Genomic DNA, 57,671 nt, shown 5'->3' with positions numbered 1-57,671 from the left:
AAGGGTGGTATTGTGTCTAAACGAATCATCGGAATGATTGTAACGATTTGTGCCGCAACAACAGTGCTATGGACGATCGGTTTAATCGTCACTATTCAAGATCAATTTTTTTACGAAGCTTCCTCAATAAAACAACCAAAGCAAACAACGGGAAACACAAAGAAAAACGATGCGCTTTCCATTGTCGCACTTGGCGATTCATTAACGCGCGGGACGGGAGATGAGACAGGAAAAGGATATGTTGGCTATGTTGTAGATGAATTAAAAAAGCAGACAAATCAACATGTCCAATTCACCAATTTAGCCATTAAAGGGCAACGATCTGCGCAATTGATTAGCCAACTGAAACAAAAAGAAGTGCAACGTCAATTAAAAGAAGCTGACATTATTTTAATGACGATCGGAGGAAACGACTTATTTCGCGGTGGTGAAGCATTGAGAGACTTATCCACTACGCAATTAGAAAAAGAAAAAGAGAAATTTGTCCAGCAGCTACGTACGATTTTTCAGCTTGTTCGCACAGTAAACAACGATGCACCCGTATTTTATATTGCTTTATATAATCCGTTCAATGATTTAGATAATGGGAAAGAAACATCTGCCGTTGTACGTAGTTGGAATTATGCAGCATCTGAAGTAGCAGCCGACTATAAATCAATCATTTGCGTTCCAACATATGATTTGTTCGAACTGCAAGTAAACGACTATTTATATACAGATAAATTTCATCCTAATAAAGAAGGATATAAGCGAATTGGTGAACGTGTTGCTTCACTCATTACGTTAACGAAAGGAGAAAAGTAATGGAAGAGACGTTAGTTGTGCAAGATGTGCGAAAAACCATTGGAAAAAAGGAAATTATTAAAGGACTTTCGTTTTCGCTAAAAAAAGGGGAAGTGTTCGGTTTCTTAGGTCCAAACGGCGCAGGAAAAACAACGACGATTCGCATGCTCGTCGGATTAATTCGACCGACATCTGGAACGATTTCAATTTGCGGCTATGATTTACAAAAACAATTTACAAAAGCGATCCAACATATAGGGTGTATCGTTGAAAACCCTGAACTTTATCCGTATTTAAGCGGTTGGGAAAATCTTGAACACTTCGCACGAATGGTTCCAGAAATTACAGCTCATCGCATTCAAGAAGTGGTTGAACTCGTCGGTCTACAAAATCGCATCCATGATCTTGTTCGTACGTATTCTCTCGGCATGCGTCAACGCCTCGGTATTGCGCAAGCGCTACTTGGAAAACCGACGGTGCTTATTTTAGACGAACCAACAAACGGTTTAGATCCTGTCGGCATTCGTGAAATGAGACAGTTTATTCGCTCGCTTGCGGAAAAAGAACAGTTAAGTGTGCTCGTCTCATCGCATTTATTGAGTGAAATACAACTCATGTGTGACCGTGTGGCGATTATGTCTAAAGGGCAGATTATTCGCATTGATACGGTTGAACATTTGCTACAAGAACAAGCTCGGACATATTGGAGCGTTGATCCGGTAGATAAAGCAAAACAAATACTACAAAATGAAACGACTGTGCTTGGTGAAAAAGATGGGGCGCTCGTGACAATGTATGAATCAAACGAAACGATTGCGCGTTGCAATGCTCGTTTAATTGAAGCAGGGATATATGTCAGTGGAATTGAACGAAAGCTTCCAACACTAGAAGACTTATTTATTGAATTAACGGGAGGGGAAACGATTGATTAATCTTGTATACAATGAAATGTTAAAAATTGTTCGTAAAAAACGACTGTTTATTATCGCAGCGATCGTTGCTGTTCTTGTTAGCTTATTTACATACGCGCAATTTAAACAAATCGAAACGATTCGAGAACGGATCGGAACGACAGATTGGCGTACACAGCTACAACAACAAATCATCGACACACAGAACCGCTTAAACTCAACAGGAATTTCCGAGGAATGGAAAAAGTTTCTTAAAATCCGTTTACAGCAACAACAATATTATTTAGACAACGATATTAATCCAATGGCACCGGGGGCTCCAACATTTATGCGCATGTTTATTGAAAACTCCATTGAGTTATTTTTACCTCTTCTCGTTATGGTCATTGCAGCTGATCTCGTTTCGTCAGAAGCAAGCGGCGGAACAATCAAGCTGCTGTTGACACGTCCTGTGAAACGATGGAAAGTTTTAATGAGCAAATATATAGCGATGATTTTATCTACGTCGTTTATCGTATTTTCTGTCGCTCTATTATCATACGCTATCTCTGGCATTGTATTTGGATATGGTGGATGGAATTTGCCGCTTTTAACAGGATTTTCGATTCAAGGCGAAGAATTAAATACAACAGCTGTTCATCTTATCCCGCAATGGAAATACTTGCTTATTGAATTCGGGCTCGCTTTTTTTGTTTCGCTCGTCGTGGGTACACTTACGTTTATGTTGTCCGTATTAATACGTAGTACAGCTGCCGTGATGGGAATTATGCTTGCCGCTCTTATTTCAGGTGCAATTTTATCAAGTATGGTATCATCGTGGGAGTCTGCAAAATATTTGTTTATGGTGAATTTACGACTCACAAGTTATATTAGCGGCATGGCGCCACCGATTGATGGGATGACACTTTCTTTTTCAATGACTGTACTCGCCATTTGGGCGCTTGGTGCACTAATCGTTTCGTTTTACGTATTTACGAAAAGGGATGTTTACTAATGGAAAAAATGATTTATACGGCAATGGATGCATTACGACAACGAACACCAATGATTATGGATTTCGACAAGTTTGCTGCATATGCTGTTCTTCTTCCACTCATCCGTCAATACGATGACGTGTTTGTCTTATTTGAAGTACGTTCATTTCAATTACGTCGACAGCCCGGTGAAATTTGCTTCCCAGGTGGAAAAATGGATCCGTGTGATCAAAGTCCACAAGAAGCAGCCATTCGGGAAACATGTGAAGAGTTGGGAATCGAAAAAGAACATATTACACATGTCGTTCCACTTGATTATGTGCTTTCACCATTTGGGATGGTCATTTATCCGTTTGTTGCATTTGTGAATAACGCACACATGCAAATTAATAAAAAAGAAGTGGAAGATGTATTTACCGTCCCGTTATCTTTTTTTATTGAAACGAAGCCACAAATATATCGTGTTCAATTCGAACCAAAGCCTGAAGACGATTTTCCATTTGACGATATTCCTGGAGGAAGACAGTATAATTGGCGACCAAGGCAAATCGAAGAACATTTTTATTACTACAAAGACAAAGTCATTTGGGGATTAACCGCAAAAATTGTTTATCATTTCGCTAGACTTATTGAACAGACGAGGGGAGAATAAGTATGGAACACCATGTTGATTTAGGATTTGGCATTTCGCTTATTGATTTATATGATCTACAAACTGCCCAACGAACAGGAGCGTATGTTTTTCATGAAGAAGAAGTGACAATTATTGAAACAAGTGCGAGCCCGTCTATCCCACATTTACTTAAAGGACTAGAGGCACTCTCTATTGATTTACACGATGTAAAAAATATTATCGTTACACATATTCATTTAGATCATGCTGGTGGAGCTGGATTATTATTAAAACATTGTCCAAATGCTCGCGTATTTGTTCATCCAAAAGGGATGCGCCATTTGATCGATCCATCTCATCTCATTAAAGGGGCAAAAGCCGTTTATGGTGAATCGTTTGATGCTTTATTTGCCCCGATTGTTCCCATTCCTGAAGAGCGATTAATTGTAAAAGAAGATGGGGAAACGTTACAAATCGGAAAAAATCGTACATTAACGTTTCTTCATTCACCAGGACATGCGAATCACCATTTCTCTATTTATGATCAAAAAAGTAACGGTATTTTTACAGGTGATACGGCCGGTGTCTTTTATCCTCAATTGCTTTCGTATGGTGTAGAGTTATACCTGCCGTCTACATCGCCAAATCAATTTGATCCCGAGGCAATGCGCGCATCGATTGAAAGATTTATGAAGTTGCGTCCAGAGCGAATATATTTTGGTCATTTTGGTATGTCAACACATACACAAGTAGTTTGGGATCAACTTCATTACTGGTTACCGCTCTTTGTACAAATCGGTCATGAGGTTGTAAATGAGCAAATGAATCAATCGTTTACAGAAAAAACAGAGGCTGTTTCCAATCGTTTATTTGATCATATCCAAACATTTTTGCGCAAACAGCAAGTACCCGATAATGCAGATGTATATAAAATACTTCAACTTGATTTACAAGTGTGTGCAATGGGTCTTGTTGACTATATGGAGAAACAAAAAAGATAATTGACGAAAAAACACGTTTTCGCTATAATTTCTTTGGCACCCCATCATACGGAGGAGTACCCAAGTCCGGCTGAAGGGGTCGGTCTCGAAAACCGATAGGGGTGTCAAAGCCCGCGGGGGTTCGAATCCCCCCTCCTCCGCCATATATCCTCTTTTATCCCTTCTTTGTAATCTTCAACTTTGTTCCTTTATTTCAATTGCGAGGATGTGACAATTTGAAAAAATATTATGTCGTTTGGGAAGGAGCGAAAACAGGCATTTTTTCTTCTTGGGACGAGTGTAAACCGTACGTCATTGGCGTTCCAGGGGCAAAATATCGCTCATTTTCATCGAAAGAAGAAGCAGAACAAGCATTTGCATCTGGACCGTTTGTAAACCGAACGAAAAAAAATACAGTGCTTGCAACGAACTATGTAGAGGAAAGTATTTGCGTAGATGCGGCATGTAGCGGAAATCCAGGATGGATGGAGTATCGAGGAGTGCATACAAAAACCGGAAAAGAGTTGTTTCATGTTGGACCGATGATCGGAACAAATAACATTGGGGAGTTTTTAGCCATTGTCCACGCGTTAGCATGGTTACAAAAACAAAACAAAAATTTGCCAATTTATTCTGATTCGGCAACAGCTATAAAATGGGTAAAAGGAAAAAAAGCGAATACAACGCTCGTTCGCAACGCTGAAACAGAACGTGTCTGGCAACTTGTTGAACGTGCTGAAGCGTGGTTGCGCACGCATCATTATACAAATGAAATTATGAAATGGGAAACCGAGCAATGGGGAGAAATTAAAGCAGACTTTGGACGAAAGTAAAAGGAGAGGGATATTAACCTTCTCCTTTTTGCATGTCCTCGAGTTGTTGTTTTAGTTTTTGTTTATCCAATTGTTCACCGATCATGACAAAATGTAATGGGACATTCATTTCCTCTTTCATATAAAGCGGTGTACCGTATGCATACTGAAAGGAGTAAACCCCACTTGTATGAGTAAAGCGTAAAAATCCTTTCATGCGGTAAATGGTATCGGGAAGTTGTCTTACCCATTGTTCGAACACATCTAAATCAATTGGGCTTGTAAATGTATGTACGTATGTTTGAATGCGTAGTCTTTCGATATTCATTCGCTCATGCTCGTTTCTCATCCGCTTCGATAACAAATGAATATCTTCCATTCGCACGTTAGAAAACGTTGTGAAAATTGTGCGCGGTTCGCTGTTGATCGTTTGTAACTCAAACGATAATTTCGCTTGTTCATCCGGACGTAATATATCTGTCTTATTGACAATTAATACATCCGCGTGACGAACTTGTTCTTTTAACAACATTTGTAGGGGAATGGAGAGTTGTTGACGATTCATCCAACGCACGGCATCGATTGTCGTAATAATACCTCCTATTTGAATGCGATCAGCAAACAATGGCGACATACACGCATCGAGCACTTCAATAGGATGTGCTACCCCTGTAGTTTCAATATAAATGACATCTAGCTCATGTTTTTGAAGAAGGGAATAAAGCTCTACTTCAAATTGATCTTGAATGGTGCAACATACACAGCCGCTTAATAATTCGCTTAACACAGCATCTTCTGAAACGGCATGTGAATCAATAGATACTTGACCGATTTCATTCATTACCACAGCCACTTTCCGTCCACGCTCTTTTTCATTTTGTAGTAGTCGCCTTAATAATGTCGTTTTACCACTTCCGAGAAATCCAGATAAGATGTATAAGTCTGTATGTTTCATAAAGTTCTCCTTTCTACATGTTCTTTTTTGATCATAGTTAAAAGTAATAAATAGCACAAGAAAAATATATCGTGCATCGATGGGCAATTTGCTTAAAAGAGAAAAAATGATGCATCTGTCCTTGCATACCTTTTGTTTTCTTTCATATACATATCTTTGTAATCTTTTTGGAAAAATTTTTATTATCTATTTACAAACTTATCTTATCATGTATATAATTTACTATATCCAATCATTTGAAAAGGAGGGAAGGACCATGACGACAATGACAGTAGCATATTGCACAATCGAACAAAGAAAGACTGGTCCAACCTTCCCGTGTGAAGATCATTGATCTTTTCATAGGCGCTCACATGCCGCAAGGAAGGTATTGTTCCTTGCGGATTTTATTTTCAGTCCGCAAAGGGATCTTCTCTTGCGGATTTTTTATTGAAAGGAGGTGAGTAAGCGATGAAGTTTCATTTATTTTTCTTAACGATTTCTATTCAACGACGAATATGGACGGCTGAAGAAATAAAGCAAGAACAGCTTATTCATCAACTTGAAGAAGAGATGATGGATCGAAAATGTTCAATGTACCGATTGTTTTAATTTGGAAAAAATACGTGTTGAAGGGGTAATGAAAAATGAAACAACACCGCTCGAAAACAAATGTGACTTGGACGGTAGATGACGATTAGTTTTACGCGACAAGAGTTGATCTTATAGATCAGCTCTTTTTTCTTTACAAAATCTTTACTTGTTCATATAAGTATATGATTATATAATGATTAATGGATGAAGGAGGGAGGTATATGTATCACGAAGAAGTTGCAAATATGTTAAAGTTACTAGGCGATAAGACTAGACTGATGATTATCAGTATATTGAACGAAACAGACTGCTGTGTATGTGAGCTTGTTGACATGTTACAAATGAGCCAACCAGCCATTAGTCAACATTTACGAAAATTAAAAGACAACGGTTTAGTGAAAGAATCAAAAAAAGCGCAGTGGGTGTTTTATTCACTAAATAAAAAACATGAGTTTTATCCAATGATGCAAAGCATTTTTGCTTATTTGCCAGATCCAAAAGAGCACATTCGTCAACTTGAGGAAAAAGGAATGCGTATGCAGTGTGAATAAAAAGAGAGGAGTGGTTTTTTGCTTTCCGTTATTCTTGCATCACTGATTTTTCTTGTTACCCTCGTTTTTGTCATTTGGCAACCGCGCAATTTATCCATTGGTTGGTCTGCCTGTGGGGGCGCCTTATTAGCGTTGCTGGTTGGAGTCGTTGATTTCCAAGATGTTATGGATGTAACAAACATCGTTTGGAATGCAACACTTGCTTTTATTGCGATCATTATCATTTCTTTAATTTTAGATGAAATTGGTTTCTTCGAATGGGCAGCGTTACATATGGCGCGTGCGGCTAAAGGAAATGGGATCAACATGTTTATATTCGTCTCTATTCTCGGCGCACTTGTGGCAGCGTTTTTCGCAAACGACGGCGCTGCACTCATCTTAACACCGATCGTATTAGCCATGGTACGTGCATTGCAGTTTGATGAACGTAACGTATTGCCATTCATCTTAGCAAGTGGATTTATTGCAGACACAACATCTTTGCCACTTATTGTAAGCAATCTTGTCAATATTGTCTCTGCGGACTTCTTCCATATTAGCTTTGCTGAGTACGCATCGCGTATGATTGTACCAAACTTTTTCTCGCTCGCAGCGAGCATCGGGGTACTTTACTTATATTTTCGAAAAGACATTCCGAAACGTTATGATTTATCGCATGTCAAACAACCATACGAAGCGATTAAAGACGTGCGCATGTTTCGATTGTCTTGGATCGTTCTTGCGGTTTTATTAGTCGGTTATTTTGTCGGTGAATTTGTAAATATCCCTGTTTCGTTTATTGCTGGTGCTGTCGCGTTATTGTTTTTATGGATGGGAAGACGTAGTCCGGCTGTACATGTGAAACAAATATTAAAGGGGGCGCCATGGGCTGTCGTCTTTTTCTCGATCGGGATGTATGTTGTTGTCTACGGATTACGTAACGTCGGATTGACGAACATTCTAGCTGATATGATCGAAGCGGCTGCGAATCAAGGGCTGTTTATGGCGACGATTGCCATGGGATTTATCGCAGCTATCTTATCATCTGTTATGAATAATATGCCAACCGTCATGATTGATGCGCTAGCGATAGCTGATACGAATACGACGGGAATCATTCGGGAAGCGCTGATTTATGCAAATGTGATTGGCTCAGACTTAGGACCGAAAATTACACCGATCGGTTCGCTTGCCACACTTCTTTGGTTACATGTGCTTTCAACAAAAGGAGTAAAAATCACGTGGGGCACTTATTTTAAAAATGGTTTAATTTTAACCATCCCAACGTTATTTATTACTCTCGTTGGGTTATATATATGGTTACTTATTATTCATTAAAAGGAGTCGATTGAGATGAAAAAAGTAATTTATTTCTTATGTACTGGGAACTCTTGCCGTAGTCAAATGGCAGAAGGATGGGCAAAAAAATATCTCGGTGATGAATGGGAAGTATATAGTGCTGGCATTGAGGCCCACGGTTTAAATCCGAACGCAGTCAAAGCGATGAAAGAAGTAGGGATCGATATTTCAAATCAAACATCAGACATTATCAATGAAGATATTTTAAACAGAGCCGATTTAGTCGTTACATTATGTGGACATGCGGCAGATCATTGTCCAGTCACACCACCACATGTCAAACGTGTTCATTGGGGATTTGACGATCCAGCTAAAGCAGAAGGAACAGAGGAAGAAAAATGGGCTGTTTTCCAACGTGTCCGCGATGAAATTGGTGCACGAATTAAACGATTTGCCGAAACGGGAGAGTAAAAAACAGAGACGAGGAGAAGACGTTCTCCTCGCTTTTTTCTTAATATAACGAAAACATATTGTTTTCAGACAAAAAAGAACATACAATGAATAAAGGATGACCATAACAATGAGGAGGACACAGCCTCCTCATTGTTATTTTCCTTTTTAGCCGAGTTTTTATGAACAAAAGGGGGATGTTTAGTGCCAGTAAAAAATATAAAAACGTATATTCTTTTATTTTTAACTGCTACGATTTGGGGTGGTGCCTTTGTTGCTGGAAAAATCGCAACGACGACTTTACATCCTGTGTCAGTTGCTTTTTTTCGCTTTTTCGGTGCTAGTTTGATTTTGTTTCCATTATTGTACTGGAAAGAGCCGAATAGACCAACTCCGACGAGAAAAGATTGGATCGTGTTAGCGCTCCTCGGTTTAACGGGAGTGTTTTTATACAACATTTTCTTTTTTATAGCTACAAAATATGCACCAATTGTCAAAAGCTCATTAGTCATTGCAGTCAATGCTCCATTGATTACATTGTTGTCTGCAATATTTTTGAAGGAAAAATTGAACGGAAGAAGTATATTTGGCATGTTGCTCGCTGTATTTGGGGCTGTATATATTATTACAAACGGTCATCCGTCCGTACTTATCGAAATCGGTGTTGCCCCGATCGATCTTGTGCTAGCAGGGGCATGTCTCAGCTGGAGTACATATTCGGTCATTGGAAAAGTGGCAATGAAAACATATAGTCCGCTTGCGGCAACAACGTACGCAACAGGTTTTGGAACGTTATTTTTAGCACCGTTTGCGCTATACTATACTTCTTTTACATCTGTCCAAATGAGTGGGTGGGATGTGTGGTTAAGCGTTTTATACGTTGCTGTTATCGTTTCGGCTATCAGCTTCGTTTGGTGGTATAATGGTATTCAAAAAGTGGGAGCTTCAACCGCTTCGGTTTTCATTAATGTGATGCCTATTTCTGCTACGGTGATGGGAACGATCTTTTTTAATGAACATTTATCAATGACCCATATCGTTGGAGCGGCGTTTGTATTTACCGGTATTTTGTTTAACATTTACAGCAAACAAGAAAAAGCGATGTTCCCCCTCATCAAAAAAGGAGCGAACATATGATTCTCATGAAAAATGATTAGGTTTGAGGTGTAAGGAACATGTGGAAAGGATATGGACTTATATTGTTATCGGCAACAGGATTTGCGTTTATTCCTATTTTTGCATTATACGCATACGACAGCGGCGTCACTGTGACGACCTTGTTGTTTTTACGTTTTGCATTGGCTGCGCTCTTCTTTTTTCTGTACTTATGGTTAAAAGAAAAAAACTGGAAGGTTTCGCGGTCACATTTATTGTATTTGTTTTTACTAGGTGGCATTTTCTATATGATGCAATCTTCTTTTTATTTTCAGTCAGTAAAATATATTCCATCTTCACTCGCTGCCTTATTGCTGTATTTAAACCCAATATTTGTCGCCGTTTTTTCGTTTTTTATTAATCAAGAAAAGCTAACAAAGCACATCATCATTGCGATTCTCATTTCTTTTTTAGGTATGTTGCTTGTATTAGGAGCACCAGAAGGAAAAATTCAGCCGCTCGGTATTGCGTTAGCCGTTGGAGCAGCGATTGTTTACTCAATCTACATTATCGTTGGGAATCAAGTGACTTCACACGTTCCACCTATTACAGCGAGTGCCTACATCGCGCTCTTTGCCGCTTTGTCTTTTTTTGTTTTTGGAATTGGTTCGGGAACATTACATTTTCAATTTGACGCAAAAGGATGGCTTCCAATTATCGGAACATCGTTCGTTTCAAGCGTTTTGGCAATGCTGACGTTTTTTGCGGGAATGAATATCATCGGTCCGACAAAAGCAGCGATTTTAAGTATGATCGAACCGATCGTGACGTTTCTTCTATCGATGGTATTTTTACATGAAAGCATATCGTCTATCCAAATGATCGGGGGACTGATTGTGTTGAGTGGAGCTATGCTTGTTGTCACAACAAAAGAACTTAAACCAAAGAAAAAATCGACCTCCATCAGTGCGTGATGGGGGTCGATTTTTTAAAATGGCAGGAATATTACCTATCGTTATCTAATTTCAATAAATATGTCTTTATCGTAGCGAGGAGGATTGTTGTGAATCAAAATGTAAACTCCCCGTCGGTGGCGCTAGTGACAGGGGCCTCGAGTGGGTTTGGGCTACTCGTAAGCGTTGCACTTGCACGTGAAGGATATGGAGTCATTGCTTCGATGCGAAATATGCAAAATAAAGAAATGCTTGCAACAGTGGCGCGCGAAGCCGGCGTGTACGATCGGATAGAAGTCATATCTCTCGATGTCACCGATTTCGCCGCGGTGGAATCAGTCGTGAACGATGTAATCAATCGCTATGAACGGATCGATGTATTAGTTAACAACGCAGGGTTTGCCGTTGGCGGTTTTGTCGAGGAACTCACACTTGAAGAGTGGGAGCGTCAGTTTGCGACGAACTTTTTTGGGTTAGTTGCCGTCACAAAAGCTGTTTTGCCAATTATGCGAACGCAACGGAGCGGTAAGATTATTAACATTAGCAGCATTAGCGGGCGAGTCGGTTTTCCGGCGATAGGTCCATATGTCGCCTCGAAATTCGCTGTTGAAGGATTTAGCGAATCGCTTCGTTTAGAGATGTTGCCATACGGAGTATATGTCGTCTTAATTGAGCCTGGGTCATTCAAAACAAACATTTGGTCGAAAGGACTGCAAGGAGTGTCCGTCCGTTCAGATTCGCCATATGAAAAAGAAATGAAAACCATTATGCAATACGTGAATCGAGTAGCTAAAACAGCACCACCTCCTGATGAAGTCATTAGGCAAATAATCAAAGTCGTCCAATCGCCGACCCCTCGCTTGCGTTACCCCGTAGGGAGAGGAGTCACATTGACGTTAAGGCTGAAAAACTGGCTGCCGTGGAAGTGGTGGGAATGGATTGTCATAAAATCGTTTAAACGGAAATAAGTACCACATATGCAGCTACAGAAAACATACATTTTGAAGTAGAAGTTTTAAAAATTTTATAAAATCATTGCCAAAGTGTTTTAGACCAGAATGAAACAGGGGGGGAAAAATGTGGGGAATGTTTATTTTTTTACCGGATTTCCGGGATTTATTTCGTCGATGTTGCTTGAGGAGCTAATCGAGAAATGGGCTCCAGAAAAAATATATACATTGGTTCTGCCTTCTATGAAAGAGAAAGCGATGGAAGAAAAAGAAAGAATTTGTTCTTCCACTCATTTTCCACAGGCGAAATGGGAAATCGTCGAAGGAGATATTACGAAGTCGAACCTTTCTCTCTCAGAAAAACAACTGCACATGTTGGCACAATCGGTCACCCACGTGTTCCATCTTGCAGCTATTTACGATTTGGCCGTTCCTGAGGACATTGCTCGAATGGTCAACGTAGAGGGAACAAAACAAGTAAACGAATGGGTTTCCTTCCTTCCACATTTGCAGCGTTATGTATATTTTAGCACGGCATACGTATCAGGAACGCGGCAAGGGGTGATTTTCGAGCATGAACTTGACAAAGGGCAGTCATTTAAAAACCATTACGAAAAGACGAAATTTCTTGCAGAAGTAGCTGTACGAGAAGTAGCGCACAACGTGCCAACGACGATTATTCGCCCTGGTATTGTGGTTGGTCATTCAAAAACCGGAGAAACGATGAAATTTGATGGTTTGTACTTTATGCTCAATATGTTTGAGCGTCTGAAGTTCCTCCCTTTCATTCCGTATATTGGAAAAGGTGAGGCGCAAGGAAATTTTGTTCCGGTTGACTACATTATCGAGGCAACGCTCTATTTGGCACATACGGACGAAGCGATTGGCCAAACGTATCATTTAACCGATCCGAACCCATACAAAATGAGAGACATTTATCAGATGATGATGACAGAATATCTCGGGAAAGAACCGAAAGGAATACTGCCGCTTCGTCTTGCCAAATGGGCGATGTCGTTTTCTTTTATTCGCAAATGGTTGCACGTAGAAAAAGAAGCACTTGAATATTTCGAATGTGCGTCCGTATACGACGCAACAAATGCACGCAACACTTTAGCGAAGACAGGGATTACTTGCCCTGACTTCCGCGATGTCATTCCGGTGATGGCGCGTTATTATCGGAAACATCGGCATAACTCAACGAAACAGCTGACGATTCATTAGGCATTTAACCGCGATTTTTGTAAAGAAGGGGGAAGAGGAATGATTGTTGAGATGAAAAACGTTTCTTTGATTAGAGAAGGCCGCGTCATTTTAGATCGTCTACATTGGGAAGTGCAAGAAAACGAACAATGGGTCATTCTCGGAACAATGGGTCATTCTCGGGTTAAATGGTTCAGGAAAAACGTCGCTACTTAATATTTTATTAGGCTATGAATACCCATCAAAAGGAGAAGTTTCCGTATTAGGGCACCGATTTGGAAAAACAAATTTACCAGAACTACGCAAACATATCGGGTTTGTAAGCAGCGCGTTTGAGCGATTTCAACCTACATTAGAATCGGAAACGGTGGAAGAGGTAATTGTTAGTGGAAAATTTGCTTCGATTGGGCTGTACGAGCCTGTCACAGTCGAAGACTTGCACCAAGCCGAACAATGGATGAATGTGTTTCGAATCGGTTACTTAAAAGGAAAAACGTATCGCACCTTATCGCAAGGAGAAAAAAGAAAAGTACTGATTGCTCGAGCACTAATGGCAAAGCCAAAGTTACTCATATTGGATGAACCAACCGTAGGACTAGATATGTTAACACGAGAAGAACTTTTAGCACTCATTAAAGACGTGATCGTGAAAAAAGTATGCCACGTGTTATATGTTACACATTATATTGAAGAAATCATCGAAGAAATGACTCATGTATTATTATTAAAAGATGGAAAAATCATAGCATCCGGACAAAAAGAAAAAATACTCACCGACGATTATTTGTCAGAAACGTTTCAAATAGATGTGTACGTCCGTTGGGAACATAATCGCCCGTGGGTATCGATTAAAAACAGCCCTACACTTCAACGAATAGGAAAATAAAGGATGAAGAAAGGCATAAAATGAATGAGAAAAGGAGGAAAACTTCACTTCTATAAAAACTTATTTTCTTCTATAATGACGACGATTTAGGGAGGGGCGTTTGTCTCAGGAAAAATTGCGACGGTGATCTTACATCCGATTTCAGTGGCGTTTTTTCGCTTTTTTGCGTAAGTCCAAAAAAAGAAGCGATGTCTAAAGAAAACATTAGGGCATGACGGAGGGAATATGTTACAAATAAAACGACTATCAGAATGTACGTTAGAAGAAGCGGTACGTGCTTGGAATGCTGGATTTGAAGGGTATTATTTTCCGATTCAGCTGACGATAGAAAGCTTTTTGCATCGATTAGTAGGAGAAGGACTTTCTCCTACGTTGTCCATTATTGCTTTTCACCATGATGAGCCAGTTGGGATTGTGCTAAACGGCGTTCGTGAATGTAAAGGAACTTCAATGGCTTGGAACGGCGGTACAGGAGTAGCGCCTGCGTTTCGAAAAACAGGGATTGGAAATGCGCTAATGGAAGCGACGCTTAACATTTACCAACAAGCAGGCGTTGAGCTTGCAACATTGGAAGCGATTAGCGAAAATGAGCGAGCGATTGCACTATACCAAAAATTCGGCTATGAAATCGTGGATGAACTGGAGTATTTACAATCTCAAGAAGCGGTGCCACACTTCCTAGATGACGCAATCTTTCAAGTAGAAACGACCGTCCCACAACAAATAAGCCTCCTTCCGTTTTATAAGGGGCGACACCCGTGGCAAACGCAATGGCAAAGCGCCAAAGATGGCGAGGCGCTTCTTGTAAAAGATGAACGTGGATGCAACATCGGCTATGCATATTATCGACGTGTTTTTGACGCAACAGGCAAACATGAAAAAACGGTTTTATATCAATGTGAAGCGGATCCAGAAAGAAATGATACAGAACATATCCTTCGGGCTTTACTTTCAAAAATTTTCAGCGCTCATCCTGACAAGGTCGTAAAAGTAGTACCGAACGTTCCGATTGCCCATTCGTCAGCTACTTATTCCCTTTTAAAAGAAATCGGCTTTCAACCAATTGTCAAACAAGTATGGATGCAAAAGCGGATGAGATAAAAATAAGCTGTTGAGCTTGTGCCAACAGCTTATTTTCGTCTAGCTACTAAATTCCGAGAGACAGTTGCCACGATACACCGTATCGATCTTCCACCCATGCAAATTTTTTGCTAAATGGATAGGCGCCTAGCGGCACGAGCACTTTTCCTGATTGAGAGAGCCGCTCAAAAACATGGTCAATTTCTTCTTCCGTATCACACGTGACACATAGCGACATCGCAGGCGTAAACTCATGATGGTCAATGTGATTATCAATCGCCATTAACCGTTGCCCTTTTAATCGAAACGTTGCGTGAAACATGTGAAACATTATTCCGTTTTCTCGAGGCACAATTTGTTCGATTTCCGCTGGAGAAAAAACCGACGTATAAAAACGAATCGCTTCTTCTGCCTGCCCTGAAAACATAAGGCATGTCACAACTTTTTGATCCATAAATTCATCACAACCCCTCTATAATGATAAAAAAACATATACGAATATATGTTCTTGTGTTTAATTATCGTCAATTCACAATTCGTTGTCAATAGTAGAATTTTTTTACTATCTTGACTATGTACCTTAGTACAAGGTTTATACTTGAATTGGAAGTGAGGTGATTCAATGTATCGGATTAGTGAGCTAGCAAAACGATGTGGCGTGAATAAAGAAACGATTCGCTATTATGAAAAGCGACAGCTACTCCCACTACCTACAAGAACAGAAGCGGGGTATCGTTTATATTCCGATGCAGACGCAAAGCGCATCCAATTTATTAAACGTCTACAACAACTCGGGTTTTCGCTAACGGAAATTCATCAGTTGCTCGGCATTGTCGATCAAGATAAGGAACGATGCGCGAATATGTATGAATTTGTATCAAAAAAAGTGGAAGAAGTGCAAAAGCAAATCAAAGACTTACAGCGAGTCGTATGTATGCTCCAAGACTTACAAAAGCGGTGTCCAGATGACAAAGCGTTATACGAGTGCCCGATGATTGAAACGTTAATTGAGGAGGAATTTTCAACATGAAAAGATATATGATGCGCATTGAAGGAATGACTTGCCCAAGCTGTGAAAAACATATTACCTCGATTCTTGAACAACTCGGCGCAACATCTATTGATGTTAGTTTTCACCGTGGAGAAGCGGTATTTGAACTTCCTCATGCCAACGTTGAAACGGCAAAACAAGCCATAACGGCGGCTGGTTATGAGCCGACAGAAGCGGAGGAAATCGAAGCAACAAGAGAAACATATGACTATATCATCATCGGCTCTGGTGCTGCCGCTTTTGCGTCGGCAATTGAGGCAAGAAAATATGGGGCAAAAGTTGCCATGATTGAACGGGGAACGATAGGAGGAACATGCGTGAATATCGGTTGTGTACCTTCGAAAACATTGTTAAGGGCAGGGGAAATTAACTTCCTTGCGAAAAATCCTCCGTTCGCTGGACTGCATACGTCTGCAGGAGCAGTCGATTTAGCTTCATTAATCGAGCAAAAAAATGAATTAGTGCGCGATCTTCGTCAAGCGAAGTATGTCAATCTCATCGACGAATATGGATTTACGCTCATTCAAGGAGAAGCGGCATTTGTCGACGAAAGCACTGTAGAAGTCAATGGAAAAAAATTATCAGCAAATCGCTTCCTTATTGCCACAGGCTCTGCTCCGGCAATTCCGAATATTCCTGGGCTTGCGGATGTGGATTACGTGACAAGCACGACGCTACTCGAACGAAAAGAAGTACCGAAACGATTAGCGGTCATCGGTTCTGGTTATATTGGCATCGAACTTGGTCAACTGTTTCATCATCTCGGTTCTAACGTTACGTTGATGCAACGAAGCCCTCGACTATTAAAAACATACGACCGAGAAATTTCCGAAGCGATGACAAAAGCGCTCACGTCTCAAGGCATTCACCTCCTCACAGGTGTGTCTTTTGAGCGTGTCGAGCAAGACGGGAACGTCAAAAAAATACATGTCGAAATCGATGGAAAAAAACAGGTGATTGAAGCGGATGAGTTGCTCATTGCTACTGGCAGAACACCGAATACGGCAGCATTGCGTTTAGAAGCGGCTGGGGTAACAACAGGTTCGCGTGGTGAAATTATTGTTAATGACTATTTACAAACAACGAATCCGCGCATTTATGCGGCAGGCGATGTCATCCTGGGTCCACAATTTGTCTATGTCGCCGCATACGAAGGAGCGATCGCTGCAGCGAATGCCGTTGGCGGACAACAGAAAAAAATTCACCTTGAAACAATCCCAGCGGTTACGTTTAGTTCTCCCGCAGTCGCAACCGTTGGACTAACGGAACAGCAAGCAAAAGAAAAAGGATACGAAGTAAAAACATCTGTTTTGCCGTTAGAAGCTGTCCCAAGAGCCATTGTCAATTATGAAACAGTCGGTGTCTTTAAATTAGTCGCCGATGCAAAAACAGGGAAATTGCTTGGGACTCACGTTGTCGCAGAACATGCGGGGGAAATCATTTATGCAGCGACACTCGCCATTAAATTCGGCTTAACGATAAATGACCTCCGCGAAACACTCGCTCCTTATTTAACGATGGCAGAAGGACTAAAGCTCGCGGCATTAACGTTTGATCAAGATGTCGGAAAGTTATCTTGTTGTGTGGGATGAGCCACTTCCATGTGGAAGCGGCTCTAGTTTTCTTTCTTATTTAACGCTTGCTTTAACAAATCACCTAAACTTGTACCAAATGAGTCGTTTTCGGCACTATATTTTTTCAATAACGCCCGTTCTTTTTGGCCAAGTTTTGCTTTTTTCTGCTCATTGGCTTTTTCAATGACATTGCAAGGGCGACATTGAAAGTAGACACCTGCTTGTCCTTCGTGAATTTCCATTCGTTTTTTGCACTGTGGACAGCGCCGGTTTGAAAGCTTTGGATCTTTTCTCTTCCGGAAGCGACATGTCATATTCGAGCATACGAGCATGCGACCTTCTTTTGTCGCTCGTTCTTTTAAAAACGATCCGCACTCTGGACACATCGAGCCAGTTAAATTATGAGCACGATACGTTCGATCGCTTTGTTTTATTTCCGCCACTAACCGCTCCGTTTGCTGGCGGATGTGTTGGAGGAACGTTTTTGGATCCCCGTTTCCACGAGCAATTGCTTCTAATTCTTTTTCCCAATGCGCAGTCAGCTGCGGCGATTTTAATTCCTCATTGACAAGTTCAATCAATTGTTTCCCTTTTGGTGTCGGATAAAACCGTCCGTTTTTTCGCTCGACCGTTTCCGTTTCGACGAGGCGTTCAATAATTTCCGCGCGCGTCGCTGGCGTACCTAGTCCGTATTTTTCCATTTGTGACAAAAGGTCGGCTTCAGAATAGCGAAGAGGGGGCTCTGTTAGCGCTTCTTTTTTCTCTAATATGACAGAAACCATTTGTCCTTTCATAAACGTAGGGAAAGTTCCTTTCTCTTCTTGCTTTTCTAGAACGCGCCGAAACCCTGCGTTTACTACTCGCGTTTCGCGAGCGACAAACGCTTCGCCGTCGATATCAAAAACAACATGAATGGTTTCGTAGTCGCATGCTGGATAGAAGAGTGCTAAAAAGCGACGCGCAATTAAGTCATATAGTTTTCGTTCATCAGCGGAAAGTTTGCCGATGTCCAACCGTTCTTCTGTCGGGATAATCGCATGATGATCCGTTACCTTTTCGTTATGAAATACCCGCCTAGCCACTACCTTCCCTTTATTTTTCAAAAGCGGAGCAACTTCGTCTACGTATCCGGATTTCATTCCCTCTAGACGCTCAAGCATCGTACGTTCCATATCGGTCGTTAAATAGCGCGAATCGGTGCGCGGATACGTGACGAGCTTATAGTGCTCATATAACCGTTGTAATACACTTAACGTTTTTTTCGCCGAAAAGCCAAACCGTTTGTTTGCTTCTCGTTGTAATTCGGTTAAATCGTAAGGAAGCGGCTGTGGCTCTTTGTTTGTTTTTCTTTCGACAGAAATAACCGTCGCTTGTTTGTTTTTTAGTTTTTCATATAGCTGTTCCGCCAGTTCTTTCGAAAACATTCGTTTTTCCCCGTTACGCTCCCAAAAAGCAACAACAGACCCGACGTTGGCACGAATCGTCCAATATGGTGCTGGTTTAAATGACTGAATTTCTTTTTCTCGCTCAATCATCATCGCAAGCGTCGGTGTTTGAACGCGGCCTGCGGAAAGAGGTTCGTTATATTTGGTCGTTAACGCTCTCGTCACATTTAACCCAATCAACCAATCTGCTTCTGCCCGGCACACAGCAGATTCATATAAACGTTCAAACTGTTTTCCTGGTTTTAAATGTTGAAACCCTTCGCGAATGGCTTGATCGGTTTGAGACGAGATCCATAGGCGCAACAGCGGTTTTTTCCAACGAATTTTTTGCAAAATCCATCGTGCGACAAGTTCGCCTTCTCGTCCAGCGTCGGTGGCGATGATGCAGTTTTTAATATCCGGACGTTTTGCTAAGGTTTCGATGGCTCGAAATTGATGGCTCGTTTGCCGAATGACGTTCAGTCCCATTTTTTCTGGGATAATCGGCAAATCTTCTAACCGCCACGTTTTATATGTTGGATTATAATGCTCGGGCATTTTTAATTCGATTAAATGCCCAAGCGCCCATGTGACAATATATTTCGGTCCTTCAAAGTAATGTTTATGTTGCTCCCGACAACCAAGCACGCGGGCAATTTCCCGAGCCACGCTCGGCTTTTCAGCCAGAACAAGTGATTTCATTGTATTCTCCTTCCCATTTATCAAAAAGATCACTTGTCCAGTATAACGGAAAAGGAAGATGTTTGCATTCCTCGTACTTCAAATAAAAAAGATTTGGTTTATATGAACACGCACCCATTCGTTAGTGGTTCATACGATAGAAGGAGAAAAATAAGGAGGCTCTCAACATGCATACTTATGTAAACAATGAGGCAAGGTTTATGAAAGACCTTGAAAAAGCCATTAATGGGGAGTATAGCGCAATTCATTGTTATGCCCAATTAGCTCACCAAGCAGAAAAAGAAAACATGCGAAAACAAATTCTTGAAATTCGACAAGATGAAATCAAACATTTTCAACAATTTGAGCATATTTATTTTAGTCTGACTGGGAAGCGGCCTCAACCGAAAATGAGCGAAAAATGTCCGGATGATTTCAAGCGTGGGCTAGAAATTGCTTTGCAAGACGAGCAACAAACGGTCGATTTTTATTTAGAAATTGCGGACTATACAACGCACCCGTATATAAAAGAAGTATTTCGTCGCGCGGCAGCTGACGAACAAAACCACGCTGTTTGGTTTCTATACTTCTTTTTCAAAGCACAATCATGAGAGAGGAGGTAGTATAAAACCTGCCTCTTCTTTTCGGTGATTTTTTAGTTTACATAACATAAATTATAGGAAGTTATATAAAGTTCATCTCAAATAAGAAGTAAACTTTTATTTTTGAGACAAAAAGAAAAATAAAAACGTAGCCGCTTTAGTAAACAAAATATGTTATAGCAGCTACGTTTTACAATAAAATACATACACCACATAATCCGTCCTTTCTTAATTTAAGCAATATCCTCATTGCAATAGCGAACACCTTTGTATTGAATACGGATCGGGATTTGTTTTTCTCGTTCATACTGACGACATAATTTTTTCGCTTTTATGCACGCATCCATCATACCATCTGCAATAATGGCTTCTTCCCATATAACTGGTTGTTGATGGTGTGTACTAAAAGTGAAAATGTACTGTTTCATATAAATCCTCCTTTCTTTTTTCTTTTGTATATCTTCGTATATCTTCAAATATTCATTCCAATTATTATTATAATGCAAACCTGTATTACAAAAAAGATTGAAACTGTTACAACATTGTAAACTTTTACAATGGATTGTGTAAATAAAAAACAAGCCTAAGGAAACCTTAGACTTGTCCCATTTAATTTGAGTTCTAATTTGAGTTCAAACTCATTTCCCCACAGCTTTTTTCACTTGTGCTTCTTGACGAGTTGGCCAACATTCAACACCTTTTAACCCCTCAATATCGTCAGCATAAAATACAGGATCTTCTCCGCGTTTACGTTTCGCCATATAGTCATCAAGCGCTTTGAACGCAATGCGACCAAGTAAACCGATTGCTACTAAGTTTGTTAATGCCATAAGCGCCATCGCTAAGTCAGCTAAATCCCAAACAATTTGTAAGCTAGCAAGCGCTCCGAAAATAACCATTCCGATTGCTAGGACACGATAAACGAATAAAGCTGTTTTTCCTTTACTAATAAATTCAATGTTTGCTTCCCCGTAATAATAGCTTCCGATGATCGAGCTGAAAGCGAACATGAAAATAGCTGCTGATAAGAAAATACCTGCCCAAGAACCGAAGTGCTCGGAAAGCGCTGCTTGTGTTAATTCAATACCAACAAGCTCGCCTGTTTTATACGTATCTGATAATAAAATGATAAATGCTGTTGCACTACATACAAGTAATGTGTCGAAAAATACCCCTAGTGCTTGAATAAAACCTTGTTTCGCCGGGTGTGATACAGTTGCGGTTGCGGCTGCATTCGGTGCACTACCCATACCAGCTTCATTGGAGAACAATCCGCGTTTTACCCCCATCATAATTGCAGCACCCATGCCACCGCCTACAACTTGTTCTAAACCAAAAGCACTTTTGAAAATTAAAGCAATAACTGCTGGAATTTCAGTAATGTTTGTTACCATTACATACAATGCTAATCCAATGTAGAAAAACGCCATGATTGGAACAATAATTTCAGAGAAACGAGCAATGCGTGTAACTCCACCAAAAATAATGACTGCTGTTAATGCCGCTAAAAGGAAAGCGGTTACATAAGGGTTCATGCTAAATGAATTTTTAAACGCTGTTGCAATTGTATTACTTTGTACAGCATTAAACGTTAATCCAAAACTTGCGATAATTGTGAAAGCGAAAATTGTGCTCATCCAACGTGCACCCAATTGTTTTTCCATATAATATCCTGGGCCACCTTTAAAACCAACATCGCTTTTTACTTTAAAGATTTGCGCCAATGTACTTTCAACAAATGCGCTCGCTCCACCTAAAATCGCAACGAGCCACATCCAAAACACCGCTCCTGGACCTCCAATGGCTAGTGCCATCGCAACCCCAGCAACGTTACCCGTTCCAATACGTGTCGCGGCACCAATGAAGAACGCTTGGAGTGAAGAAATTTCTTGTTTTCCTTTTCCTTCAGGAGATTTTTCTTTTAAGACCCGGAACATTTCTCCGATTAAACGAATTTGCGCAAATCTCGTTCCGATCGTGAAATACAAACCGAGACCGAGCAATAAGCCGATAATGACATAAGACCAGAGAATGTTGTTTAAAAATCCGACTACTTGATTAATGAGCTCCATACACTTCCTCCTTAAAATAAATAATTAAGATAATTAGTAAGATTATTAATCTTGTAATAGTATTATCTGAAAATTAAAATTATGCGTCAATAGTAAAAATTAGAAAAACGTATATAATTTACAGCGTTAAAGGAACAAAATTGAAAATAAATTATTTTTGTATACTATTTCAAAACAATCTTAAAAACAAGTATTTTATTTTTTCGCATACTATTTAAATACAATCTTTTTTTAAAAAAATTTTTTTGTTAACAAAAAAATTTTTTGAATTAACATAAAAACACCCAAGATGATGGGTGTTTTTACAATTTGTATAACAATAATTTTTTTAGTAAAGGGGCTAAAAATGTCGGTAACTGCTCTACATTTGGGACAATGACATGATACTGTCCATATATATTTTCAATCGTTTTTTGTTGACTTTCGGTAATCATTCCGTTTGCTAAAAACACATTGACTACTTCAATTCCTAATTTTCTCGCTTCTACAACCGCTTCGTGTGTATCTACAATACCGTTTTGATCGTATCCAAACGCTGCTGGTTCCCCATCCGAAAAGACGAGTAAAAATTTTTGTTTTTCGTTTCTTTTTTGCAATTCTTCTGTCATTAACCGAATAGCTAAACCATCTCGATTATCTTCTTGAGGTTCTAGCTGCATAATTTCTGCTCCGTGTCCCTTTTTCAAAGACGCATCAAAATCAATAACGGTTTGAAAATAGTTAGGTTGATAAGACGATGTCGCTTCGTTTGTATCCTCCCAAAAACCAACAATTTTATGTGGAACGTGAAGCGCCTTAAGAGATTCGTGAAATAAAGCAATTCCCTTTTTTGTTTCTTCCATTTTGTCGTACATCGATGCAGAGCAATCGACAAGCAAAACAAAAACAGCGTCTAACAAAGGAGATGTTTCATGCTTTTTATAAAATAAACGTGGGTGATCCTCGATAAAAAAGCGTAATAGCTTTTTATTTAAACGTCCTGCATGTAAATCTGTACGCGGGTGTATTTTTTTATGCTCGAGTACTTTTTCAATTGTTTGCGTCAATTTTTTTTGGTACGGCCCGATCACTTCTCGATCACGTTCATACTGTTTAATTTGTTCGATTGTGGGCGGCAAAGCATCTACAAATATCGGCTTGGCATAACGATTTTCTTTTCCATATTCATACTCGGAACGTCCAGAAAGTTCCTGGCGTTGCCCTTGTTGTTCTAAATGCGTATAATCATTATGCGTCGTTTTTTGTGATGAACCATGCACGATCCCAAGTGCTTGATCTCCCGCTTCCCCTTGACGAACTCCTTCACCAAGCAAATCTGTTTGCGATCCCTGCTCTAAATCAAATTGCAAACAGCTATTTGTCATGTCACTTGTTTCGCGATGCCATGTATGCATCACTTCCTGAAAGATCTCTTCGTCTTGCGATTTTTGATCGATCACGTCATGATTTTTCAATGGATCTTTTCGGCGAATATCTTCCCTATCTTCCTGTTGATCCATGTAAATGTACTCGGGAAGATGAAAATATGTGTTTAACATATCCGCATCTAACAATTCATCTAACACATCTACAACTGTAAGCACAATATGTGAAATATGAGCGGTCGATTTCGCATCATATACATTTCGAATTTCACGCTCAACAAACGGAAGAGCTAAGCGTAAACGTTCAGAGGGAAAAATATCGTGTACAGGTTGTTCCGCTGTTAATAGCAAATATAAATAATTAAATAATGCATCTGTATAAACGCTTTTTATCATATTGACATTCCATTGGGTTTCGAAGTAATGGCGATATACATGTTTCCGAATGGAAAACGCTTTTTTTGTACCAGGACGTACATGCCGACATATATCTTCCAATCGCATATCCTCAAGTAACACAAACAACTGTTTAGCAAAGTTCGGAATAGAATATGCTTTTATTTGATGAAGGAAAAAAAGAATGTCTTCGTCACTTGTATAATGGAAATTTCCGATTGTGCGCAAAAACACATCACTTTTTAATCCATATACGTACTGCTCTCTTGGACGATTATCCCAAAAATGACTAACAACGACTTTTTTATGTTGTCGATCAAGATACGACTGATAGCCGAACTCGAGCTCCATTTCCTCATCTTTTGTTAATGTTTTTACTAAATCAGATAACTCCATAAACAAAAAAGAATCGATTTTTTTATCATTAAACATAATAAAACGGTTCATGTAGCCCCCCTCATTCATCGAACAACGTTTCGGCTAAGTTGCGCACCGCAGCTTTTTCCCGATCGTCTTCTAATTTCTCGACGATCGCTCGTTCAATGGCGCGTCGTGGTGGAATGTACACCGCTAAATCACAAGCATCGATTAACGCCCGAATAGAAGCAGCTTCTTCTGATACATATCCTTGCTTCACTTGAATAATTAAATCGGCTGACAATGTCACAAAACGATCTAATAACACTTCATTTGTTAACTGCGTCTGTTGTTTTAAGATCCGTTTTAGCACCTCACCTTGAACGTATGGTACATCAATGACAACAAAACGGTTTTTTAAAGCTTCGTTTAACGGAACTGTTCCAACATATCCTTCGTTAATGGCTGCAATGACACCAAAAGTCGGTTTTGCTTTAACAACTTCAGCAGTAAATGGATTTGTAATCATTTTCCGATAATCGAGTACCCCATTTAAAATCGGTAACGTCTCTGGCTTAGCCATATTAATTTCATCGATATATAACAGGTGCCCTTTTGTCATTGCTTGAATAACAGGCCCTGGGATAAATTCAATCGTCGCTCGCCCATCTGTTTGTTGGATCGTCTTAAAACCGAGCATCGCCTCAGCATCTAAATCAATCGAACAATTAATGCTGTGCATCGGTTGTCCGAAGAAAAGTGATAACGTTTCGGCTAATTTTGTTTTCCCTGATCCTGTTGGTCCCTTTAACAACACATTTTTCCCTAACGCTAAGGCGATAATTGCATCATATATAATAGACTCATGAGCGGGTGTGTATGCAGAATATTCTTCCTGTTCATTTATGTCATTTTTAAACATCTCTCTTCTTTCTTTAACGATTGCTTCAATTTTTTCGGGAAGTGTGAATGATTGTGTATAAATCATGATGTCATTCCTTTCTATGTTTTCATACGTACGTATTGTACAAAAAATAAATGAATTTGTACAAATAAAAGAATTGTTTAACATAATTATATTATGTTAACAAATAAATAAAAAAGGGAGCCACCCGGCATTATCGACTTTTGACGAGTAGCTCAACTGCTTCTTGAATGAGTTTTTCACTTTCTAATGATCCTGTTTCTACATCTTTGCGGATGCAACGTTCTAAATTAGCACTGACAACAACCGCAATGGCACGATCAACAGCACTACGAATAGCTGACAACTGAGCAACTACTTCTTTACAATCCTTTTGCTCATCCATCATTTTTAGTACACCACGAACTTGTCCTTCAATCCGTTTTAAACGGTTTTTCACTTGATTATCATATGTCATGTTCATCAAACTCCTTTTCATATACCCTTATCAGTATATTAATTGAAATACAATTCCTTTGTCAACTAAAATTATCTTTAATTGCTTTACGAATAAGCGCTTCACAACGATCTAATTCTGTTTTTAATTGCCGCTTATATAGCTGGGCTTTTTTATATCCTTCCTCAGTAAAACGGTAATAAACAACTTCTTGATATTTCATTCCTTCTTTTTTCTTTTTCACTTGTTCTAAAATTCCATCTTCGATTAAATCATGTAACGCTTTGTATACCTCTGAATGATTCGGACGATATCCAAATGGTTGAAACTCTTCGCGAAGCACATCTAACAATTTCAACCCATACAATCGTTCCTGTTCAGTTAAAGTAATTAAATATAGCTTTAAAAATGCGCGTTGCTTTAATAAAAATCCGCTCGGTTTTCTTTTTTCACTCATCTTTCCTCCTCCTCTCACATTCTTTAATTAAAAGAAAAATCCTTCTATATTTCCATTATAATTGAACATTTTTATTTTTATTTATTTTTTATTTAGAACATAGTTTTATGATATCAATTTTTTTACAAAAAAAGAAGAAGAGAATCTCCTCTCCTTTATTTGAATACAATTGTTTTATTTTCATGAACGATAACACGATCTTCTAAATGCCACTTTAATGCACGCACGAGGACTGTTTTTTCGATCATGCGTCCAATTCGCTTCAAGTCTTCTACATGATGTTTATGATCAACCCGTTCCACATCTTGTTCAATAATTGGTCCTTCATCTAAATCATCTGTCACATAGTGAGACGTGGCACCGATGAGTTTTACCCCACGTCGATAAGCCTGCTCATATGGCCGTGCGCCAATAAACGCCGGTAAAAACGAATGGTGAATATTAATAATTTGTGTTGGAAACGTTGCGACAAAACGAGGTGATAAAATTTGCATGTAACGAGCAAGCACAATAACATCAATATCATGTTCCTTTAACAACTGTATTTGTTTTTCTTCTGCTTCTTGTTTTGTTTCTTTTGTCACTGGTATGTAATAGTATGGGATACCGAATGACTCTACCGTTTCCCTCATTTGTTCATGGTTGCTGATGACGAGAGCGAAATCTGCAAGCAATTCACCCGCTTGCCATTCCCACAATAACTCTAATAAGCAATGTTCTTCTTTCGAAACAAATATCGCTACCTTTTTTATGTGCGTATGTAAACTCAATCGCCATTTCATTGAAAAACGTTGTGCAATCGTTGCGAACTCTCTTTCCATCTCCCCTTTTCTCTCTGATATATTCGGAGCATCAAACTCAATTCGTAAAAAAAACGTACCACCTTCAGGATCTGTCGAATATTGACTTGACTCTACAATATTGGCTCCTTGCTCATACAAAAAATTGGTCACAGCTGCAACAATTCCAGGTTGATCTGGACACGAGATAAGCAAGCGTGCCCGATCTTTATATTTGTCCATAAACTTTTGCGCATGTTTTTGTTGAAAATACATCATAACTTCCCCCTATAAAACGATGAAATAAATAATAGCCATTATTATAACAAATAAACAAATAGTCGAGAACATATCCCGACTATTTTTCTTACTTATTCATTATTTTTCGTGCGCCAAAAGCTCCTTTCCATGTGGGAGCAGATTGTTTAGCAGAAGAAGATGAAAGATACGTGTATAACGCCCCCATAAATAACGACCCGCCGACAATATTGCCAAGCGTTACAGGTATGATGTTATGGACGATTCCTGCCACATGAATCGTATCAGGATGTTGAACAGCTAATGCAAGGGAGAAAATAACGAAATTTGCAATCGAGTGTTCATATCCAGAAGCAAAAAAGACGAAAACAATTAAAATCATAGCAAATATTTTTGCGATATCTTCTTTCATTTGCATCGGAATAAAAATAGCTAAACAAACGAGCCAGTTACATAACACCCCTTTTATAAATAGTTGTAACGTTGTTGCATGCATTTTCTTCAATGCAATCGCAAATAGTAAATGATCCATCGGAAGATCATGAAAAATTCCTGACTGTGCAATTAAAAAAGCAAAGAAAACAGCACCGAGCAAATTCCCGCTATAACATGCTATCCAGTTACGAAACGTGTCTCCAATCGTCGTTTCTCTTTGCAAGGTACTAACCGTAAAGTACATCGTATTTCCTGTAAACAATTCTGCCCCACCATACATAATCAGCACAAGAGCAATCCCGAAGAAAATGCCACTTACTAAATAAGTCGCTGGTGAATGTGTTTCATAAAAGTATTGACCAACCCGAACACAAAGAACAAGAGCAAAACCGATATATACACCTGCTAAAGCAGCACGAATCATATATTGAAGCGGTGATGTTTGCAAAATGGATCGTTTTTTTAATGCGAGCTCTTTGCATGTTTGTAAAGCGTCCATCATTTCCTCACTTCTCTTTCTGTTTTTGTGATGTTTTTCACACTTTATCCTACTCCTCTTCCCTCTGTTTTTCAATGCATTTATGTAAATGTTAAAAGAACTGTCAACACTTTATTTTTGTAAACGTTTGCGAAAAAAAAGACTATTGCAATTTTTGCACATATTGTTCTCACCCTTTGCAAACTCATGCAGAAATATATTAATATAAAAAAGGTGTAAAATACGTTGTTAGAGGAGGAAGTTATGAACTACATAAAAGAACAAAATGGTCAATTATGGTTAACAGAAGATGAACGGGAAAATTTAAAAATTAGTTATCGCATTAAAGAAATCATTTACTCAGAGCATTCACCATTTCAACATGTCATGATTTTAGACTCATACGACTTCGGAAGAATGCTCGTACTTGACGGAGTTGTACAAACCACTTCCATTGATGGTCATATTTATAACGAGATGATCGCACATGTTCCTCTTTCTCTTCATCCGTCGCCAAAGAAAGTTTTAATTATTGGTGGAGGTGATTGTGGCGCAGCTCGTGAAGTGGCGAAATATGAAGAGGTAGAAGAAATCCATCTCGTCGAAATTGATGAACTTGTTGTTCAAGCATGTAAAGAACATTTACCTGAAGTATCCGGAAATCTTTCGGACCCACGTGTGCAATATATATATAAAGATGGGGTTCAATTTGTGAAAGACCGTGTGAATACGTACGATGTCATTATTATTGACTCGTCCGATCCAATTGGTCCTGCACAAGTATTATTTGAATACGATTTTTACAAAAGTGTGCATGAAGCGCTCAAAGAAGATGGAATGATGGTTTGTCAAAGCCAATCCCCTATTTTTCATATGGACGTATTGAAACAAACATATACAAATATTCGTCATTTATTCCCGCATGTACACGTATATACAGCTACTGTTCCAACATATCCTGGCGGGCTATGGAGCTTTACGCTCGGTGGTAAACAACCTATTTCATTTGAACGACTCAACACATTCACAAAACAAACGAAATACGCAAATGCGGATGTATTAAACCAATGCTTCCGTCTTCCACAATTTATGAAAGAACATCTCCAATCGTAGTCGGGATGATTCCGGCTACGATTGTTGACAAAGAGGCATTTTTATATTATGATACAAAACGTAATGATTACTATTTTCTCTATAAGGAGCGTGCCTATATGCGTGTGAAAGTTGTTTTGCAATGTACAGAAACTGGAGACCGTAACTACATAACAACAAAAAATAAGCGGAACAATCCTGAACGACTTGAATTAAAAAAATATTGCCCACGTTTGAAACGCCACACATTACATCGTGAAACAAAATAATGGGGCTCACTCAAAAGCCCCTTTTTGGTGAAATTTCACCGAAGTATGTGAAATAGACCACCCCTGGAACCTTTGGTTTTACTAGGTTTTAGTGGTGGTCTATTTTACCATGTTGCCCTATACAGGAGCATTACACCTCTTTTGGGACGATACCATGATTTTTAATGCAAATGAATGCGCCGCGCAAAATCAACAAATCGAAATTTATCAAGACGATGACGGGACTCTGTATATTGAAACAAACTCGCATCATCTAAATAAACGTAATTCCGCACGACAACAACGTGCGTATATTGTTCAACATGTAAATACTTTCGATCTTCATCCGTACACTCTTCGACGAAAAATTCCTTTTTGGCAAAGCTAATTTTTAATTGCAATTCTTTTTCTAAATATTCATAAATGGAGCGCTCACATATATCTTTAGACAAAAACGGAACAAATTTTTTGTTAAAAAAATCTTTATCTAAAATAATGCGCTCGCCTTCAATTTCTCGCACGCGTACTACTTTCCAAATGTCCTCTCTCGCTGTCACATGGAGATGCTTTTTTAACATGTCATCGGGCTTCATCACTTCAAGTTGCTCAACAATCGTTCGCGAAGGTTTTCCTAACTTTTGTGCTAATTCTTTAAAACTAATCAGTCCTGAAATCGGGAAATCGAATTTACGAACGTCTAATACAATGGAACCTTTTCCTTTAATTTTTTGAATATACCCATGTTCCGAAAGTAAATTGAGCGCTTTGCGAATCGTTTCTCGCGATGTCTCATATTGTTCAACAAGCTGATTTTCAGAAGGAATTTTCATTCCAGGTTTAAATATTCCCTTTTCAATTTTCGATAACAAGTCATTATAAATGGACAAATATTTGTTTTCACTCATTGTTTATCACCGAAAAATATTTTACCATTATTTTTTCAAGTAATAAACAATCGATTCATACGGACGCAACATCATTTTTGTAAAATCGCTTGGTGAGTCGTCATAGTTCGATAATAACATTTCGCTTTTATATTCTGTGATGTCGACATGTTCTGGCCATTCAAACAACGTTTCTTGTCCGTAAAAATTATTAATCACAACAAGTTTTTCATCGTTTCCGTTGCGAATATATGCAAAAATCGAAGGATGGTCTTCTAAAATGAGTTCGTAATCCCCTGTCGTAATGATGTCGTATCGTTTACGCAACTGAATGAGTTTTTGATAATGATAAAAAATAGATGTCGGATCTTGTAATGCTCGTTGAACATTAATTTCTCCATAGTTATTAGCCACAGAAATCCAAGGCGTCCCAGTTGTAAAGCCTGCATGTGCTTCATCGCTCCATTGCATCGGTGTTCGAGAGTTGTCACGAGATTTTCGCTGTAAAATATGCAATACCTCTGGTTCACTTTTTCCTTGTCCTTTTAATATTCGGTACATATTTAATGATTCGACATCTCGATAATCATCGATTCGTTCAAATTTTGGATCAGTCATTCCAATTTCTTCACCTTGATAAATAAAAGGGGTGCCTTGCATCATATGAATCGTTGTTGCAAGCATTTTTGCTGATTGTTTATGATAGCGTTCGTCATCCCCATAACGAGAAACGATGCGTGGCTGGTCATGATTGCACCAAAATAATGCGTTCCAACCACCACCTTTATGCATGTGAACTTGCCATTCTGATAAAATCTTTTTTAACTGTAAAAAATCAAAATCAGCAACTGCCCACTTCTCTCCATTTGGATAGTCGACTTTTAAATGATGGAAATTAAATGTCATATTCAGTTCATGACGATCAGGATTTGTATATAAAATACAATGATCAATTGTCGTTGATGACATCTCCCCTACTGTCATCATATCGTACTTCGAAAATACTTCTCGATTCATTTCTTGTAAAAATTCATGAATGCGTGGACCGTCTGTATAATATTTTCTTCCATCTCCAGGGGGAATAGATCCATCATCGTCTAAAAATCGTTGATCTTTCGAAATTAAATTAATGACATCTAAACGGAAGCCGTCTACTCCTTTTTGTAACCAAAAATGCATCATGTCATATAAACGCTTACGCACTTCTTCGTTTTCCCAGTTTAAATCAGCTTGTGTAACATCGAACAAGTGTAAATAATATTGTCCTGTTTGTTCATCATACTCCCAAGCTGATCCCCCAAATTTCGATTGCCAATTGTTTGGTTTATCTCTCCAAATGTAAAAATGACGATACGGGTTATCTTTAGATGAGCGAGCTTGTTGGAACCATTCATGATCTGTTGACGTATGGTTCACAACGATATCGATTACAATTTTTATGTTGCGCTTATGCGCTTCCGCAATAAGTTTATCAAAATCTTCCATTTTACCGTACGGTTCATAAATACGATAGTAGTCGCTAATGTCATATCCATTATCACGCTGCGGCGACTCGTAAATCGGGGTGAGCCAAATGGCGTCCACCCCAAGCATTTTTAAATAATCGAGTTTTTCTATGACTCCTTGCAAGTCGCCAATTCCATCACCGTTTGTATCTTTAAAACTTTTTGGATAAATTTGATACACGACCGCTGTTTTCCACCATGGATGCATATTACTTACCGCCTTTCGTCTTTGCCAAGATGTATGTCAATGTAAATGGAACGATAAGAACAATAGCCATGCCGATGAAAAATGGTACCCATTTATCAGGGAAGATAGATAAAAAGCCAGGTAATCCACCGACACCAATAGAAGATGCCTTTACTTTATTCATTGTAATAAAAATGCCTGCTGTTGCCGAACCAATTAAGGCTGAAATGAATGGATAGCGGAATCGTAAGTTTACACCAAACATCGCTGGTTCTGTAATGCCTAAATAAGCGGATACAGCCGATGTAAACGATAAACCTTTTAATTTTTCATCTTTCGTTGCGAACACCATTGCAAGTGCTGCTGAACCTTGTGCGATGTTTGATAAGGCAAGCATCGGCCATAGAAATGTCCCGCCTGTACTACCGATCAGTTGTAAATCTACCGCTAAAAACGTATGATGCATTCCTGTGACAACAAGAACAGCGTATAATCCTCCATATACGAGCCCACCTAATGCAGCAAAACGATCAAATAAAACGACAAGACCATCTGTTAAAGCGTTTGCAATACCAAACGTCACAGGACCGATCGCAATAAAGGAAACAAACCCTGTCACAAGCAATGCAATTGGAGCAACAAGCAACAATTGAAATGATTCCGGAATGCGTTTTTTCAAAAATTGTTCCAATTTCGCTAACACATATGATGAAATTAAAATCGGTAATACTTGACCTTGATAACCAATTTTTTGAACATCAAATCCAAATAAATTCCAATACGGCACTATTCCTTCTTGCACAGCTGAAGCATATGCCCATGCATTTAATAACGCTGGATGAACAAGCATAAGTCCGAGTACAATTCCGAGCAACTCGCTTCCACCAAACTTTTTAACAGCGGACCAACCAATTAACCCAGGCAAAAAGACGAACGCTGTATTGGCAATTAAGTTAATCATATCAGCAAAATCGCGCCATTGTTCATGAACATCAACAATCGATTTTCCTTCATAAAAAATTCCTGGACCTGTTAAAATGTTGTTAATCCCCATCAATAAACCGGCTGTGACGATGGCAGGTAAAATGGGAATAAAAATATCAGCTAACGTTTTAATGGCCCGTTGTATCGGATTTAATTTTTTTTCCGCGACATCTTTAATATCTTGTTTCGTTGCACGACCCATCCCGGTCATTTCAATCATTTCATTGTAGACTTTTTCAACTAATCCTTGCCCAATCACCACTTGAAACTGACCGTTAACTGAAAATGAACCTTTAACAATATCAATATTTTCTAGCGCTTCTTTATCAACTTTTCCTTCGTCTTTTAACGCAAAACGAAGGCGCGTCACACAATGTGTAGCCGCAATAATATTCTCCTTCCCACCGACTGCTTGAACAATTTGTTCCACGGATTGTCGCATCATTTATTCCTCCTTGATTGAAGATTGAAACGTTTACATCACCTTTTACAAACTTGTATATACAAGTTTGTTTATTCGTTTTTTATTTTAACTTGTATATACAAGTAAGTCAACCGCTTTCAAACAATTCTTAAGAAATTTTAAGAAAAAAAGATGCCTATATTGAAGTGTCCTCTGTCAGAAAGGGAGCACTTCAAAGGCATCTTTTTCTACTTACTTTCTTTTTTTCGCGCATACATCGCTGCATGTCGTTTAATTTCACCAATTAATTGCATTTCTTCTTGCTTAGAAATCTCTAAAGAAAGACCATATTGAAACTCATTTACCGATGTTTTTTTCCAAATGACAACCCCACGCACGTTTATTGGTTGATCAACAATCGTAAACTGTAACTCCACTTCAATTTCACCTTTGGCGGAGTCAATCGGCAAATTTAAGGTGGTTTCCATTCGGACACCGCGTGGACTAATATCGTGAATTTCGGCCGCTCCTTTATCCGTTTCTACTTCCCGTTCTCCTATACGTGTAATACGAAACGTACACGGAATCGGTTGACCAAATTGATATCGAAAAGGTTCTTGGCGTTTAAATCTCATCATAAATCCCCCACACACAAACTATACCTTTTTCAATATAATTGAAATCATAAATGAATGCAAGGGAATTATGACCATTTCAACCACGCATCTGTCACGTTACCAACTTCATCATAATCAAGCACGTATGTGACATTGCCATATCGATCACTTAATCGTAGTTCGTCAACGTTGACTTCTTCAATTATCCCTTTCTCTGTTTTTAAAACAACATGTCCATGTGAGAGGAAATGACAGTTTACTAATCGATGTGGATTCGTCTTCACTTCTTTAACGAGAAGTTGTCCTCGTTTCGCACGAGTAGACGGTTCGACCTCTGTTCGAGCGATTTTTTTCACTGCTCCACGTTTTGTTACAAGTATTATGTTTTCGTCTGTTGCCTGTTGACCAGAAACAACATAATCTCCGTCTTTTAAATGAATGCCTTTTACTCCCGCTGCTCGAACGCCTACTTCTCCTATTTCTTCTTCTGAAAACAATAATCCGTATCCGTATTGCGTGACGAGGAATATACGGCCTGTGCCATCTGTTTGATACACGTTCACAACTTCATCATCTTCTTTCAATCGCATAGCAACAAGCGGCTTAGAATAACGTTGCGCTTTATAATGAACGAGATGTGTTTTTTTCACCAATCCTTGTTTTGTAATAAATAATAGATAACCGTTTTCAAAATCTGTGATTGGGATGGCGCTAATCAGTTGTTCGTCCCGATCAAGCGGAATTATATGAGAAATGTGTTGACCAAGATCTTTCCAGCGAATGTCTGGAATTTCATAAACAGGACAATATAAATAGTTACCTTTATTTGTGAATAACAATAACGTATGTGTTGTGTTCATCTCAAACATCCCGAGCAACCTATCTCCTTCTTTCATCCCGATATCCTGTCCGTTAGAGGCGCTATAAGATCGAAGGCTCGTGCGTTTGATATATCCGTCTTTTGTAATAGTGACGATGACATCTTCCTCTGGAATGACAACGTTCATTTCGATTTTAATTTCTTTTATTTCTTCTTCAATGGTCGTTCTTCGTTCATCGGCATACGTTTTTTTCATTTTTCTCAATTCTGATTTAATGACAGATAATAGCTTTTTTTCACTTTCTAAAATGGATGTTAATTGCTCAATTTTATCATGGAGCGCATTTGCTTCTTCACGCAAATCATAAATATCTGTATTCGTCAAACGATATAATTGCAATGTGACAATAGCTTCCGCTTGAGGTTCTGTAAACCCATATCGATCCATCAAATTCGTTTTAGCGTCTTTTTTATCTTGAGAAGCGCGAATCGTTGCGATGATTTCATCTAAAATGGATACAGCTTTCATTAATCCTTCTAAGATATGAGCACGTTCTTTTGCTTTTCGTAATTCATAACGCGAACGATTGGCAACCACTTCTTTTTGATGTTCGATATATGCATCTAATAATTGCGGCAAGCTTAATAACTTTGGACGACGCTCATGGATGGCAACCATGTTGAAATTGTACGTAATTTGCAAATCAGTATTTTTATACAAATAGTTTAAAATACCTTCTGCGTTGCCGTCTTTTTTCACTTCGATAACGATGCGTAAACCTGTGCGATCTGTTTCATCACGCACATCAACAATTCCTTCCAACTTTTTTTCAAGGCGCAATTCATCAATTTTTTTAACTACATTCGCTTTATTGACTTCGTAAGGGATTTCCGTGATCACAATCGCTTGTTTGCCGCCTTTCCCTTGTTCGATCGTCGCTTTAGCGCGAATAATAATTTTCCCTTTTCCTGTTTCGTAGGCCGTTTTAATGCCTTCTTTTCCTTGGATGATGCCACCCGTTGGAAAATCCGGACCTTTTAATACGGTCATTAAATCATCAACTGTACAAGTCGGATGATCAATGCGCATAATTACCGCATCAATTACTTCTCCTAGATGATGTGGTGGAATTTCTGTCGCATAACCTGCTGAAATGCCTGTTGAACCATTGACAAGTAAATTCGGGAACATCGCTGGCAATACAACAGGTTCTTTGCTTGTATCATCAAAGTTTGGTACAAATTCTACCGTTTCTTTATCGATGTCGCGCAACAATTCAGATGCAATCGCAGATAATCTTGCTTCTGTATAACGCATCGCTGCGGGTGGGTCTCCATCAATACTTCCATTATTCCCGTGCATTTCAATAAGTACATTTCTTACTTTCCATTCTTGGCTCATGCGCACCATCGCTTCATATACGGAAGAATCACCATGTGGATGAAAATTACCGATAACATTTCCGACAGTCTTCGCTGATTTGCGAAACGGTTTATCGGCCGTATTTCCATCCACATACATTGCATATAAAATGCGACGCTGCACTGGTTTCAATCCATCGCGTGCATCAGGTAGGGCGCGTTCTTGAATAATATATTTACTATATCGACCAAATCGATCTCCAAGCACATCTTCAAATGGTAAATCTAATACACGTTCCATTCCCTTATTCCCCCTCGGCTGTCATCACATGATCGTTTTCTAAAATATTCATATCTTCTTCCAAACCAAACTGCACATTCGACTCAATCCATTTCCTTCTCGGCTCTACTTTATCCCCCATTAGTGTCGTGACACGACGCTCTGCACGCGCTGCGTCGTCAATACGAACACGAATAAGCGTTCGTGTTTCAGGATTCATTGTCGTCTCCCACAATTGATCGGCGTTCATTTCACCGAGTCCTTTATAACGTTGAATTGTGTATCCTTTACCGATCTTCTTTAAAATCGACTGCAATTGTTCATCCGTCCATGCATATTCAACAATCTCTTTTTTACCTACTTTTTTACTCACTTTATAAAGTGGTGGAAGGGCAATAAACACTTTACCAGCTTCGATGAGCGGTCGCATGTAACGGTAAAAGAACGTTAACAACAACACTTGAATATGTGCCCCGTCTGTATCCGCATCAGTCATGATGATCACTTTGTCATAATGAATATCATCGAGCGAAAAATCAGCCCCCACACCGCCGCCAATGGCATGAATAATTGTGTTAATTTCTTCATTTTTAAAAATATCAGCTAGTTTCGCCTTTTCTGTGTTAATGACTTTCCCACGAAGAGGCAATACGGCTTGAAAACGACGATCACGACCTTGTTTAGCTGAGCCACCCGCTGAGTCTCCCTCGACTAAATACAATTCATTTTTCTGTGGATTTCGTGTTTGAGCAGGTGTTAATTTTCCGCTTAATACATACTCTTTTCCTTTTCGCTTTTTTCCCGACCTTGCTTCTTCCCGAGCTTTTCGTGCAGCCTCACGCGCTTGAAACGCACGAATCGCTTTTTTAATTAACAGCGTTGCAATGTCCGGGTTTTCATTTAAAAAGTACGTCAGTTTTTCACTAACGACCGCTTCAACAGCCGAACGAGCCTCAGGTGTTCCTAATTTGCCTTTCGTTTGCCCTTCAAATTGCAACAATGCTTCTGGAATGCGGACAGATATGATCGCAGATAATCCTTCACGGATGTCTGTCCCTTCTAAGTTTTTATCTCGTTCTTTTAATAAGCCCACTTTTCGTGCATATTCATTAAACACGCGAGTCATCGCTGTTTTTGCCCCAATTTCATGCGTCCCTCCATCTTTCGTTCGGACATGGTTTACAAACGAAAGCATGTTTTCTGCATATCCGTCATGAAATTGGAAAGCAAACTCGACTTCAATATCACTTTGCTCGCCGCTAAAAAATACAATCGGATGCAGCACATCTTTTTCCTCATTTAAATATTGTACAAACGCTTCAATTCCATTTTCGTAATAAAATGTATCACGTAATCCCGATCGTTCATCATATAATTCGATTTTTAAGCCCTTTAATAAAAATGCAGATTCCCGCAAACGCTCACTAATCGTTTCATAATGAAACGTTGTTGTACTAAAAATCGTTGGGTCTGGTTTGAAACGAATTTTTGTACCTGTTTGTTTTGTTACTCCAATTTTCTCAAGCGTAGTTACAGGTTTTCCACCGTGTTCAAACCGTTGATAATATATAAACCCATCACGATGAATTGTCACTTCTAACCACTCAGACAAAGCATTCACAACAGAAGCTCCAACACCATGTAAACCACCACTCGTTTTATAGCCGCCTTGACCAAATTTTCCTCCAGCATGTAATACCGTCAAAATAACTTCTGGAGTCGGCTTTCCTAACTTATGCATGCCTGTAGGCATCCCACGGCCTTCATCTTGCACGCTAATACTTTGGTCATTATGTATCGTTACAATAATGCGCTTTCCATATCCAGCAAGCGCCTCGTCAACTGCATTGTCTACAATTTCATATACGAGATGATGCAAACCACGACTATCTGTACTTCCAATATACATCCCTGGCCGTTTACGAACCGCCTCTAACCCTTCTAACACTTGAATGGCGTCTTCGTTATATGTAAGAAGCTGCTTATCTGTCACAATCATTCCCCTTTCATAACAAGAACATTTGTTTCTATTTTTTCGACTTTCTCTATTTTAACATACATTCGTAAAACGTCCAACGTCATGAAGAAAAAGAACGACCATTACAAAAAGAATGGTCGTTTTTACCGTGTGAGCGCATGTTCTACTTTGATACAGCGATCCATCACAACCGTATACCCTTTTTCTGTTAAATCATGATATACGCCTTCATCATATACACCTAATTGCGCCCAAAACACGTCCGCATCTATTTGTACGAATTGCTCAGCAATTTCACGTAAATGTTCGGAGCGACGAAACACATTCACAATATCGACATGTCCTTCGATATCTGTTAACGTAGCAACAGCCGGAATACCTTCCCATTCTTTAATAAGCGGGTTAACTGGAATGATTTCATATCCTGCTTCTTTCATCGCTTTTGCGACCATGTACGATGTACGTTCCGGACGATCTGACAATCCTACGACAGCAATTCGCTTCGCCTTGTTTAAAATTTGTTTAATTTGTTCACGACTTGGACCCATATCATCTACCTCCCATAATAAACTAGTATTTCTTCATGTAAAAAAATAATCCTGCCTTCATTTTTTAAAAAAGCATGTTACAATAAAAGCATGGCCTCTGTATGGGGCAATACTAATGAGGTAAAGGGTGCATAGGATGTCTATTTTGTTTATGATCATCGGTTATTTACTCGGTTCGATTCCGTTCGCGTTGATCGTTGGAAAAGTAGGGTACGGAATTGACATACGTGAACATGGAAGCGGCAATTTAGGTGGAACAAATACATTTCGTGTACTCGGTGTAAAAGCAGGATTAATTGTGACAATTGCCGACATTTTAAAAGGAACGTTAGCTGCAAGCTTACCTGTATTGTTTTCTGTAGATATTCACCCGCTTCTTACAGGGATGTTTGCTGTGTTCGGTCATACATATCCGGTGTTTGCCCAATTTCGTGGTGGAAAAGCGGTTGCTACATCTGGTGGGGTGTTGTTATTTTATTCACCTGTTCTCTTTATGACGATGTTAGCTGTTTTTTTCCTCATTCTATATATATCAAAATACGTCTCGCTTTCGTCCATGTTAACTGGCGTGTATGCGACCGCTTATGCATTTGTATGGACCGATGATGTTCCTTTGCGCATTGTCGTCACATTATTAACACTTTTTGTATTTTATCGTCACCGAGCGAACATTAAACGTATTTTAAACAAAACAGAACCGAAAGTGAAGTGGTTATAGTGGCTACATGTCATTTACCAAAAGAATTTGTAACGAAAATGAATGCTTTGCTTCAAGATGAAGCGGAGCGTTTTTTTGCGACATACAATGAAGAAAAAGTCAATGGTTTGCGGGTCAATTCATTGAAAGTATCACCATCGACATTTTTAAACATCAGTCCATGGGAGCTTGAACCGGTCCCTTTTTGTCCTACGGGATTTTATTATGACAACGCCCAACCGGGAAAACATCCGTACCATGCTGCTGGATTATATTACATTCAAGAACCGAGTGCCATGTTCGTAGCCGAAGTGCTTGCTCCATCTCCAGGAGAACGAGTACTTGACTTATGTGCAGCGCCGGGAGGAAAAACAACGCAGCTAGCTGCCTTGATGAATAACGAAGGATTTTTATTGGCAAACGAAATTCATCCAAAACGCGTCAAAGCTTTATCTGAAAATATTGAGCGACTCGGAATTACAAATGCTGTTGTGACAAACGAAACACCTAAAAAACTATCAGAAACGTTTGAAGGCTTTTTTGATAAAATTTTAGTTGACGCCCCATGTTCAGGGGAAGGCATGTTTCGAAAAGACGAGGAAGCGATCCAATTTTGGAGTTTAGAACACGTTCAAAAATGTGCACAAACACAACAACACATTTTATCATGTGCTTATAAGATGTTAAATGAAGGAGGCACGCTCGTTTATTCGACATGCACATTTTCCCCTGAAGAAAATGAGCAAATCATTGACTGGTTTTTAGCGACTTACGAGGATATGGAGTTAATCCCAATTGAAAAAAAACATGGGATTCAACCAGGTGTGTCACATTGGACCAACACGCATGATGAAAACATCACACATACAGCAAGGCTTTGGCCGCATCATCTAAAAGGTGAAGGGCATTTCGTCGCAAAAATGCGCAAACGAAGTAGCGTCAAACGTTGGAATGGAAAAACGGTCGCATGTAATGTCCCTAAAGCGATGTGGCGCGATTATGAAACGTTTATGAGTCATACAATGCAAACAACAATAAAAGGAACGATGTATGCGTTTGGCACGCACTTATTTGCCCTCCCACATTCATGCCCTCGCCTAGATGGTTTAAAAGTCGTCCGCCCTGGTCTCCATATCGGAGAATGGAAAAAAAATCGCTTTGAACCAAACCACGCTTTAGCGATGGCATTAACAAAACAACAAGTACAAGCATATGTGTCTCTTACGTTTGAAGAAAGCCTACGATATATGAAAGGAGAAACATTACAAACAAATGGAGATCGAGGATGGATATTAATCACTATTGACGGTTATCCACTCGGTTGGGGAAAAGAAGTAAAAGGAGTGGTAAAAAACTTTTACCCGAAAGGATTACGGATAAAATAGGATGTCCCTCGATATGTGGGACATCCTATTTTGTAATTGTAACTGTAAAAGTCATCTCATCTTTACTTAAATCAAACGTTTTCGCTTTAAGCATATATCCTTTTTTTATACGAATATCGCTGACAACAATATAAATGCGCTCTTTTTTCGCATCCACTTTCACCCAATTTGGTAAAGAAGCATACTTTTCTATATACGCCAATACATATGGAACAGGCAAACGAAGCTGTCCGAATGTCATTGTTGGATGAGCCAGTATAATGTTCCCTCTTTCGTCAATATTTGGATCAAATACCATTGTTAAATCGACTTGTTTTCCGAATATCGGAATCGCACTTGTAATATAGAGGCGATCAGCTAATTGAACATCATAAGACAATTCGCCTTCTTTTTTATGCTTCCGAATATAATCACGAATTAACGTATTCATATGTTGTTTTGATGTTTGAACAGTAAATGTTGGTCCTTCCCCGTTGATGTTTGAGAGATTTGGTGAAGAAGATGGCTGAAACATATAAAAAAGTAGTAATACGATCATTAGACCGTTTATCCCTAACAAGCTAAAAAATAAAATTTTCCACTTCACAATTCATTCTCCTATCCATTCCTGATGTCTTTGTAAGTATTCGTATATGCGCTTTGCCATTTGTTCATAGCCTATTTTGTTCGGATGAAATTGATCATCATACAACACATCATCCCGTCCTTCAAACAGATCCGCAATAGGTACAAATAGTGTACGATCATAGCGAGAAATTACTTCCTCACTTCCTTCGTTCCACATGTGTATAATCTCATCCATTTCAGGTATATTTGGAAATGCTGAAGAAAACGGATTGTATAATCCAATAAGCACAATATCAGTGTCTTGATTCATATGACGAAGAAGTTGCAGTTGCTCATCAAGTCGGGAAGCAAACGCCTGTTGCTCTTTAACAAACAATTCATATGTTAAAGATAAAAAATGTGAACGAACAACTTTCATGATATCGTTTCCACCAATTGTAATCAAAATAAGATCCGCTTTTCGAATGACCGACTCATTGTTCATGATGACATCTGTTAGTTGTTCACTACGCAAACCCCGCTTACCAAGATTTTGCACAAACACTTCATTTATATCTTCACGTTGTTCTAAATATTGCTTGACTAATGTGACATAGCCACCTTCGCCATCGCCTACCCCTTCCGTTAACGAATCACCTAACGCTACAACATGTAAGTCACGTGACTTTATTTGTACTTGTTCTTTCTCTTTCATCATTGTCGGTGTAGAAGAACATCCGACTAAACACATGCAAAGGAACAGAAGAAGAAATTTGTTCACACGGAATCCCCTCTCTATAAAAGAAAAGACAAAAATGACAGGGTCATCATTTTTGTCTGTATCATGTTATTTTTGTAACATGTCAATATGTTTTAAAATCTCTTCAAAAGGCACATCGTTTAAACCACTATAGTATTTTACAATTGTTCCGTTTTGATCAACAAGATAAAAATCTGTACCGTGGATGACTTGATCTCCTTCTTGTGGCTTTTTTACAACGGCTTTAAAGTTTTTCTGAGCAAAACGTTCAATGTCTTGTTGGGTGTAACCTGTGAGTAAGTGCCAGTTATTTAAATCTCCTTGAAACTTCTCAACATACGTTTTTAACGCATCTGGCGTATCGTTTTCAGGATCTACACTAAATGAAACAAAATGTACATCTAATCCTTTTTCCTTGGCCATTTTTTGTAATTTCGCCATATTTGCCGTCATTGGTGGACAAACGTCAGCACATCGCGTGAAAATAAAATCAGCTACCCATACTTTTCCTTTTAAATCAGCTAGACCAAACTGTTGACCATTTTGATCAATAAATGTAAAATCTTCAATCGGCCAATTTTTTGCGTCTGGAATCGATTGTTGACAAGCAACAAGCGAGAATAACAGCACAACAAACAGCCATAAACGTATACGTTTCACCTTTTATGTCCTCCTATTCCGTATAGTACATAAACCCTATTGCTCCTGGACCTGTATGTGTCGAAATGATTGGAGTTGTATACACGATGTCCGTCTGTGTCCATCCTGTTGCTTCCGCAATCGACTGTTTTAACCGTTCGCTTAAATCAAGTGCATCTGCATGAGCAATCCCTACGGCTCGAATCGTTTTTTCTTTCGTATGTTCAACAAACTGATTTGTTAAATATTTAACGATTTGAGACTGACTACGCACTTTTGTTACTGGTGTGTATACCCCATCTTCTAATGAAGCGATCGGTTTAATGTTCAATAGCGAACCAATCATTGCTTTTCCTCGTCCAATTCGTCCACCTTTGACGAGATTTTCAAGCGTATCAACAACGACGAATAAATGTGTATTTGCGCGGATCGCATCAAGACGTGAAACAATTTCTGCTACCGTTTTTCCTTCAGCGGCCATTTTTGCTGCTTCTAATACTTGAAAGCCGAGCGCAAGAGAAATAAAACGTGAATCGACGACCGTTACATTTGCTTTTGTCATAGCCGCAGCGCTTTCTGCAGAGCGGACTGTTCCGCTCATTCCCCCTGTCATATGAATCGAGATAACATCGTATCCCGCTTCTCCCAGTTCATCATATACTTGCAAAAACTGTCCTGCAGACGGTTGAGAGCTTTTTGGAAGTTCATTTGCTTGTTTCATTTTTTCAATAAATTGTTGTGGAGTTAAGTCAACACCATCTAAATATGTTTGCCCATCAATAGAGATGGATAATGGAACGACACGAATGTCCCACGCTTCAATTTTTTCTTTTGGCAAATCAACCGTAGAATCTGTTACAATTTTTACTTTGCTCATTTTTTCACTTCCTGTATTTCATTCTAAAATTTTCGTACGGTGAAATTATATAATAAAATTGGCCTGTATGTCGTCGTTTTCATAAAATTTTTTATAAAAAAAGAGCTGATTTGCACATTAGCAAAACAGCTCCGTCATTTATGCATTGTTTTTTAAAATTTCAGATTTAAATATTTGTTCATACACCGGCCACTTCAACACACGTTTTAAATAATCTTTAAACGAATACACATTCTTTGGATTTTTACTAGCATACACTTGTGCAATAAACGTTTGCAACCGCACTTTGACAATAAATTGATAAAGGTTATCGTCCTCCAATACCGGAATTTCGATAATTTTCACTTTTTGCCCATCTACGTTTTTAAACTCTAGGCTTTTAAATAACAAAATATCAATCCTCTTTTTTGACCGATTTACTTATATTATACACGATTTTTGTGTTGAAGTATGTCACATTTCGTCATCGATTTATAAAAAATTTTTGTCAAATGAGCAAATGGAATAAACTGCTATCTTTATTCACTTCCATAAACGGAAAACCTTTTTTCTTCATTCGTTCGACGAGCGGACCGTAATCTTCACGACATTTTAATTCAATACCAACGAGAGCTGGACCACTATCTTTATTATTCTTTTTCGTATATTCAAACAATGTAATGTCATCTGTCGGTCCTAATACTTCATCAAGAAATTCGCGCAACGCTCCAGCACGTTGTGGAAAATTGACAATAAAATAATGTTGAAGCCCCTCATAAATCATAGAACGCTCTTTAATTTCTTGCATGCGTCCAATATCGTTGTTTCCTCCACTAATAATACAAACAACGGTCTTGCCTCGAATATGTTCTTTATATAAATCAAGCGCAGCAACAGGCAACGCTCCAGCAGGCTCCACTACAATCGCATTTTCATTGTAAAGTTGTAAAATCGTTGTACACACTTTTCCCTCAGGAACGATCACAATATCGTCGACGATGTCTTTTGCTAATGTAAATGTTTTTTCCCCAACACGCTTTACGGCTGCACCATCTACAAATGGGTCAATTTCATTTAAAGTAATGACTTCCTTTGCTTCAAATGATTTTTTCATGGAAGGAGCTCCCTCAGGTTCGACGCCAACTAATTTTGTTGCTGGTGAAATGCTTTTTATATACGTACCGACGCCAGAAATAAGCCCCCCCCCACCAATACTTGCGAACACATAATCGATCGGCTCTTCGCAGTCATTTAAAATCTCAACCCCGACCGTTCCTTGTCCAGCAATAACAGCCTCATCATCGAATGGATGGATAAATGTTCGTTGCTCTTGTTTTGCACAAATTAGTGCTTGTTCATAAGAATCATCAAATGTATCTCCAACTAAAATAATGTCGACAAACTCTCGACCAAAAAACTGTACTTGTGATACTTTTTGTCTCGGAGTTGTAGATGGCATATAAATTTTACCGTGTACACCGAGTGCTCGACACGAATAAGCGACACCTTGCGCATGATTGCCTGCACTTGCACAGACAATTCCGTTTTTCTTTTCTTCTTCGCATAAACTTTTCATTCGATGATATGCCCCACGAATTTTAAACGATCGAACGACTTGTAAGTCTTCCCGTTTAAAGTACACGTGACAATCATAACGTTCTGAAAGCAACTCATTTTTTTGCAAAGGCGTATGGTGCACGACATCTTTTAACGTTTGATAAGCAATTAAAATATCTTCTACATATAAGCCATGTTTTCGTTTTACTTGTTGCTCCATCTTCTCGTTTCCTTTCCATTTATAAATTTTATAAATTCGTTGTTAAAATTATGTTATTCTAAAATATATCATATTTTAGAATAAAGAAAAGTAAATTTTCTAAAAATTACTCAAAAAGATGAAGCTCGCCGACTAGCGAGCTCGTTCATATATGCAAAATGTATGTGGATAGCGATTTTTTTCATCTTGTACTCCCGGTTGAGCGGTACGAAGCGCCCACTGTTTTTCATCGATTGGCGGGAAAAATGTATCACCTGTAAACGCTGCATCGATATGTGTGACGTACAGTCGATCCGCTAGCGGTATGGCTTGCTCAAATACTTGTGCCCCTCCAATAATGAATACATGATCATATTGTTGTTCGATTTGTCGAATGTTATCCATCGAATGGATAACTTGAACATTCGCATCTGTTGAAAATGTTTTGTCTCTTGTCAGTATGATATTGATTCTCCCTGGAAGTGGACGACCAATCGATGCAAACGTTTTTCGCCCCATAACAATCGGATGTCCCAAAGTGACGCGTTTAAAGTAAGCTAAATCGGCCGGCAAATGCCAAGGTAACGTATTGTTCCAACCAATGACCCGATTTCGATCCATCGCAACAATGATAGAAATCACTTGACTCACTTCCCTTACACAGACACGTCCGCTTTAATGTGCGGATGCGGATGATAATCAACAATTTCAAAATCTTCAAAGCGATACTCAAAAATAGAAGCTGGTTTGCGTTTAATGACTAATTTCGGAAGTGGGCGCGGTTCTCTCGTTAATTGCAACTTCGCTTGTTCGATATGATTCATATATAAATGAACGTCACCGCCAGTAAAAATAAGTTCTTTCGGTTGTAGATCGCATTGTTGAGCAACCATATGTGTAAGTAGCGCATAGCTTGCGATATTGAACGGAAGACCTAAAAACGTATCAACCGAACGCTGTTGCCACATGCACGATAACGTTCCATTTTCCACGTAAAACTGAAAAGCATAATGGCAAGGTGGCAATTTCATATGATCTAATTCTGCAACGTTCCACGCGCTCACTAAAAGACGGCGGGAGTTCGGATTTGTTTTTATTTGTTCAATCACTTCACTTATTTGATCAATTGTTCGTCCGTCTGCTCCTCTCCACGAACGCCATTGTGCTCCATACACAGGTCCTAAATCTCCGTTCTCATCTGCCCATTCGTCCCAAATCGTTACACCATTTTCTTTTAAATAGCGAATATTCGTATCTCCACTTAAAAACCAAAGTAATTCATGAATGATGGAACGAATATGTAATTTTTTTGTTGTAAGCAAAGGGAAGCCTTCTCGTAAATCAAAACGTAACTGACGTCCAAATACAGAAAGCGTCCCCGTTCCCGTACGATCATCTTTATACACACCGTTTTGTAAAATATCTTCAAGTAATTGTAAATATTGCTTCATGATGCCCTCACCCTTTTTTATTTACTGTCATTTATTATGACATAAAGCAGAAAAGTAGGAAAGACAAAAAAAAACCGTAGGATTTGCCCTACGGTTTAACAAATACGAGGTAACATAAGCCCTGTCAATCGATATAACCGTCGTGTTGTACCAAGCGGTGTTCGCAATAACAACTGCCCTTTGTTTGTTGCTCGAACTGTTCCGATCACAGCCGCATCTTTTCCTTCTGGTTGGGAACGAAGGGCATCAAGAACAGCCTGTTCATCTTCTTTCGGAACGATCATGACCACTTTTCCTTCGTTGGCCAAGTAGAGCGGGTCGAAACCGAGTAATTCACATGCACCTTCTACTTCTTTTTTTATAGGGATACGATCTTCTTCCAACTCAATCGTCACACCAAAATCTTCACAAATTTCTACAAGGGTTGTTGCTAATCCACCGCGGGTTGGATCGCGCATCAGTCGAATGTGTTCACTTGCTTTCAGCGCTTTGGAGATAAGGGGATACAACGTTGTACAATCGCTCTCAACTGTTGATACAAGTCCTAATTCCCCACGAGCAACTAATATAGCTACTCCATGATCGCCAACTGAGCCGCTCACAATAACGGAGTCACCCTCACAAATTTTTCGATCAAGCGGACGTGAGATGACACCAATCCCTGTTGTATTAATATATAATCCGTCTGCACTGCCCCGTTCAACAACTTTCGTATCTCCCGCCACAATCGTCACATTCGCTTTTTTTGCTTCTTCCGCCATTGATTGAACAATCGTTTTTAAATCACGAATTGAAAAACCTTCTTCAATAATAAAGCCACACGTCAAAACTTTCGGAGCCGCTCCAACAACCGCTAAATCGTTTATTGTTCCCGCTACCGCTAATTTCCCTATATTTCCACCGGGAAAGAAAAGCGGTTTAACGACAAAACTGTCTGTTGTCACAGCGAGCTCATATGCTCCCAACGTCAATGTAGCAGAGTCGAATTTAGCGTAATGGTCATTATGAAACATAGAAACAAACACATCTGTAATTAGTTTGTGGGCTAATTCTCCTCCATCTCCGTGAGCGAGCGTAATTCGCTCCATTCATTATTCCTCCCTCATATATTGATAATACGCTGCACAACTACCTTCTGATGACACCATACATGGACCAATCGGATTTAGCGGCGTGCATGCTTTTCCGAACAATGCGCATTGCGGTGGATCAATGAGACCCCGAATGACTTCACCACAACGACACTTTGTTCGACGCGGTTCACGCGTTGAAACAGAAAACTTCATCTTAGCATTAAATCGCTCATACTCCTTCTTAAAATCCATTCCGCTTTGAGAAATAACACCAATGCCACGCCATGCCTCATCGCATAATGTGAAATAATGGTTCATCCAATATTTCGCTTTTTTATTTCCTTGTTCAGTGACAACACTTTTGTAATCGTTTAATACAATAGCGTGCTGTTTGAGTGCCAACATTAATAAATGACGAATCGCACTTAACATATGTAACGCTTCAAATCCACTAATTACTGCAGGTATATCGTATTCGGTTGCTAAAAACTCAAAATGTTTTCTTCCCATCACCATGGATACATGTCCCGGAAGTAAAAAGCCGTCTAACAACACTTCACCATCGTGAAGCAATTGTCGCAAAATCGGTTCAACGAGTTTTGTCGACATCCACATCGAAAAATTGTGTACTTGTTTTTCTTCAGCTTCTTTTACTGCCGCAGCTAAAATCGGGATGGTTGTTTCAAACCCTATGCCTAAAAAAATAACTTCTTGATGCGGATGCTGTTCAGCGATACGAACTGCATCAACAGGACAATAAACGACTCGTACATCTTTTCCTTCCGTTTTTGCTTGCATCAACGTTCCGAAAGATCCAGGGACCCGCATCATATCACCGAATGTACAAACGATTCGGTCCACACCGTCTGTTAAAGAAATCATGGCATCAATCGTTACTTGATCGGTGACACAAACAGGACAGCCCGGACCGGAAATAAGACGAACATATCCTTCAAGCGCTTTTTTTATCCCCGTACGAGCAAGTGCCATTGTATGTGAACCACATACTTCCATAAACGAAGGCAATCGTCCGAACGTCTGTTGGAACTGACTTGCTAACATCCGTACTTCCTGTAGCAACTTCCGACTGAGCGCGAAATGGGTTGGGTTATCCGTCACGTCTAGCATCGACTAGCTTCCTCCATTCTTCTAAACTTTCTTTTGCATATTGCTCATCAATAATGGACATTGCTTGTCCCGCATGTACAATGACATAATCACCAATTTTCACTTCGGGAACAAAAATAATCCCGACATTCATTTGTGATCCCATCACATCGACTAATGCAGAAAAACCGTCAATACGTAACACTTTGGCTGGTACCCCTACACACATGCACGTTCCCTCCTATGTGCTGCAATCATTAACTGTCCGAGCGCTAGTCCCCCATCATTGCAAGGTACTTTTTGATGGGTATAAACACATAATCCGAGTTTGTTCAGTTCTTGTCGAAGACGTTTCGTGATATAGCGATTATGCATACTTCCTCCAGATAATACGATGTTTCGTTCGTATGTTGGATATTGTTGTAAAGCTAAACGAATCATTTCAATGGATGCTTGAACAACCGTTTCGTGGAAGCGACCGGCAATGATATTCGTGTACTCATGAGCTTCGACATCTTTCATTATGGCTCTCCACATCTCTGATAAATCAATCTCCCATTCATCCTGTTTTTTTATATGAAATGGGTAAGTCTCATATATTTTTGTATCATCAATGAATTCAGAAAGTCGAATAGCCGCCTCCCCATCGTACGTACTATGTGTACAAACGTACAAAAAGGCACTAACAGCATCAAATAGTCTCCCGCACGTACCTGCCAAAGGCGAGTGTAACCGCTTCTCAATCATTTGTTTTAATACACGTATCTCTTGTGCTCGTTCGGTAAATCGCTTCTCCGCCAACGCATACCCTTCTTCACCGAAATAATAACCAAGCATACCGACTGCTGTACGCCACGGCTCTTTTATACAACGTTCTCCACCCGGAAGTGGAGTATATGTTAAATGTCCGAGCCTTTTATACTGTTTAGCATCTCCGTATAGTAACTCAAAGCCCCATATATGTCCGTCCTCCCCATACCCTGTTCCATCTAAAATAAGACCAAAACAAGGGGAGTGGATATGATTTTCCTCCATGCATGAAACCATGTGCGCATGATGATGTTGGACAGCTACAACGTCAACATTCCATTGTTTTGCAATATTCCACGTTTCATAATTCGGATGTAAATCAACAGCGACTACTTTCGGTGTCACTCCCATCCACGTTCGCAAATGTTCGTATTCACGTTGGAAATGTTCAACAACTTCCACATGCTCTAAATCACCAATATGAGGACCTAAAAAGATTTGATGGTGTCTACCAAACGCGAATACGTTTTTTTGTTGTCCCCCAAGTGCCACAATCTCATGTACATCGTGTTCCGTCCACAATGGATCTGGAACGAAGCCACGTGCTCGCCGAATAAAATGGATTGTACCGTTTTCTATTTGAACAACTGAATCATCAATCGGATGAACGATCGGACGGTTATGTACAAGAAAATAATCAGCAATGCCTTGCAAATCACGTAAAACTTGTTCATCTTCGTATATAATCGGTACCCCCGAACGATTCGCACTTGTCATAACAACAACAGGTAATTGTTCATCAAGCAATAAATGATGAAGCGGAGTGTACGGTAACATCACTCCAACCGTTTGTAACCCAGGAGCAACCGATGGAGCAATCATTGTGTTTTTTTTCTGTTTTATCACAACAATCGGAGCTTCGGGTGAAGTTAATAATTGTTTTTCTTCTTTCGTTACATCACATAGTTGTTCTACTATGTCAAGCGAAGCAGCCATAACAGCTAACGGTCGATTCGGTCGTCGTTTTCGTATGCGTAACTGTTGAACAGCCTGTTCGTTAGTCGCATCACAAGCTAAGTGATACCCACCTAATCCTTTCACCGCAACAATCGCCCCAGCACGAATATATTGCTTCGCTTGTTCAATGGCATCCCCTTGCATGATTTGACCATCTGGCTTCAATAATGCAACAGATGGACCGCATGTCGGACAAGCAATAGGTTGAGCGTGATGACGACGGTTCATCGGATCTTTGTACTCCTGTTCACATCGCTCACACATTTGAAACGAACGCATCGATGTAAACGGACGATCATACGGTAATTGTTCAATAATCGTATACCGAGGGCCACATTGCGTACAATTGATAAACGGATAACGATAGCGATGATCATTCGGATCATTCATTTCTCTTAAACAATCATCACAAACAGCTGTATCAATCGGGATGACAAGCGAAGAACTTCCTTTTCGTTCGCTCGGAATAATAGAAAAATCTTCAAACGCACGCCATTGTGCTAAAGTGACAACCATCTCATCAATGCGAGATAATCGCGGTGCCTCCATCGGTAAAGAGTGAATAAACTGATCGACCGCATCTTCATCACCCTCAACATGAATAAAAACCCCGTCCATATTGTTTTGTACAGTTCCTTTTACATTATGTCGCATCGCAAGTGCGAAAATAAAAGGACGGAAGCCAACTCCTTGCACTCGTCCTTTTACTGTGATATTGACTGCTTTTTGCATCGGGCAACTCCTTCTCGAATCCAATGTAACCATTCATCCATACCTTGACCGGTTTTAGCAGATAAAGGTAGTAACTTAGACTGTGGATGAATATACGATAAATCTTTTTTCGCTTGCTCGACATCAAAATCAAGATACGGTAGTAAATCCACTTTATTCAACAAAACAAGCTCTGTTCGCATAAACATCGTCGGGTATTTTGGAATTTTATCATTTCCTTCTGGTACGCTTAATACAGCTACTTTATGTTGCTGTCCTAAATCATAACCAGATGGACAAACAAGATTACCTACGTTTTCAATAAACAAAATATCTAGATGTTGAAAATCAAATTGCGGTAACACAGCCGCAATCATGCGGGCATCTAAATGACATCCTCCATGTGTATTAATTTGTACCGCTTGCGCACCAAGGGCACGAATGCGCTCTGCGTCCTTTTCCGTTGCTAAATCTCCTTCAATGACACCGATACGAAATTCACGTGCTAATGCTTCGATCGTTTTTTCCAAAATGGTCGTCTTTCCTGCCCCGGGTGAGCTCATTATATTAATAACAAGCGTATTCGTTTCCTCAAACAATTGACGGTTAAACGCAGCTGCCCGATTATTGTTTGTTAACACATCAACTTCTAATGTAATTTTCATATTATTAACCCCCTTCATATGCCAAAATACGAAATGTTTCTCCAGCTACTATTCTCCCACTTGGAAGTAAACATGTTGGACATTGGGTAATTTTTGTAACTGGTTCATACTGTTGTCCACAAATGGCGCAAATTGCTTTTGCTTTTTCCACATGAATGATTAATTCAGCATCTGTCGTTAAACAATTATCTTCTTGTATTTTATACACATCAAAAGCAAACTGTAAGGCATCTGGAAGCGCATTGCTTAACGTGCCAACAACCAATTCTACTTTTTTTACATATTTTATCTTTTTTATTCGAGCATCTTGCTCAATTAGTTGAACGATTTCTCCCATTAACGCCATCTCATGCATACGAATCCCTTTCTATTTGCACATACCATGTATCTCCTTCTTTTTTCGTTGGAAGAAGCGGCATATGCAATGTGCCGTGTTGTGAGAACACGTGCCATTCGCGATCACAGTATAAGCAAATAAAACGGTGATCTTGCTGAATGTAATGAGGCATCACGTGACAATGTGAACAAAGGGCTTTTCTTACATGCAATGTCCCATCATGTTTATAAACAACAATCGGGATGCGACCAACTGTTTTCATTTCGACATCACATACATCATCGCACGGGCCAATAGCATGCCACGTGCGATGATCGAAAAATAATTTCTTCACTTTTTCCACCTCTTCCTCTAATAATGGGGCGGAAGCTTCTTTCATCGTTTCAATGAAACTATTACGCATCATTTTTAAAAATTGCAGACGATTCATGACGTATGACACCACTTCTCTACTTGATGAACGACTTGCTCGACGACGCGCGGAAGTTGCGCTTGAACAATCGGTGATAGTTCCAATCCGAGAGATAAAGAAGCTGGTTGTATTCCGAATAAAACCATTTGCTTTGGGCATGTTTGACGTAATTTCGCCGCTGACAATACTTCTTGAAAACCAAGTTGATGAATAGACATTTTAATTCCAAAATAAGCTGGAATTTCATCATCTACTAATGTAATCATCGTTCCCGCTTCTTTTCCTGCATTGACAGCATCGACTATCGCTAAATACTCCGTTTCTTCGATCGTTCCAAGTAGCCGCATCCCATCGGTTGAGCCTTCAATCACTTCTACATTATCGTATTTCGCCAATTGTTTTTCTAATAAAGGCAAAATATGAATACCTACTCCTTCATCGGAATAAAGTAAATTTCCAATTCCGAGAACGGTTATTTTTTTATTTCTCATTCGGTTCACCTAATGCTTCTTTTTTTCGTTCTAGTTTATAGCCGGTAAAAATCGAAGACATCGTTCCATTTCGTTGTAAATAGTCTTCACGAAACGCCATATACACGTGTACAACAGTAAAAATCATAAACCCCCATGCAACGAGATGATGCCATGAACGAACGGAATAGCTGTCTCCCCCAAACAAATGAGCCACCCACATAAACATTTTTCCATAAATCGATTCCGGTTGTGGCTCAAATAACAAGTAATAACCTGTAAGCATCATAATGATTGAGCCAAAACCGATAAAAATCCAATAACTTAATTGGGCAAGCGGATTATGTCCGATATAATGTTTTTTATTGTTTTTCATAAACAAGTAATATTTGATCGTTTCAAACGCTTCTTTCCAAAAAGAAAAGCGAAACGGATTGGACGTCGCATGCTCATTTCCTTTGTATACCCAATACCACCGAACAGCCAAATTAATAGTAAAAAGAAAAGCAACAAAAAAGTGAATATAGCGCGCCCATCCCATCAAAAACGAATAATACGCTTCTTCTTGAATAGATGCGGACACAAACGGGCGGCCGATAAACACACCCGTAATCATTAAAACTATAATGGAAAAAGCATTAATCCAGTGAAAAATACGAACAGGCAACTCCCATACGTACACTTTCACCATTTCATCGTTTAGTTCAATGTTTTTCGCTTTTCGTGACCGTTTCCAAACTACTTGTGCTTGCTTTTGTTCAATTTTTGGATTTGTCGGGACTGACATACACTCCCCTCCTACCCAATACGAATATGAGTCGTTTGTTTTGATTCAAGATCTGTTAAATGAACAGCGCATGCTAAACATGGATCGAACGAATGGACTATGCGTAAAATTTCCAACGGTTTTTCTTTGTCAAGCAATGGCGTTCCTTTTAAAGATGCTTCATATGCACCGATTTGCCCTTTATGGTCACGTGGTGAAGCGTTCCATGTTGTCGGAACGACCGCTTGATAGTTTTTCGTTTTCCCATTCTCAATTTCAATCCAATGACCCAACGCCCCACGCGGAGCTTCCATCCATCCAACTCCTTTTGCTTGTTTTGGCCACGTACTTGGTTCCCATTTTGTTCGATCGAATGTAATTTGGTTTCCATTGCGAATATTTGCGAGCAATGCATCCATATCATCACGCATCCATTTCACAACGAGGATAGACTCGAGCCCACGTGCTACTGTACGCCCGAGTGCTGAACGCATCGCTTCAAGTGGCCAATTTAACTTTTTCAACGTATCATCTATTAATCCGACAAACTCATCTTTCTTTAACGCATATCCAACAAGCATACGTGCAAGTGGTCCTGTTTCCATCGGATGTTCTTTCCATCTTGGAGATTTTAACCAGCTATATTTTTCCTCTGTATTTAATGTTTTAAACGGTGGCTTTGGTCCTGTATAACGAAGCGATGTTTCACCCTCCCACGGATGCTTACCAACCCCACCTTCTTTTCCATCATACGTATACCATGAGTGATCGATAAACTCTTTTACTTGATCAGGGTCTTTCGGATCGACATCAAGCACTTCATTAAGATTTCCATTTAAAATGACACCACGTGGAAAACGATATAAGTGAACGTCTCGAATATCCCCTGTTGAAAAATCTCCATAACATAAATAGTTGTTTAAACCGCCGCCATATGTCCAATCTTTATAAAATGAGCCAATCGCCAATAAGTCTGGGATGTAAACATTGTTTACAAACTCTACTGCCTGATCAATAATTTGAGAAACGTGCATTAAACGTTCGGCATGAATAGCATTATCGCTATTCACATCAATTGGCGTAGCCATTCCACCGACAACATAGTGAGGATGCGGGTTTTTTCCACCAAAAATCGTATGAATTTTCACGATTTCTTTTTGCCAATCGAGTGCTTCTAAATAGTGAGCAACAGCAAGCAAATTCACTTCAGGTGGTAACTTATATGCTTTATGTCCCCAATAGCCGTTTGCGAAAATGCCGAGTTGTCCACTATCCACAACTTTTTGTACTTTCATTTGAATGTCTTTAAAATAACCTGGAGACGATTTCGGCCAACTAGAAAGCGATTGAGCAATACGGCTCGTTTCGTTTGGATCTGCTTTAAGCGCACTTAATACATCAACCCAATCAAATGCATGTAAATGATAAAAGTGAACGACATGGTCATGTAAAAAAACAGCCGCGTTCATAATGTCACGAATCAAATGTGCATTTCTTGGAATTTTAATATCAAGCGCATCTTCAACGGAACGGATAGAAGCTAAAGCGTGGGTCGTTGTACAAACACCACAAATGCGTTGCACATATGCCCAAACATCTCGTGGATCGCGATCTCGGACAATTAACTCAATGCCACGAACGGCTGTACCCGAACTAAATGCTTCTTGAATCACACCGCTGTCATCAACATCTACTTCAATGCGTAAATGCCCTTCAATTCGCGTTACTGGATCGACAACAATACGTTCTGTCATCTTTATTCACCTCAATCATGATGTTCATCTTTTTTCTTCATTGCCGTTACTGCTGCATGGGCAGCGACGCCTGCAGCCGTCACACCAACCGCAATCGCCCCGGCAGTTTCTGGATTAATCGTCGTTTGAGATGCAGGAATTTTAGCGCGGCGAACAAAGAAAGGACCGTTATCCCAAAAACCTTTTTCAGAGCAACCAATACATGGGTTTCCAGATTGAATCGGGTAGCTAACTCCTCCGTTCCATCGCATTTCTGCACAAGAGTTATATGTTGTTGGCCCTTTACACCCTACCTTATATAGGCAATATCCTTGTCGTGCTCCTTCATCATCAAACGATTCCGCAAATAATCCTGCATCAAAATATGCCCGACGATTGCATTTATCATGAATACGATGACGATAAAATGCTTTTGGTCTGCCAAGATGGTCGAGTTCTGGAAGTCTTCCAAACGTGATGATATGCGCAATCACACCCGTCATGACTTCTGCAATTGGTGGGCACCCGGGAACTAATATAACTGGTTTATCTTTCACGAAATGTGTGATCGGTTTTGCTTTTGTTGGGTTCGGATATGCAGCAGGAATTCCGCCCCAAGACGAACAGCTTCCGTATGCAATAATTGCTTTTGCTCCTTTAGCAGCACGAAGAAACGTTTCCTTTGCTGATACACCACCAACCGTTAAAAATGCATCATCTGTCGGCAAACTTCCTTCTACTGCAAGTATGTATTCTCTCGGATAATGTTCCAAAACATGTTCAAGGGCTGCTTCAATTTGATGGCCCGAAGCAGCAGAAAGTGCTTCTGAATATTCGAGAGAAATCATGTTTAAAAGAACACTTTCTACTTTTGGATGCGTAGAACGAATAAATGATTCAGAACAACCTGTGCAGTCTTGGAACTGCAGCCAAATCACAGGAACTCGTTGGTTCTTTTCCATCGCCGCAACCACTTGATCTGTTTGCGAAAAATCTAGCCCCATAGTTGCGGCAAGGGCTGTACACATTTTTAAAAAATCGCGTCTTGTAAAGCCCCGATCAAGCACTTCTTCTAAAATAGTTTTTCTTTTCACATAACTCCTCCCCTTTACTTGATAACGTTTACAATTGATTATATATCATTATTTCCCTTTATGTTATTTTTAAGGTTTAATTGTAACAAAATGTTCTTAAATATATTAACAACATGAAAATAGTTTTTATTATAATAAGTAGAAAAAATCGAGTAGGAGGAGGTGATTAACCTCCGTCCTCTCACACCACCGTACGTACGGT

The 57,671-nt window shown here is 39.4% G+C and carries 59 protein-coding genes, 1 tRNA gene and 1 pseudogene; 24 read left to right on the top strand and 37 right to left on the bottom strand.

Annotation, left to right across the window (positions count from 1 at the left end; translation table 11 throughout):
• The first annotated feature begins 12 nt into the window (after window positions 1-12).
• The 7 genes from CS060_RS06345 (at window position 13) to CS060_RS06315 (ending at window position 5,094) form a co-directional block, all read left to right on the top strand.
• Entirely contained in the window at window positions 13-804 is a 792-nt protein-coding gene (locus CS060_RS06345) for an SGNH/GDSL hydrolase family protein (protein WP_035049963.1), read from the top strand.
• Window positions 804-1,715: an ABC transporter ATP-binding protein gene (locus tag CS060_RS06340; protein ID WP_035049962.1), complete on the top strand. Its 912-nt coding sequence runs from the start codon at window positions 804-806 to the stop codon at window positions 1,713-1,715. The genes CS060_RS06345 and CS060_RS06340 overlap by 1 nt, the downstream gene beginning before the upstream one ends.
• The gene (locus tag CS060_RS06335) at window positions 1,708-2,688 is read left to right on the top strand and encodes a DUF2705 family protein (RefSeq protein WP_099668791.1); all 981 of its coding nucleotides are present in this window, start codon (window positions 1,708-1,710) and stop codon (window positions 2,686-2,688) included. The genes CS060_RS06340 and CS060_RS06335 overlap by 8 nt, the downstream gene beginning before the upstream one ends.
• The gene (locus CS060_RS06330) at window positions 2,688-3,320 is read left to right on the top strand and encodes an NUDIX hydrolase (protein ID WP_035049960.1); all 633 of its coding nucleotides are present in this window, start codon (window positions 2,688-2,690) and stop codon (window positions 3,318-3,320) included. Before CS060_RS06335 ends, CS060_RS06330 begins: the two co-directional genes overlap by 1 nt.
• Before the next feature lie 2 nt (window positions 3,321-3,322).
• Window positions 3,323-4,282 (top strand): MBL fold metallo-hydrolase, encoded by a 960-nt coding sequence (locus tag CS060_RS06325; protein ID WP_035049958.1) that lies wholly within the window; start codon window positions 3,323-3,325, stop codon window positions 4,280-4,282.
• 50 nt (window positions 4,283-4,332) lie between these two features.
• Window positions 4,333-4,425, top strand: a tRNA-Ser gene (locus CS060_RS06320).
• Between the two features lie 72 nt (window positions 4,426-4,497).
• A complete protein-coding gene (locus CS060_RS06315; RefSeq protein ID WP_035049957.1) occupies window positions 4,498-5,094 on the top strand; it encodes a ribonuclease H1 domain-containing protein in 597 nt (198 codons plus the stop codon).
• Between the two features lie 13 nt (window positions 5,095-5,107).
• Here CS060_RS06315 and CS060_RS06310 read toward each other — a convergent pair whose 3' ends face one another.
• Window positions 5,108-6,028, bottom strand: a complete 921-nt coding sequence (locus tag CS060_RS06310) for a CobW family GTP-binding protein (RefSeq protein WP_035049955.1) — start codon at window positions 6,026-6,028, stop codon at window positions 5,108-5,110.
• 450 nt (window positions 6,029-6,478) lie between these two features.
• On the opposite strand from CS060_RS06310, the gene CS060_RS06305 reads away from it, so the two are divergent.
• The 10 genes and pseudogenes from CS060_RS06305 (at window position 6,479) to CS060_RS06255 (ending at window position 15,068) form a co-directional block, all read left to right on the top strand.
• Window positions 6,479-6,619 (top strand): YrzI family small protein, encoded by a 141-nt coding sequence (locus tag CS060_RS06305; RefSeq protein ID WP_082180316.1) that lies wholly within the window; start codon window positions 6,479-6,481, stop codon window positions 6,617-6,619.
• A gap of 203 nt (window positions 6,620-6,822) precedes the next feature.
• Window positions 6,823-7,152 carry an ArsR/SmtB family transcription factor gene (locus CS060_RS06300; RefSeq protein WP_012575022.1) on the top strand — a complete coding sequence of 110 codons (330 nt, stop codon included), beginning with the start codon at window positions 6,823-6,825 and terminating at the stop codon, window positions 7,150-7,152.
• Window positions 7,153-7,170: 18 nt separating this feature from the next.
• Window positions 7,171-8,469, top strand: coding sequence for an arsenic transporter (locus CS060_RS06295; protein WP_035049954.1), 1,299 nt, complete (start codon window positions 7,171-7,173; stop codon window positions 8,467-8,469).
• A 15-nt stretch (window positions 8,470-8,484) separates the two neighbouring features.
• Complete coding sequence (gene arsC, locus CS060_RS06290) at window positions 8,485-8,901, top strand: arsenate reductase (thioredoxin) (RefSeq protein WP_099668790.1); 417 nt, start codon at window positions 8,485-8,487, stop codon at window positions 8,899-8,901.
• Between the two features lie 183 nt (window positions 8,902-9,084).
• The gene (locus tag CS060_RS06285) at window positions 9,085-10,017 is read left to right on the top strand and encodes a DMT family transporter (RefSeq protein WP_035049950.1); all 933 of its coding nucleotides are present in this window, start codon (window positions 9,085-9,087) and stop codon (window positions 10,015-10,017) included.
• A 38-nt stretch (window positions 10,018-10,055) separates the two neighbouring features.
• Entirely contained in the window at window positions 10,056-10,949 is an 894-nt protein-coding gene (locus tag CS060_RS06280) for a DMT family transporter (protein WP_099668789.1), read from the top strand.
• Window positions 10,950-11,038: 89 nt separating this feature from the next.
• On the top strand, window positions 11,039-11,896 hold the full coding sequence (locus CS060_RS06275; protein ID WP_035048290.1) for an oxidoreductase: 858 nt from the start codon (window positions 11,039-11,041) through the stop codon (window positions 11,894-11,896).
• 111 nt (window positions 11,897-12,007) lie between these two features.
• Window positions 12,008-13,102: an SDR family oxidoreductase gene (locus CS060_RS06270; protein WP_099668788.1), complete on the top strand. Its 1,095-nt coding sequence runs from the start codon at window positions 12,008-12,010 to the stop codon at window positions 13,100-13,102.
• A 39-nt stretch (window positions 13,103-13,141) separates the two neighbouring features.
• Window positions 13,142-13,967 (top strand): annotated as a pseudogene (locus tag CS060_RS06265) (ABC transporter ATP-binding protein).
• A gap of 225 nt (window positions 13,968-14,192) precedes the next feature.
• A complete protein-coding gene (locus CS060_RS06255) occupies window positions 14,193-15,068 on the top strand; it encodes a GNAT family N-acetyltransferase (RefSeq protein WP_035048296.1) in 876 nt (291 codons plus the stop codon).
• A 46-nt stretch (window positions 15,069-15,114) separates the two neighbouring features.
• Here the strand turns inward: CS060_RS06255 and CS060_RS06250 are convergent, their stop codons facing one another.
• The gene (locus CS060_RS06250) at window positions 15,115-15,501 is read right to left on the bottom strand and encodes a VOC family protein (protein WP_035048299.1); all 387 of its coding nucleotides are present in this window, start codon (window positions 15,499-15,501) and stop codon (window positions 15,115-15,117) included.
• Between the two features lie 168 nt (window positions 15,502-15,669).
• On the opposite strand from CS060_RS06250, the gene merR reads away from it, so the two are divergent.
• Together merR and merA are read left to right on the top strand one after the other, a co-directional pair.
• On the top strand, window positions 15,670-16,077 hold the full coding sequence (gene merR, locus CS060_RS06245) for a mercury resistance transcriptional regulator MerR (RefSeq protein WP_035048301.1): 408 nt from the start codon (window positions 15,670-15,672) through the stop codon (window positions 16,075-16,077).
• Complete coding sequence (merA, locus tag CS060_RS06240; protein WP_035048303.1) at window positions 16,074-17,690, top strand: mercury(II) reductase; 1,617 nt, start codon at window positions 16,074-16,076, stop codon at window positions 17,688-17,690. The genes merR and merA overlap by 4 nt, the downstream gene beginning before the upstream one ends.
• A 23-nt stretch (window positions 17,691-17,713) precedes the next feature.
• Here merA and CS060_RS06235 read toward each other — a convergent pair whose 3' ends face one another.
• Window positions 17,714-19,798 carry a DNA topoisomerase III gene (locus CS060_RS06235; RefSeq protein WP_035048305.1) on the bottom strand — a complete coding sequence of 695 codons (2,085 nt, stop codon included), beginning with the start codon at window positions 19,796-19,798 and terminating at the stop codon, window positions 17,714-17,716.
• Window positions 19,799-19,965: 167 nt separating this feature from the next.
• Here CS060_RS06235 and CS060_RS06230 point away from each other — a divergent pair, with 167 nt between their 5' ends.
• Window positions 19,966-20,388 (top strand): ferritin-like domain-containing protein, encoded by a 423-nt coding sequence (locus CS060_RS06230; RefSeq protein ID WP_035048308.1) that lies wholly within the window; start codon window positions 19,966-19,968, stop codon window positions 20,386-20,388.
• Between the two features lie 224 nt (window positions 20,389-20,612).
• On the opposite strand, the gene CS060_RS06225 is transcribed toward CS060_RS06230, so the two are convergent.
• The 8 genes from CS060_RS06225 to CS060_RS06190 form a co-directional block, all read right to left on the bottom strand.
• Window positions 20,613-20,807, bottom strand: a complete 195-nt coding sequence (locus CS060_RS06225) for a hypothetical protein (protein WP_035048310.1) — start codon at window positions 20,805-20,807, stop codon at window positions 20,613-20,615.
• A 210-nt stretch (window positions 20,808-21,017) separates the two neighbouring features.
• A complete protein-coding gene (locus tag CS060_RS06220) occupies window positions 21,018-22,451 on the bottom strand; it encodes an alanine/glycine:cation symporter family protein (protein ID WP_035049045.1) in 1,434 nt (477 codons plus the stop codon).
• Between the two features lie 302 nt (window positions 22,452-22,753).
• The gene (locus tag CS060_RS06215) at window positions 22,754-24,658 is read right to left on the bottom strand and encodes a vWA domain-containing protein (RefSeq protein WP_099668787.1); all 1,905 of its coding nucleotides are present in this window, start codon (window positions 24,656-24,658) and stop codon (window positions 22,754-22,756) included.
• Between the two features lie 10 nt (window positions 24,659-24,668).
• On the bottom strand, window positions 24,669-25,490 hold the full coding sequence (locus CS060_RS06210) for an AAA family ATPase (protein WP_231563563.1): 822 nt from the start codon (window positions 25,488-25,490) through the stop codon (window positions 24,669-24,671).
• A gap of 196 nt (window positions 25,491-25,686) precedes the next feature.
• On the bottom strand, window positions 25,687-25,950 hold the full coding sequence (locus CS060_RS06205) for a metal-sensitive transcriptional regulator (RefSeq protein WP_043966402.1): 264 nt from the start codon (window positions 25,948-25,950) through the stop codon (window positions 25,687-25,689).
• 61 nt (window positions 25,951-26,011) lie between these two features.
• The gene (locus CS060_RS06200; protein WP_003397201.1) at window positions 26,012-26,386 is read right to left on the bottom strand and encodes a replication termination protein; all 375 of its coding nucleotides are present in this window, start codon (window positions 26,384-26,386) and stop codon (window positions 26,012-26,014) included.
• Window positions 26,387-26,541: 155 nt separating this feature from the next.
• Window positions 26,542-27,444 carry a formyltetrahydrofolate deformylase gene (gene purU / locus CS060_RS06195; RefSeq protein WP_035019611.1) on the bottom strand — a complete coding sequence of 301 codons (903 nt, stop codon included), beginning with the start codon at window positions 27,442-27,444 and terminating at the stop codon, window positions 26,542-26,544.
• 88 nt (window positions 27,445-27,532) lie between these two features.
• Window positions 27,533-28,357 carry a formate/nitrite transporter family protein gene (locus CS060_RS06190; RefSeq protein WP_035047377.1) on the bottom strand — a complete coding sequence of 275 codons (825 nt, stop codon included), beginning with the start codon at window positions 28,355-28,357 and terminating at the stop codon, window positions 27,533-27,535.
• A 243-nt stretch (window positions 28,358-28,600) separates the two neighbouring features.
• Between CS060_RS06190 and speE the strand changes: the two genes are divergently transcribed.
• Together speE and rpmG are read left to right on the top strand one after the other, a co-directional pair.
• Window positions 28,601-29,449: a polyamine aminopropyltransferase gene (speE, locus tag CS060_RS06185; RefSeq protein WP_035047379.1), complete on the top strand. Its 849-nt coding sequence runs from the start codon at window positions 28,601-28,603 to the stop codon at window positions 29,447-29,449.
• 98 nt (window positions 29,450-29,547) lie between these two features.
• Window positions 29,548-29,697, top strand: a complete 150-nt coding sequence (gene rpmG / locus CS060_RS06180; RefSeq protein WP_003397205.1) for a 50S ribosomal protein L33 — start codon at window positions 29,548-29,550, stop codon at window positions 29,695-29,697.
• 161 nt (window positions 29,698-29,858) lie between these two features.
• On the opposite strand, the gene treR is transcribed toward rpmG, so the two are convergent.
• The 7 genes from treR to CS060_RS06145 form a co-directional block, all read right to left on the bottom strand.
• Window positions 29,859-30,581, bottom strand: coding sequence for a trehalose operon repressor (gene treR, locus CS060_RS06175; RefSeq protein WP_099668785.1), 723 nt, complete (start codon window positions 30,579-30,581; stop codon window positions 29,859-29,861).
• Window positions 30,582-30,608: 27 nt separating this feature from the next.
• Window positions 30,609-32,273, bottom strand: coding sequence for an alpha,alpha-phosphotrehalase (treC, locus tag CS060_RS06170; protein ID WP_035047382.1), 1,665 nt, complete (start codon window positions 32,271-32,273; stop codon window positions 30,609-30,611).
• Between the two features lies 1 nt (window position 32,274).
• Complete coding sequence (treP, locus tag CS060_RS06165) at window positions 32,275-33,678, bottom strand: PTS system trehalose-specific EIIBC component (protein ID WP_035047383.1); 1,404 nt, start codon at window positions 33,676-33,678, stop codon at window positions 32,275-32,277.
• A 209-nt stretch (window positions 33,679-33,887) separates the two neighbouring features.
• Complete coding sequence (locus tag CS060_RS06160) at window positions 33,888-34,274, bottom strand: PilZ domain-containing protein (RefSeq protein WP_035047389.1); 387 nt, start codon at window positions 34,272-34,274, stop codon at window positions 33,888-33,890.
• Between the two features lie 68 nt (window positions 34,275-34,342).
• On the bottom strand, window positions 34,343-36,739 hold the full coding sequence (parC, locus tag CS060_RS06155; protein WP_099668784.1) for a DNA topoisomerase IV subunit A: 2,397 nt from the start codon (window positions 36,737-36,739) through the stop codon (window positions 34,343-34,345).
• A 4-nt stretch (window positions 36,740-36,743) separates the two neighbouring features.
• The gene (parE, locus tag CS060_RS06150; RefSeq protein WP_035047385.1) at window positions 36,744-38,717 is read right to left on the bottom strand and encodes a DNA topoisomerase IV subunit B; all 1,974 of its coding nucleotides are present in this window, start codon (window positions 38,715-38,717) and stop codon (window positions 36,744-36,746) included.
• 122 nt (window positions 38,718-38,839) lie between these two features.
• Complete coding sequence (locus CS060_RS06145) at window positions 38,840-39,244, bottom strand: CoA-binding protein (RefSeq protein WP_035047387.1); 405 nt, start codon at window positions 39,242-39,244, stop codon at window positions 38,840-38,842.
• Window positions 39,245-39,380: 136 nt separating this feature from the next.
• On the opposite strand from CS060_RS06145, the gene plsY reads away from it, so the two are divergent.
• Both plsY and CS060_RS06135 read left to right on the top strand, forming a co-directional pair.
• Entirely contained in the window at window positions 39,381-39,962 is a 582-nt protein-coding gene (plsY, locus tag CS060_RS06140) for a glycerol-3-phosphate 1-O-acyltransferase PlsY (RefSeq protein WP_035048201.1), read from the top strand.
• Window positions 39,962-41,326, top strand: a complete 1,365-nt coding sequence (locus tag CS060_RS06135) for an RsmF rRNA methyltransferase first C-terminal domain-containing protein (protein WP_099668783.1) — start codon at window positions 39,962-39,964, stop codon at window positions 41,324-41,326. Before plsY ends, CS060_RS06135 begins: the two co-directional genes overlap by 1 nt.
• Before the next feature lie 25 nt (window positions 41,327-41,351).
• Here the strand turns inward: CS060_RS06135 and CS060_RS06130 are convergent, their stop codons facing one another.
• From CS060_RS06130 to CS060_RS06040, 19 genes are all read right to left on the bottom strand, one after another.
• Entirely contained in the window at window positions 41,352-41,912 is a 561-nt protein-coding gene (locus CS060_RS06130; protein ID WP_099668782.1) for a YpmS family protein, read from the bottom strand.
• A gap of 3 nt (window positions 41,913-41,915) precedes the next feature.
• On the bottom strand, window positions 41,916-42,653 hold the full coding sequence (locus CS060_RS06125) for an SGNH/GDSL hydrolase family protein (protein WP_035048205.1): 738 nt from the start codon (window positions 42,651-42,653) through the stop codon (window positions 41,916-41,918).
• 66 nt (window positions 42,654-42,719) lie between these two features.
• On the bottom strand, window positions 42,720-43,292 hold the full coding sequence (locus tag CS060_RS06120; protein WP_035048207.1) for an SCO family protein: 573 nt from the start codon (window positions 43,290-43,292) through the stop codon (window positions 42,720-42,722).
• 13 nt (window positions 43,293-43,305) lie between these two features.
• Entirely contained in the window at window positions 43,306-44,148 is an 843-nt protein-coding gene (locus CS060_RS06115; RefSeq protein WP_035048209.1) for a DegV family protein, read from the bottom strand.
• Between the two features lie 138 nt (window positions 44,149-44,286).
• Window positions 44,287-44,538 carry a YpmP family protein gene (locus CS060_RS06110; protein WP_035048211.1) on the bottom strand — a complete coding sequence of 84 codons (252 nt, stop codon included), beginning with the start codon at window positions 44,536-44,538 and terminating at the stop codon, window positions 44,287-44,289.
• Between the two features lie 97 nt (window positions 44,539-44,635).
• A complete protein-coding gene (ilvA, locus tag CS060_RS06105; protein ID WP_099668781.1) occupies window positions 44,636-45,904 on the bottom strand; it encodes a threonine ammonia-lyase IlvA in 1,269 nt (422 codons plus the stop codon).
• 132 nt (window positions 45,905-46,036) lie between these two features.
• A complete protein-coding gene (locus CS060_RS06100) occupies window positions 46,037-46,504 on the bottom strand; it encodes a dihydrofolate reductase (protein ID WP_069201717.1) in 468 nt (155 codons plus the stop codon).
• 35 nt (window positions 46,505-46,539) lie between these two features.
• Entirely contained in the window at window positions 46,540-47,334 is a 795-nt protein-coding gene (gene thyA / locus CS060_RS06095) for a thymidylate synthase (RefSeq protein WP_035048214.1), read from the bottom strand.
• Between the two features lie 95 nt (window positions 47,335-47,429).
• Window positions 47,430-48,422, bottom strand: coding sequence for a hydrogenase expression/formation protein HypE (hypE, locus tag CS060_RS06090; RefSeq protein ID WP_035048216.1), 993 nt, complete (start codon window positions 48,420-48,422; stop codon window positions 47,430-47,432).
• A 3-nt stretch (window positions 48,423-48,425) separates the two neighbouring features.
• The gene (gene hypD / locus CS060_RS06085) at window positions 48,426-49,535 is read right to left on the bottom strand and encodes a hydrogenase formation protein HypD (protein WP_035048218.1); all 1,110 of its coding nucleotides are present in this window, start codon (window positions 49,533-49,535) and stop codon (window positions 48,426-48,428) included.
• Window positions 49,516-49,743 carry a HypC/HybG/HupF family hydrogenase formation chaperone gene (locus CS060_RS06080; protein ID WP_006318417.1) on the bottom strand — a complete coding sequence of 76 codons (228 nt, stop codon included), beginning with the start codon at window positions 49,741-49,743 and terminating at the stop codon, window positions 49,516-49,518. Before CS060_RS06080 ends, hypD begins: the two co-directional genes overlap by 20 nt.
• Window positions 49,734-52,013, bottom strand: a complete 2,280-nt coding sequence (gene hypF, locus CS060_RS06075; RefSeq protein ID WP_035048220.1) for a carbamoyltransferase HypF — start codon at window positions 52,011-52,013, stop codon at window positions 49,734-49,736. The genes CS060_RS06080 and hypF overlap by 10 nt, the downstream gene beginning before the upstream one ends.
• Window positions 51,986-52,657: a hydrogenase nickel incorporation protein HypB gene (gene hypB / locus CS060_RS06070; protein ID WP_035048222.1), complete on the bottom strand. Its 672-nt coding sequence runs from the start codon at window positions 52,655-52,657 to the stop codon at window positions 51,986-51,988. Before hypB ends, hypF begins: the two co-directional genes overlap by 28 nt.
• A 4-nt stretch (window positions 52,658-52,661) precedes the next feature.
• Window positions 52,662-53,012, bottom strand: a complete 351-nt coding sequence (locus tag CS060_RS06065) for a hydrogenase maturation nickel metallochaperone HypA/HybF (RefSeq protein ID WP_035048224.1) — start codon at window positions 53,010-53,012, stop codon at window positions 52,662-52,664.
• Entirely contained in the window at window positions 53,005-53,424 is a 420-nt protein-coding gene (locus CS060_RS06060) for a Rieske (2Fe-2S) protein (RefSeq protein ID WP_035048226.1), read from the bottom strand. The genes CS060_RS06065 and CS060_RS06060 overlap by 8 nt, the downstream gene beginning before the upstream one ends.
• Window positions 53,421-53,897 carry a HyaD/HybD family hydrogenase maturation endopeptidase gene (locus CS060_RS06055; RefSeq protein ID WP_035048232.1) on the bottom strand — a complete coding sequence of 159 codons (477 nt, stop codon included), beginning with the start codon at window positions 53,895-53,897 and terminating at the stop codon, window positions 53,421-53,423. The genes CS060_RS06060 and CS060_RS06055 overlap by 4 nt, the downstream gene beginning before the upstream one ends.
• Window positions 53,887-54,663 (bottom strand): Ni/Fe-hydrogenase, b-type cytochrome subunit, encoded by a 777-nt coding sequence (gene cybH / locus CS060_RS06050; RefSeq protein WP_099668780.1) that lies wholly within the window; start codon window positions 54,661-54,663, stop codon window positions 53,887-53,889. The genes CS060_RS06055 and cybH overlap by 11 nt, the downstream gene beginning before the upstream one ends.
• A gap of 11 nt (window positions 54,664-54,674) precedes the next feature.
• Window positions 54,675-56,396, bottom strand: a complete 1,722-nt coding sequence (locus CS060_RS06045; RefSeq protein WP_035048228.1) for a nickel-dependent hydrogenase large subunit — start codon at window positions 56,394-56,396, stop codon at window positions 54,675-54,677.
• An 11-nt stretch (window positions 56,397-56,407) separates the two neighbouring features.
• Complete coding sequence (locus CS060_RS06040; RefSeq protein WP_035048230.1) at window positions 56,408-57,469, bottom strand: hydrogenase small subunit; 1,062 nt, start codon at window positions 57,467-57,469, stop codon at window positions 56,408-56,410.
• Between the last annotated feature and the right edge of the window lie 202 nt (window positions 57,470-57,671).

The sequence above is a fragment of the Anoxybacillus flavithermus genome (assembly GCF_002742685.1).
In the GTDB taxonomy this organism is placed as follows: Bacteria; Bacillota; Bacilli; order Bacillales; family Anoxybacillaceae; genus Anoxybacillus; species Anoxybacillus flavithermus_E.
Note: the sequence above shows the minus strand (reverse complement) of the source record. Positions and strands in the feature narration are given on the sequence as shown.

What these genes read in the sequence shown, in the direction of transcription:
- CS060_RS06340 (WP_035049962.1), top strand. Translation starts at nt 804, where the DNA reads ATGGAAGAGACGTTAGTTGTGCAAGATGTGCGAAAAACCATTGGAAAA.
- CS060_RS06330 (WP_035049960.1), top strand. Translation starts at nt 2,688, where the DNA reads ATGGAAAAAATGATTTATACGGCAATGGATGCATTACGACAACGAACA.
- CS060_RS06325 (WP_035049958.1), top strand. Translation starts at nt 3,323, where the DNA reads ATGGAACACCATGTTGATTTAGGATTTGGCATTTCGCTTATTGATTTA.
- CS060_RS06310 (WP_035049955.1), bottom strand. Translation starts at nt 6,028, where the DNA reads ATGAAACATACAGACTTATACATCTTATCTGGATTTCTCGGAAGTGGT.
- CS060_RS06305 (WP_082180316.1), top strand. Translation starts at nt 6,479, where the DNA reads ATGAAGTTTCATTTATTTTTCTTAACGATTTCTATTCAACGACGAATA.
- CS060_RS06300 (WP_012575022.1), top strand. Translation starts at nt 6,823, where the DNA reads ATGTATCACGAAGAAGTTGCAAATATGTTAAAGTTACTAGGCGATAAG.
- arsC (WP_099668790.1), top strand. Translation starts at nt 8,485, where the DNA reads ATGAAAAAAGTAATTTATTTCTTATGTACTGGGAACTCTTGCCGTAGT.
- CS060_RS06280 (WP_099668789.1), top strand. Translation starts at nt 10,056, where the DNA reads ATGTGGAAAGGATATGGACTTATATTGTTATCGGCAACAGGATTTGCG.
- CS060_RS06255 (WP_035048296.1), top strand. Translation starts at nt 14,193, where the DNA reads ATGTTACAAATAAAACGACTATCAGAATGTACGTTAGAAGAAGCGGTA.
- CS060_RS06250 (WP_035048299.1), bottom strand. Translation starts at nt 15,501, where the DNA reads ATGGATCAAAAAGTTGTGACATGCCTTATGTTTTCAGGGCAGGCAGAA.
- merR (WP_035048301.1), top strand. Translation starts at nt 15,670, where the DNA reads ATGTATCGGATTAGTGAGCTAGCAAAACGATGTGGCGTGAATAAAGAA.
- merA (WP_035048303.1), top strand. Translation starts at nt 16,074, where the DNA reads ATGAAAAGATATATGATGCGCATTGAAGGAATGACTTGCCCAAGCTGT.
- CS060_RS06235 (WP_035048305.1), bottom strand. Translation starts at nt 19,798, where the DNA reads ATGAAATCACTTGTTCTGGCTGAAAAGCCGAGCGTGGCTCGGGAAATT.
- CS060_RS06230 (WP_035048308.1), top strand. Translation starts at nt 19,966, where the DNA reads ATGCATACTTATGTAAACAATGAGGCAAGGTTTATGAAAGACCTTGAA.
- CS060_RS06225 (WP_035048310.1), bottom strand. Translation starts at nt 20,807, where the DNA reads ATGAAACAGTACATTTTCACTTTTAGTACACACCATCAACAACCAGTT.
- CS060_RS06220 (WP_035049045.1), bottom strand. Translation starts at nt 22,451, where the DNA reads ATGGAGCTCATTAATCAAGTAGTCGGATTTTTAAACAACATTCTCTGG.
- CS060_RS06215 (WP_099668787.1), bottom strand. Translation starts at nt 24,658, where the DNA reads ATGAACCGTTTTATTATGTTTAATGATAAAAAAATCGATTCTTTTTTG.
- CS060_RS06210 (WP_231563563.1), bottom strand. Translation starts at nt 25,490, where the DNA reads ATGTTTAAAAATGACATAAATGAACAGGAAGAATATTCTGCATACACA.
- CS060_RS06205 (WP_043966402.1), bottom strand. Translation starts at nt 25,950, where the DNA reads ATGACATATGATAATCAAGTGAAAAACCGTTTAAAACGGATTGAAGGA.
- CS060_RS06200 (WP_003397201.1), bottom strand. Translation starts at nt 26,386, where the DNA reads ATGAGTGAAAAAAGAAAACCGAGCGGATTTTTATTAAAGCAACGCGCA.
- purU (WP_035019611.1), bottom strand. Translation starts at nt 27,444, where the DNA reads ATGATGTATTTTCAACAAAAACATGCGCAAAAGTTTATGGACAAATAT.
- CS060_RS06190 (WP_035047377.1), bottom strand. Translation starts at nt 28,357, where the DNA reads ATGGACGCTTTACAAACATGCAAAGAGCTCGCATTAAAAAAACGATCC.
- speE (WP_035047379.1), top strand. Translation starts at nt 28,601, where the DNA reads ATGAACTACATAAAAGAACAAAATGGTCAATTATGGTTAACAGAAGAT.
- rpmG (WP_003397205.1), top strand. Translation starts at nt 29,548, where the DNA reads ATGCGTGTGAAAGTTGTTTTGCAATGTACAGAAACTGGAGACCGTAAC.
- treR (WP_099668785.1), bottom strand. Translation starts at nt 30,581, where the DNA reads ATGAGTGAAAACAAATATTTGTCCATTTATAATGACTTGTTATCGAAA.
- treC (WP_035047382.1), bottom strand. Translation starts at nt 32,273, where the DNA reads ATGCATCCATGGTGGAAAACAGCGGTCGTGTATCAAATTTATCCAAAA.
- treP (WP_035047383.1), bottom strand. Translation starts at nt 33,678, where the DNA reads ATGCGACAATCCGTGGAACAAATTGTTCAAGCAGTCGGTGGGAAGGAG.
- CS060_RS06160 (WP_035047389.1), bottom strand. Translation starts at nt 34,274, where the DNA reads ATGAGATTTAAACGCCAAGAACCTTTTCGATATCAATTTGGTCAACCG.
- parC (WP_099668784.1), bottom strand. Translation starts at nt 36,739, where the DNA reads ATGGAACGTGTATTAGATTTACCATTTGAAGATGTGCTTGGAGATCGA.
- parE (WP_035047385.1), bottom strand. Translation starts at nt 38,717, where the DNA reads ATGATTGTGACAGATAAGCAGCTTCTTACATATAACGAAGACGCCATT.
- CS060_RS06145 (WP_035047387.1), bottom strand. Translation starts at nt 39,244, where the DNA reads ATGGGTCCAAGTCGTGAACAAATTAAACAAATTTTAAACAAGGCGAAG.
- plsY (WP_035048201.1), top strand. Translation starts at nt 39,381, where the DNA reads ATGTCTATTTTGTTTATGATCATCGGTTATTTACTCGGTTCGATTCCG.
- CS060_RS06115 (WP_035048209.1), bottom strand. Translation starts at nt 44,148, where the DNA reads ATGAGCAAAGTAAAAATTGTAACAGATTCTACGGTTGATTTGCCAAAA.
- ilvA (WP_099668781.1), bottom strand. Translation starts at nt 45,904, where the DNA reads ATGGAGCAACAAGTAAAACGAAAACATGGCTTATATGTAGAAGATATT.
- CS060_RS06100 (WP_069201717.1), bottom strand. Translation starts at nt 46,504, where the DNA reads ATGGATCGAAATCGGGTCATTGGTTGGAACAATACGTTACCTTGGCAT.
- thyA (WP_035048214.1), bottom strand. Translation starts at nt 47,334, where the DNA reads ATGAAGCAATATTTACAATTACTTGAAGATATTTTACAAAACGGTGTG.
- hypE (WP_035048216.1), bottom strand. Translation starts at nt 48,422, where the DNA reads ATGGAGCGAATTACGCTCGCTCACGGAGATGGAGGAGAATTAGCCCAC.
- hypD (WP_035048218.1), bottom strand. Translation starts at nt 49,535, where the DNA reads ATGCTAGACGTGACGGATAACCCAACCCATTTCGCGCTCAGTCGGAAG.
- CS060_RS06080 (WP_006318417.1), bottom strand. Translation starts at nt 49,743, where the DNA reads ATGTGTGTAGGGGTACCAGCCAAAGTGTTACGTATTGACGGTTTTTCT.
- hypF (WP_035048220.1), bottom strand. Translation starts at nt 52,013, where the DNA reads ATGCAAAAAGCAGTCAATATCACAGTAAAAGGACGAGTGCAAGGAGTT.
- hypB (WP_035048222.1), bottom strand. Translation starts at nt 52,657, where the DNA reads ATGAAAATTACATTAGAAGTTGATGTGTTAACAAACAATAATCGGGCA.
- CS060_RS06065 (WP_035048224.1), bottom strand. Translation starts at nt 53,012, where the DNA reads ATGCATGAGATGGCGTTAATGGGAGAAATCGTTCAACTAATTGAGCAA.
- CS060_RS06060 (WP_035048226.1), bottom strand. Translation starts at nt 53,424, where the DNA reads ATGAATCGTCTGCAATTTTTAAAAATGATGCGTAATAGTTTCATTGAA.
- CS060_RS06055 (WP_035048232.1), bottom strand. Translation starts at nt 53,897, where the DNA reads ATGAGAAATAAAAAAATAACCGTTCTCGGAATTGGAAATTTACTTTAT.
- cybH (WP_099668780.1), bottom strand. Translation starts at nt 54,663, where the DNA reads ATGTCAGTCCCGACAAATCCAAAAATTGAACAAAAGCAAGCACAAGTA.
- CS060_RS06045 (WP_035048228.1), bottom strand. Translation starts at nt 56,396, where the DNA reads ATGACAGAACGTATTGTTGTCGATCCAGTAACGCGAATTGAAGGGCAT.